This is a genomic window from Phytopseudomonas flavescens, assembly GCF_900100535.1.
GTDB lineage: Bacteria > Pseudomonadota > Gammaproteobacteria > Pseudomonadales > Pseudomonadaceae > Aquipseudomonas > Aquipseudomonas flavescens.
Genome location: NZ_FNDG01000014.1, coordinates 1 through 56955, shown reverse-complemented (window position 1 = coordinate 56955; position 56955 = coordinate 1). Strand labels below are relative to the sequence as shown.

Here is a 56955-nt window from a genome sequence, read left to right as displayed (position 1 = left end):
GTGATGTGGGAAACCGAACTGGGCGAAATGCGTGATCGTATTCGCACCATGCGCCTGGCCATGGTCGAGCAACTGGCAGACCTGAACGCCAAGCGCGACTTCGGTTTCGTTGCCGAACAGCGCGGCATGTTCTCCTATTCGGGGCTGACCACCGAGCAGGTCGAGCGCCTTAGAACCGAGTTCGGCATCTACGCCGTAGGTACCGGACGGATCTGTGTGGCTGCATTGAACACACGCAATCTACCGGTAGTCACCAAGGCCATCGCCGAAGTGCTTTGAGTGGATGCGGGGAAGTCGGTAGGTGCTTGACTTCCCCTTCGTAATCAGTAGGATACGCGTCGTCGTTCCGCGATAGCTCAGTCGGTAGAGCAAATGACTGTTAATCATTGGGTCCCTGGTTCGAGTCCAGGTCGCGGAGCCAAATTAAAGAAACCCGGTCGCTAGGCCGGGTTTTTTATTGCCTGCGGACTCTCCCAGGGACTACGTCCCAGGCTATTCGCTTCGCTCACCCCTGCGGGGCCGCGCTGAAGCGCGTTCAGCTTCGCTGTCGAGTCCAGGTCGCGGAGCCAGATTCAGGAACCCGGTCACCAGGCCGGACACGCCCGCTCAGGCGCCCAACCCGTGGCACTGCACTCGTGTTCAGCTTGCGTAGAGGTAGGCTTCGACGTCCATCCCGGCATCACGCATCTGCGCCAACTTGTAGCGCAAGGTACGCGGACTGATGCCCAGGCGCTCCGCAGCCTCCTTGCGACGACCTCGCTCGGCACGCAGGATGTCGATGATCACCTGATACTCCCTGCGCCGTAGGTCATCGCCCAGAGCCCCTTCCACCACGGCTGATTCTGCCAACACCGGTGTCGCCGGCCCCGGCACCACTGCCACTGGTGCCTGAGTGAACGGCGGCAGCGGCGCGAAACCGATCGGCGCGGTCAGGCACAGGTCGTGAGGCTCGATGACGCCATTTTGCTGAAGAATGACCGCACGCTGGATGGCGTTGTCCAGCTCACGCACATTACCCGGCCAGGCATGGCTGGTCAGGCAGGCGACCGCCTGAGCGGAGAAGCGCAGCGGCGCCAGATTCATCTTGCCGACGTACTTGGCCAGCAGTCGCTCAGCCAGGGGCAGGATATCCGCCGGCCGCTCACGCAGTGGTCGCCAGGCCAGTGGAAATACGGAGAGGCGGTAGAACAGATCCTCACGGAACCGCCCTGCCGCGACCTCAGCCGCCAAGTCACGGTTACTGGTAGCAAGCACTCGAATATCCAGGCTGATCGGCTTGCGCGCTCCGACCCGCTCAACTTCACGCTCCTGCAGGACTCGCAACAGCTTGGCCTGCAAGGCGAGCGGCATCTCGGAGATTTCATCGAGCAGGATGGTGCCCCCTTCTGCCAGCTCGAACTTGCCTGGCGCACTGGCAACGGCGCCTGTGAACGCGCCCTTTTCATGGCCGAACAGGGTGGCCTCCAGCATGTTGTCGGGAATCGCCGCACAGTTGATGGCCACGAACGGCCCAGCCGCGCGTGGCGACTGCTGATGGAGATAACGGGCCAGCACTTCCTTGCCGGTACCGGACTCCCCCGTGATCAGCACGGTGGAATCGCTGCGCGCCACCCGAGCGGCCAACTCCAGCAACTGCTGGCTGGCCGGCTCGCACGCCACCGGCCCGTCCTGCTCAAGCCCGCCGGCGCGCCCCAGCGCGTGCCGTGCGACCAGTGCCAGCAATACCTTGGGTTCGAACGGCTTGACCAGGTAGTCGGCTGCGCCACGGCGCATCGCCTCGACTGCACGCTCCACCGCGCCGAAAGCCGTCATCAACAGCACCGGCAATTGCGGCTGGCGTTCGCGGATCCTAGACAGCAGTTGATGGCCATCCATGCCCGGCATGTTCACATCACTGATCACCAACCCGAATGGCTCCTCGACGATGGCGTCCAGCGCCGCCTCGGCACAATCGACCGCCCGATAGGCATGCCCTCCCAGCTCCAGGGTATCGGCCAGGGCTTCACGCAACGCGCGGTCGTCTTCAACCAGCAGGACTTTGGCAGCCATGGGTCACTCCTGAATCGTGGAATACGCTGGATCGATCAGCGGCACAATCAATGAGGCACAGGTGCCGCGCCCTGGCCGTGAACGCAGTTGCAACTCCCCCTGGTGAGCTCGGGCAACGGCCTTGACCACTGCCAAGCCAAGCCCGGTGCCAGTGGTTCTGGTGGTGAAGAACGGTTCCCCCAGCCGCGCCAGCGTCGCGGCGTCGATGCCGGGACCGTTGTCACTGATGCATAAACGCAAAGCGTCGCCACGCACATAGGCGTGAATCTTCAGGCGCGCACCGTGGCCAGCGGCTTGAATGGCGTTCTCGACCAGGTTCAGCAGCGTACCGACCAGCGTATCGCGGTTGCACAGCAACTCGCCTCGCCAGGCGTCGCACTGCCAGCGCACCTCGACGCCTTGCACCAGCGATTCCCCGGAACGACGCAACGCCTCGAACAGCTGACTCGGGGAGAGACGATCGCAGAGAGGCAGATCACCACGGGCGAATACCAGCATGTCGCGCACCTGGTGTTCCAACTCGTGCAATCGCTCTTTGAGGCGACCGGCGAAACGCTGCTGCTGCTCCACCGGCAAGACCTGCTCGCTCAGGTGACTGGCATACAGGAGCGCGGCGGACAAGGGTGTGCGCACCTGGTGCGCCAGGGAAGCGACCATGCGCCCGAGAGCACTGAGGCGTTCATGGCGGGATAGCTGATCCTGCAGGCGTCGGGTTTCCGTGAGGTCGGTCAGCAACACAAGCTGGCCTGGCTCGCCCTGCAGTGATCGCGTGGAGATCGACAGGCGCCGGCCATCGGTCAGTGAAATCTCGTGACCATCGTCCCTGCGTGGCGAAAAACGCTGCGCAATCACTTCGCGCCACAGCCTGCCGAGCAGCGGCTCACCGAGCATGTCACGGGCCACGGGATTGGCCTCGTGCACCACGCCATGGCCATCGATCACCACTACCCCGCCGGGCAGCAAGTCCAACAGGCTTTGCAGACGATGAGCGAGACGCTCCTTTTCATTCAACTCCTGCACACGCTGCTCGCTGGCCTGGGCCAGTTGCCCAGTCAGTTCATTGACGCGGCTTTCCAGCAGGCTGTAGGAGCTGCCCAGCCGGCTCGATATCTGCTCGAACAGGGCCAGCGACTGCTCCAGATCCTCACGCTCCGTCTGTGCGGGTGCCGTGGGTTGTGTCTGGGCGTGTAGGTGCGGGCTTGGTTTCATTGCGCTCTCTCGCGTGGCGAGCCGTCATCGGACAGTCATTTGCCAAGGAGATAGCAATACTCATGCCTGAAAATAAAACTCTTTATTTTCAGAAAGATAGGTTTTATTCGAGCGGAGTGCCGTCAATCGAATGACTGGTGGGCAGTGCAACTCCACGAATCGGCATCGCTGTCACCGCCGAGCTGAAGCAGCTCGGCATGCCATCGCCTATTGGCCGACGATCTACTCGTCGCCGGCCTCATCCTCGCGCCGGCTCATGCCGTACTTGCGCATCTTCTCGACCAGGGTGGTGCGACGAATGCGCAACCGCTCGGCTGCACGTGCAACGATACCGCCCGCGTCGTCCAGGGCCTGCTGGATAAGCCCCTGCTCCAGATTGCCGAGATAATCCTTCAGATCCAGCCCCTCGGCAGGCAGCATGGCTGGCGATCCCTGGCCTGGCGAGGCGGAGGTCAATACTGCGCGCTCATCGAGCTCTTCGCGCAGGCTGGCGGCCAGTTGCTCGTCTTCGTCATCGACATGGCGAAATTTCTTCGGCAGTTCACCGACACCAATGACGCCATAGGGATGCATGATCGCCATTCGCTCGACCAGGTTGGCCAGCTCACGTACGTTGCCCGCCCAGTCATGCCGGCACAGCGACATGATCGCCGCCGAGTTGAAGCGGATGGAGCCACGCTTCTCATGCTCCATGCGCGAAATCAATTCGTTCATCAGCAGCGGAATATCTTCGATACGCTCGCGAAGAGGCGCCATTTCAATCGGGAAGACGTTGAGGCGGTAGTACAAGTCCTCGCGGAAGCTGCCGCCCTCGATCATGTTCTCGAGGTTCTTGTGGGTGGCCGCGATGATCCGTACATCGGCATTCTGGGTCTTGTTACTACCCACCCGTTCGAACGTCCGCTCCTGCAGTACACGCAACAATTTGACTTGCATCGGCAGCGGCATGTCGCCGATCTCGTCGAGAAACAGCGTGCCACCATTGGCCAGCTCGAAACGCCCTGCGCGGGTGGTGATCGCACCGGTGAAAGCGCCTTTCTCGTGGCCGAACAGTTCGCTTTCCAGCAGCTCCGCAGGAATCGCGCCGCAGTTGACCGGCACGAACGGGGCCTCGCGACGCTTGGAGTGATAATGCAGATTGCGTGCGACCACCTCCTTGCCGGTACCTGACTCACCGAGAATCAGCACGCTGGCCTCGGTGTCGGCGACCTGCTGCATCATCTGCCGCACCTGCTGGATCGCCCGGCTGGTACCGACCAGGCTGCGAAACAGGTTGGGCTCGCGCTGCCGGCCGCGCTCGCGAGCCTGGTCGTACATTTCGCGATACACCTGGGCCCGGTGCAGGGAGTCGAGCAGTTTGTTGTAGCTGGGTGGCATCTCCAGCGTCGCGAGTACCCGGCGACGGAATTCCTCTGGCCAGTCACTGGTGGCATGCTCGTCGATCATCAGCACAGGGAGGAATTCGTCCCACGCGGCAAACTCCTTGAGCAATTCCAGCGCTCCGCCCTTGAGCCGCACTTCGCCCAGCAGCACGCTGAGAATTCCCCGACTCGATTCGATACCCTCGACCGCCTCACGCCAGTTGGCACTGCCACAGGCCAGATGATCCTCGCCCAGAAAATTGAGAATCACCGACAAGTCACGGCGCCGCTCGGGGTTATCGTCAATGAGCAGAAGCTTGGTTTCACGCCACATAGTCGTAAATCTGGCCCTGGAAGAAGAACACCGCCAACACCTTGGGGCACCGGCATTTGGCCACCAGTTAAGACAATTATTGGCGGTTAGTCAATTTTATGACGTATTTTTTTGAATGCAGGCTGCAAAGCCAGGACAAGAAAGAACTCCTCAGGCGCTTTTCAACAGCAGCGCTAGAAGAAATCCATTATGCAGGGTGGGTAAGCGTCAGCCGAACAGCTGATAGAGTTTGGCGCCCTGCTGGCCTTTCTTCATCTGCAGTATCTGCGCACCGGTGTTTTCTTTCTCGACCTCGCAGGCGGAAACCAGCTCACGGTAGACACACAGCAGCGACTCCAGATCGCGCTTGAGCTCTGCTTCGCTGTCCACTGCCGCCATGGCCTCGTCGACCTCGGCCCGGCAACGCAGGTCGAGGTCACTCACCGCGACCCAGTCCTGATTGACCAACGCTTCGCGTAACGCGTCGGCAGTAACTCTCAACTTTCTGGCAGCCGATATCATGGCGCTCAACCTCTTAAATCCAGTTATCAGCTCTGCGGGGCAATGCCGTCCCAGCCTTCCTTGACCTGGCGCAACAGGCCGGATACTTCACTCAATTTATTCACGTCGTTATTGAGATTGGCCTGCATGAGCTGAGCGTTTATGTAGACATACAAGCTGTCGAGGCGCTCGGCGTACTCGCCGCCTTTTTCCTTGTCCAGCGCCTGCTGCAGGCCGGACACGATATTGATCGACTTGCCGATCAACTGAGCCTTTTCGGCTACTTGACCGCGGCGCATGGCACCTGTCGCCTGGGAGATACGATCCAGAGCACCTTCGAACAGCATTTGAATCAAGCGATGCGGGCTGGCCTCGACGAGCTGCGCCTGAACGCCAACCTGCTGGTACTTTCTCATCGCCGAATACGCATTCATGCCATTTGCTCCACATTCAGAAGAATCAACAACTACTGATTTATATATCGGAGCAACGGCTGGAATCTTTAGCGGCTCAAGCAGATTTTTCCACTAGCGTCGCACCTCAGCTGTCCTTGTTGTTCAGCGCGTCCAGCGTCTGCAGCACGCTGTCGCTGGTGGCGCTCAGCTGTGCAACCAGGGCGTCCATGGTGTTGTACTTGGAGTAGAGATTGGTCTCGAGCTTGGAAATGCGCGTATCCAATGCGGCCTGCTGCTCCTTGAGCTGCTTCTGGGTTGAGGTCAGCGCTTCGGTGCGGGTGTCTAGGATGCCGCCCGAAGAAATGTAGGTATTGTTGACCTCGGATATCCGCGCGAACAACCCATCGCTGCCGGTGAAAAAATCGTTGATCTGATCGCCATAGGTCTCGACGGCCGTCGACAGCGTGGTCTCGTCCACCGCCAGAGTGCCGTCCCTGTTGGTGGTCACCCCCATCTGCGCGAGGATGCTCAGGCTACCATCGCCGCTTGCCGGCTGGACCATTGCGCTGCGTATGGACGACATCAACGAACGCATCGACGCATCGCCCAACAGCGCGCCAGCCTCGGTGGTGGCGTTGCCATCCTCGTCGGTGGTGGTGGAAACCGAGGTCAGGGCGTTGGAAACCGTCATCAGCGTGTTATACGCCGTGACGAAGCTTTGCACGGACTCTTTGATGCCATCGGTATTGGCGGACACCGACAGGGTGCTCTTGCCAGCACCCGTCAAGGTAATGGACAGGCCGCTGAGCGCCGAGGTGGTATTGGACTTGCTGGTCATCGCCAGCCCATCCAGGGTGAACTTGGCATCCGCGGCTTGGGTGATGTAGCCCGCGGCGGTACCGCTCTGCTTGGTGAGGGACTTGGAGCCATCGGAAGCAATGTTGACGTTCAACGCCGAGAGATCGCCGCTGCCGGTCACGTAGATATCGGTATCGGCACCGGTGGTCTCGGAAGACAGCACCAGGCGCGAGCCGCTTGAGTCAGTGACGATGTTGGCACTGACCCCAGAGGTCGAGGTGAGCTGGGAGTTGATCGAGTCACGGATATCGGTGAGCGATGCGCCTGCCTTCACCGTCAGGCTGTAGGCCGTACTGCCGACCTCGATCTTCAACGTGCCGCCCGAGGCGAACTTGGTGGAGGCGCCGCCAGACAACGATTGCGTCGCGACCTTGGAGGATGTGGCGAGGCTTTCGACGTCCAGCGCATAGCTGCCGGCCACCACGCCGCTGGACGTCTTGACCGTCGCCACCGCCTCCGCGGAAGACTTGGCAGTCAGGCCCGCGAAGCTGGTGGAGTTGGATTTGAGCGCCGTCATCGACGCCTCGTAGGCTTCGAGAGCGGCCTTCAAGGTGCCGATAGCGGTCAGGCTGGTGGTCGTCTTGGAGGTTTGCCGATCAATCTGCGCCTGCTTGGGTGCCTTTTCCGCCGAGATGCTGGCCTCGACGATGCTCTTGATGTCCACACCGGAACCGAGGCCGACACTGGTGATACCTGCCATGATCGATTTCCTCCAATGACTTTATCTTGACGTTATAGCGCTCTGCGAACAGAGAGCAAAAAGCGAGCCAGTCAGGCTTTCTCCTGCAAAAGAAGGCTGCGCGCATCTTCCAGCCGAGAGGCCAGCTCCAGGACTTCCTCGGAAGGAATCTGCCGAATGACCTCACCCGAATCGCTGTTGATCACCTGGACGACCACACGGCCCGTCGAATCATCCAGCTGAAAGTCCAGATTACGCCGGACGGACTGGGCGTAGTCCTGCATCTTGGCAATGGCCTCGCCCATCCCGGTCTGCGACATCCCAACCGAACCTGCAGCATTGGATGCGCCCGCAGTATTCCCGGTTGCAACTCCCGAACTTTTCGCTCCACTTCCCTGGACGCTTCCCTGAAGCCCTGTGACCGCCGGGGCGAGGGGAGCCGATACCTGGTTTACTGTCGTGATGCTCATGGACGATCACCTCTCAAGGGCAAAAGGGGAAAGCCTCACGGCCCTCCCCCTGTTCTCCCGACGGTGCTGCAGATGATTACTGCAGCAGGCTGAGAACCGAACTCGGCAGCTGGTTGGCCTGGGCCAGGATCGCTGTCGAAGCCTGTTGCAGCGTTTGTTGCTTGGTCAGCTCGGCCGTTTCCGAAGCGAAGTCAGCATCCTGAACCCGGCTGCGCGCAGCGGTGGAGTTCTCGGAGATGCTTTGCAGGTTCGACACTGTGCTGTCGAAGCGGTTCTGCACCGCACCCAGGTCGGCACGTTGGGCATCGATGTTGGAAATCGCCTTGTCGATCACCGCGATGGCGCTCTGCGAGCCGAAAGCGGAGGTGATGTCGGTTTCCGAGATGCTGGTCAGGGTCGACTTGGTGGTGGTGGTGCCGAATACACTGGCTCCAACGCTACCGGCGGAGTCGTTCAGGCTGTAGGCCTTCGCCGAGTCGAGCTGCACGTTGCCGCGGACGGTATCGCCTTGGGCGAGCTGAGCCGAAGTCGCGAACTCGCCTTCAGTGTTCAGCGTCGCCACGGTCACGCCGGTCAGGTTGGTGCCGGCGCTGAAGCTGATGTTCTCACCGGTGCTCGAGGTGATCGACAGCTCTTCGGTTTTCTCGTTGTAATTCACCGAAATGCCCAGCGACGAGGCATTGGAACTCAGCTGGTCGGCAAGGTCCTTGGTAGAGTTGGCGCCAACGATGGTCGCGCTGGCGGTACCGACGGTGACGGTGAACGAGGCACCGCTGGTGGCCGCATCCGTGCCGGCGGTGATGCCTAGCTTGGCGCTGGTGCTGGCGGTGGCGCTGAGGCCGGTCACGGCGTTGTTCAGACCATCAGCGATATCTTTGGCCGAGGCGCCCGCGGCGATGTTGACATCTGCAGTCTTGCCGCCGCCGGTCACGGTGATGGTACCCGAGGCGGTGGTCGAACCGCTGGCGATGACCGCACCGCTGCCGGCGACCTGCTGCGAACCGATGCGGGTGGCGGAGATGTTGCCCAGGGTGACGTTGATGGTTTCGTTGGAGTTCGCACCGACCTGGAAGCTGGTGGTACCGAACGAGCCGTCCAGCAGGTTACGGCCACCGAAGGTGGTGGTGTTGGAGATACGGGTCAGTTCGGAGGTCAGCGCCGAGTACTCGGACTGCAGCGAGGCACGGTCTTCACCGCTGTTGGAACCGTTCGCCGACTGCAGGGCCAGTTCCCGCATGCGCTGCAGGATGTTGGTGGATTCCTGCATGGCGCCTTCAGCGGTCTGCGCGATGGAGATGCCATCGTTGGCGTTCTTGGTCGCGACGCTCAGGCCATTGATCTGGCTGGTCAGGCGGTTGGAGATCTGCAGGCCGGCTGCGTCGTCCTTGGCGCTGTTGATTTTCAGGCCGCTGGACAGACGCTGCATGGTAGTGGAGAGGGAGTCGGCCGCCTTGTTCAGATTTTTCTGGGTGCTGATCGACGCAATGTTGGTATTTACGGTAAGAGCCATGACGAGAACCTCGTGGTGTGGGCTTGTACGACTCCCGGCCTTGGCAACCGCGCCGGGGTTGGCCTAGAGAGCTTTCGTAGTCTTTATCGTCCTGCCCGGAAAAAGCTTTAGCGGAATTTCGGACTTTTTTTGCGCCTGCCCTTGACTTGAAGGATTACAAGGACAGGGGCAGCTCCGGGGCCATACGTGAAGCGTATCGGCATCCTGGTCTGATTCATTAGGCTCTGCTCCCATCTCTCACAGCAACGCGCTTGGCGACGAAACGGCAACGAGCCCTGGTTGTTTAGTCCCGGCGAGCACGGGCTCTCCGCCGACAGGCGTCATCAATCAGGCAGCCATGCAGCACGCCAGCCTTTCAGGTTTTCCCCGCTCAACATCCAGTCGGCCAGCACCTGGCCGCGCAACCTGTCGCCCATGGCGGCGGCGGCATCGAGGTCACCCACGTGGGCGCGGATCGCATCGACCCACTCCTTGTAGCGATTGCGCACCCGAGTCACGGCGAAACCGTCGCGATAGGGTTCGATGTCGGTACAGACCACCGGGTAGCCACAGATCCCGTACTCGAGCAGGCGCAGGTTGCTCTTGCAGCGGTTGAACAGGTTGTCCTCGAGTGGCGCAAGGGCCAGGTCGAGATCCAGGGAGGCGAGCTTGGCCGGGTACTGGTCGATGCTCACTCCGGCGTGAAATTCGTGGATGAAGGGGCGTAGCGCGTCAGGGCACATGCCGAAGAAGATCCAGTCGACCTCGCTCGCCAGATCCTTGACGACATCGACGATCAATTCGAGATCCCCCGTGTGCCCCGAGCCACCGGCCCAGCCGACCCGCGGCTTGCCTCCCTGGCGCCGCACGCTGCTCAGCGCGCCCCACCAGTCGAGGGGCAGGCGGTTCTTCACCACGCGGATATCCGCGTGCATGCCGGCCAGCGCCTCGGCCAGCGGTTCGGTGGAAACCACGAATCGATCGACCAGGCCGAGGCTCTTGCGCAGCGAGCGCAGGGTGTCCTTGGAGAACGAGCCGCGGTGTACGCTCTTGAGTGGCAGGTTGGGCAGGTAGTCGTCGAGTTCGTAGACCTTGAAGATCGAGGTCGACGCACCGATGCGTCTGATCCAGTCATGAAAGTGCTCGGAAAGCTGGCGCTGCATGACGATACTGTCGGGCGCGTAGCGGCCCATGTCGGCCAGGCCATGCATGATCGGCGAGAGCTTGCCGTCCAGCAGCGCTTCCTGCTCCATGGCCTGGAAGGGTTTGATCACCCGGTAGTGGCCACATCCGGTGTAGTCGCCCATGTGCGCCATGACTACCGGCAATGGCCGCCAGCTCAGAGGCCGCCAGTTGAGGTCACTGTCCAGTTCGAGCTGGAAACCACTGCCATTGAGCGACAGGTTGGCATTGTAGGCCGGGTCGCGCGAGATCGCTGCCAGCCAGGTGGTGAACACGGTGTCCTGCTCGCGAACGAATGCCGGATCCGCCGGCGAATAATCGGCCTCTGGGGCGTCGCTGCCACCATAAAGCAGCTCGACGTGAGGGGTCCACACCATCAGCAGGCCAGCCTGTCCGGCCCGCAGGCAGAGATCGAGCGCCCCGAAGCAGCCTGCGAACTGCTGCGCATCCATGCCCCCCAGTTCCGTATAAACGGCGCGTGAAATCATCAGGCAGGCGCCGTCTACAGCGGAGTAGTTCTGGTCGACCTGCAGGCGCTGCATGAAGCCGGAGGCATCCCGTGGCTCGTTGACGAACGGTGAGTTGACCGCGCCGCGCAGGCCGAGCAGGAGACCGGCGTTGCGGATGCGTTCGGCGGAGTCGAACTGCTTGGCACCGACCGCCGCTACCTCGGGCCTCATGGCATGGTTGAGCAGCCCGTCGAGCCAGTCGTCGTGCAACACCGCCATGCAACTGGCGAGGAAAACCAGGTATTGCCCACGGGCGGCCTCGACGGCGAGGTTGTGGAGACGAGAAAGGTTGGCATCGTAGGCCTGAGAGAGCACGCGCACCTTGTTCGTATCCAGTGAGGCGATGCCTTCCAGCCAGTTTCGGGTGTCCGCGGACTGGCTCCCGTTATCGACGATCAGCAGTTCGTAGGCCGGGTAGCGCGTGCGCTCGAGAATGCTGGTCACGCAACGCAGGGCCAGTGGAAGCTGGTCACGCATGGGGATGATGATCGACACCAGCGGCTTTTCTGCATGACCATAGTCGATGCGGTAACGACCCGGCGGAGCGGGCAGAAGGTGGGCATGAGGGTAGCCCCGTCGGCGCAGATGCGCCTCGATGGCGCGCATTTCGCCGGGATTGTCGTTCAGCGCCGGAGAAGCGAAGATCGCCAGCGGCTCGTCCAGATGGCCGATCGCCGCGATGCCTTCTGCCTCAAGCATGCGCAGGATGACGTCGAACTCGTAGGCCTCCCGCAGCGTGGCGTCGAAGCCACCCAGGCTGGCCAGGGCCTGCCGCTCGAACAACCAGTGCCGCGCCATGCAACTCGGCAGGCTGAGCAACAGGTCGAGGTTGAACCCCGGGCGGAACACGCCGCCCAGATCGGGCTCGCCAGCGTGCAGTTCATCGGTGTAGAACGCTTTGCAGCTCCCTGTGTCGCCGAGGCTCAGTTCGACCTGGACGAGACCGCTGCTGACGAATTGCGCACCGGCATCCACCAGCAGCAGCCAGTCGAATTGGCCACCCTGGATATGCCCGTTGATGGCCGCGACGAGGTCGCCAGCAACGACACCTATGCGCTCACAAGGCAGTTCGCCGAAATCGCCCTGCCCGTCGACCAGCAGCAGCGGGCGGATCCGGGCAGAACGCCCGGCGGCGTGCAGCGAATCCAGGGTGGTGCGCACCTGCTCGAGCGTTGCTCCGCGGGTGCGGACCAGTACGTGCAGCATCGCTGGCGGCTGCTCCAGCAAGCGCTGGTCGATCAGTGCGGCCTGCACCGGGGTCAGCACGCGGCGGCTCAGCCAGGACCTGACGACCCCCAGCTTACGTTCGCTGGCACGCTCCTCGGCAGCCGTCTGGGTAACCTCGATGAAACGATCCAGGGCGGGCCAGAACTCACGCTGCAGGCGCAGCCAGTTGTCACGCACCAGGTGTACGCTCTGCCGCGCACGCTGCAGCTCCGCCGCGGAAGTACCCCAGGCTGCACCGTGGCTCTGGGTCTCGGCCACGCCGATGCGCGGCGCCCCCTCTTCGACGATGACCACGCACAGGCAACCGCACAGCAAGGCCTCGGTGCCGAGGGCAGAAGAACCACCGCAATAGAAGATCTCGCACTGCTGGAACAGGTCGGCCATTTCCTCCCAGGACGCCGGCCACTGCGGGGTGATCTCCACCGCGTCCGGGGGCAGCAGCGCCGGGTCGATGCGCAACTCGCGACGTCGCCCGCGGTAATAGCAGACCTTGCCGGGTACGCGCTTGGCAGGGTCATCCGGCAGGCGGAAGACGTTGAGGTCGAACGGCGGCAGCATCATCACCCGTTCTTCGTTGATCCCAGGCATCAGCAGGTCGCGGGAGTAGGCGTAGAGGATGTCACTCTCGGCGAATTGACCGTTGCCTTCGATGAAGCCCGGGCGGTTGAGGATGTAACGCACCACCACCGCGCCATTCAGCGGGTTGCCGTCGACCACCTCGGGGTAGACCACGATGGGTTCGAGTGCCTGGGAACGGTGCGCCGCTACCACTTCCTCGGTCAGGCGTGGCGTCATGAACTCGGGGCTGAGCACACTGGCGGTGACGTAGGCTTCGTGCCCGGAACGGATCAGGGCATCGCACAGCATGTGCATCACCCGGATGCCGGAAGAGCTGCGTCGGTAGTCCGGCGCATAGATGTAATACGGTTGCGGGCGCTTGGAGAGCAATTCACGCATCGCCTCTACCTCTCGTGTCAGTAGACCCAGTCGGGGTGCCTGCCTCGCGGTCGCTCGGGCAGGCCCCAGGGAAATAGGCGCATCGGCAATGGTACGCGCCAGGGCCTCGCGCTCGGGAACAGAAATTCAATTCGCTTGCCACTGGCTGATGACGTGCGCATGTTTGTGCGGGTGCAGGAAGACGAAGTTGGTCTGCACCGTTTGCTCGGTGACCGCCGCGCAGGCCTGCAACTTCCCGGATCCGTCGCCGACGAACGCCCAGGCCTGGTAGCCATGGCCCGCCAGGTGGGTGAACACATCGTTGGGGTGATAACCGAACACCCGGGACCATTTGCGCAGCAGTTCCACGAGAATGATCGGCGTGGCCTGCAGCGTCCGTTCGCCGCCCTGCACCACCATCAGCTCGGCGCCTTCGACATCGATCTTGATCAGGCTGGGCTGCAGCGCGCGACTGGCGCAGAAGGCGTCCAGGGTGGTGGTTCGGCAGCGGACCTCACGCACAGGCGCACGCCCGCGATCCTGGCCGGCCATTTTCAGCGAGGTGGCACCGGAAACGTCCTCGGCGAAGAAGAAGCCCAGCTCGTCCTGCCGGTCGAACAGACCCATGGCGACGGGCTCGACGTTAGTCAGCCGGTTCAGCCGGATATTGCGCTCGAGCACCGCTACCGTACTGGGGATCGGCTCGAACGCGAAGATACGGCCCTGCGGGCACTGCCTGCCGAGCACCAGGGAATACCAGCCCAGGTTGGCGCCGACATCGAGGAACACCTCCCCCTCGCCAAACACCGATTTGAGGAAAGCGGTCTCGTCGTTCTCGTAGCTGCCGAAACCCAGCAGTGCGTAAGGCGTGGCATGCAGGTCGACGGCGTCGACGAACATGGAAATGCCGTGGCGAGCGGAACTGACCGTCACCCCCTCGGCGCTGATCTGGATGCCGGCCACATCGGTACCCGCGAGAAACGCCGGGTAGTCGAACAACTGGGCATGATGGCCGTTGATCGCCGCGCAGTACCCCTGCTTGTCGAGTTCGCCATCGGCAAGCTGACTGCGGGCAGCCAACAGGGGGTTTCGGGTGCTGTCATTCATCGCTGAAAGGTCCTCTTCACGATGGGCTGAAGTAGCGCAGCGTTCTCTGCAATCCCTGTTCGGGCTCGGTGGTGGGTCGCCAGCCCAGCCGGGCCATCCTGGCCAGGTCGAAATGCCCGCTGGAACGGAACTCGGCCTGCCGTTCAGCGTGCTCCGGGGGCAGCCTGACCTGCAGCCCAGGGTGTGCAGACAGCCGCGCCACCAGCCGCGCCAACTGCAGGATGGTCATTTCCCGGTCCATGCCGACGTTGTAGGCCTGGCCAGCCTCACCGCGCAACAGCAGGATCAGAAACGCGGCGGTGGCGTCGGCGATGTAGCAGAACGGCCGGCTGCTAGAGCCGTCGCTGTTGAGCACGATGTCACGTCCGGCCAGGGCGTCGGCGATGAAGTCGGCGAAGGAGCGGCCGTCGTCCAGGGCGACGCCCGGGCCATAGGTATGGGAAATGCGCGCGATCACCGCCGGCACACCGTACTGGCGCCAGTAGTCGGCGCACAGGGTTTCGGCCATGCGCTTGCTCTCGCTGTAGCAGGCGGTGCCATCCAGTGGATCCAGGACGCCGAAGTCGGTCTCGGCGATGGACGCCTTGCTGTCGCCGGTACCGTAGACGGCCCCGCTGCTCATGAACAGCAGGCGCGCGCCCGTACGCCGGGCCAGCTCCAGCAGGTTCATGGCACCCAGCACATTGCCACGGGCGGTACCCACCGGGTCGCGCAGGTAATACTTGGGACTGCCCGGGCTGGCGCCGTGGACGATGTAGTCGAGCCGCTCGATATCCACCACCGGGTCGCAGACATCCTGGATCAAGGGCCGGAACCAGGCGTGCCCCAGCAAATGGGGAAAGCGCCGCTCAAGCTTTTCCCGGCTGCGCGCCAGGGCGTGGATGACCACCGGACGCTGCGGCCACTGCTCGCTCAGCGAGGCGAAGAACTCCACCAGGTAGGCGGCCAGGGAGCCGGTCGCGCCGGCGATCAGCACCTGCGTGCCAGCGAAACGCTGCCAGTCTTCGGGGCTCTGGCGGATCGACGCCAGATCCTCGGCGATCACCGCGTGGCGAGCGGGTGTCGACTCGTTCATCGGCGCGCTCATCTCAACTCCGCCTGGCCAGTACGCCAAGGATCTGGCTGCGGGTCCAGCCCAAGTCCACTGGCAGGTGCAGGGTGTCGACCAGGCTCAGGCCGAGGCGTTCGAGCAGGCGACGCAGCGCGGTCTCGTTGTAGAAATTGACGTGCTCGTGCCAGTGCCGCTTGAGTGGCGCCAGTTCGAGACTGCCGGGATGTTCCCGGATCAACGCCTCATGGGGCACCTCGAGGTACAGCAGGGTTTGCGGCCCCATGGCCGCGAGCAACTGGCCGACGAACGCCATGGGACAGGCGACATGCTCGAGCACCTGGCTGCACACCACCAGGTCGTAACGGTGCGAATCGATGTTTTCCAGCTTCACGCGTTGCGCGCCAGCGACCAGCTCGACGCCGGAAATATCGTGGATATGCAACAGACGATTGGATTCACGGAAGGGGCTGTTGATGCCACTGTCGCCACCCCAGTCGAGGACCGCGGGTTTCCCCGGCAGGTGCGGTGCGAGCCAGGCCTCCACCTCGCTCACGTAGGGCGCGCGCTCCTCGTAGTGCTCCACCACCCTGGCGTAGCCGGGCTCGTAGCGGATCCGCTCGGCGTTGTAGGCCTCCCCCCGGTAATCGTGGTAGAGCGCGGCCATCTGCGCATCGGTGAAACGGTAGTCGAGAAACAACGCACCGCAGTCCTGGCACTGCAGAGAATTGCACAGGGTATAGGCCATGCCGTGGCGCAGGTCACGCAGCCCCCAATCGGCGGTGATTTCCACCGGCTCATGGCCGAACACACGGTGGGCGACGAATGGCATCAGCACCGCCGAGGAACGGTGCAGGCGGCTACCGGCGCAGCAGATACAGCTACCGGCGATCAGTTCGCGGTTCACCATGTACTGCGGCCTCCATCGACGACCAGGTTAGCGCCGTTCATATACGACGAGGCATCGGAGCAGAGAAACGCGATGGCGCCCCGGTACTCGTCGGCCTCGGCCATGCGGCCCAGCGGGATCAATTGGCTGAGCTTGCTGACGAACACGTCGTTCTGCCCGGCATAGACGCCACCGGGCGACAGCGCGTTGCAGCGCACGCCCTGCTCGCACCAGTAAGTGGCCAGGTACTTGGTCAGGCCGATCAGGCCGTGCTTGACCACCGAGTAGGTGACCGGCTTGACCGGCTGCTGCCCGGCCTCGCGACCGTCGATGCGGTACAGGCGCTGGTCCGGCGCGATCACCCCGAGGTCCGAAGCGATATTGACGATCACGCCGCCGCCCTGCCGGGCCATCTGGGCGCCGAATACCTTGGCGCAGTTGAAGGCGCCTCCGAGGCCCACGTTGAGGTCCAGTTGCCACTGTTCCCAGGGAAAGTGCTCGAGCCGCGAGAAATCCTTGTCGCCGGCGCTCTCCACCTTGGGATTGCGCGCCGCGTTGTTGATCAGGATATCCACTTGGCCATGGCTCGCCAGTACACGCTCGCCGGCCGCCTGCAGGGCTTCCAGGTCGGTGATGTCGGCCTCCAGGCCGAGGGCCTGGCAGCCGGCCTCGCCGGCGAGCCGGGCAAGATTGGCCGACAGACCCGCGGCATCGATGTCGACCAGTACCGGTCGGCCACCGAGATCGGCGATGGTGGCGGCATGCTGGTAACCGAGCAGGCCGCCGCCGCCGGTGATGATGGCCACCCGGCCGTCCAGGCGGAACAGGCTTTGCACGTCAGCCATCGACGTTCACCTCGCTCAGCGCCACTTCCCGGCCCTCTTTCAGCGACCGCAGCGCCGCCAGGGCCAGGCGCAGGCTCTGCACGCCATCGTGCAGACTCACGGCCGGGGTGTCGCCGCCCAGGCAGGCGAGGAAATGGCGCGCCTGGGCCAGGAACATGTCGTTACGCACGAAGCCGGGGAAGTCGTCCGACTCGCACAACGTGCCCTCGGCATCGTACACGCGCAGGCGGTTGGCCAGCAGGTCGAGCTCGGCGTAGCCGGCGTCGCCGACGATCCGCAAGCTGCGCACCGGCGGGCGCTGCAGGTAGTCCTGGTGCAGCAGGATGGGGAAGCTGCCATGCGCGCCGTCGCAGCGCATCAGCGACGAGGCGGTGTCCTCGACGTCGATCTCCAGGCCGCTGAGTTGGCCGCCATGGGTGACGATGCTGCGCGGCAGGCCGAAGAACCAGTAGATCAGGTCCATCTCGTGGATCTGCGAGAGGATCACCCCGCCGCCCTGGTCGGCCCGGGCCGCGTACATCTGCCGGTAGTCTTCGTAGCGGTGCCAGTTGGGCAGGTATTCGCCGATCTCCGCACGCACGCTGAGCAGGCGCCCGAAGGAGCCCGCCTCAAGCAAGGCCTTGAGGCGCCGCAGGCCGGGGTGGTAGCGGAAGTTGTAGCCGACCAGGAAGGGCAATTGGCGCCTCTGCACCTCGGCCAGCAAGGTGTCGATACCGGCCAGGTCGCTGGCCAGCGGCTTTTCCATGAACACCGGCACGTCGGCCTGCACGCACTGCAACGCCACCGGTACGTGCAGCGCGTTGGGGTTGCACACCAACGCCGCCGCCGGTCGCTGGGCCAGGGCCTCGGCCAGGTCATGGTGCACCGTTATCCGGTAGTCCCGCTCGATGTCGGCGCCCTCGTCGACACTGAGGTTGTCGCGCAACTTGATGCGCTGGCCGCGTACCCGGTAGGCATGCACCTCGAGGTCGTCGCCGAGCAATTGCCGCAGGTTGCGCAGGTGGCGCTGGCCGATGCCGCCCAGGCCGCAGAACAGGATCTTCACGAAGGTTTTCTCTCGTCGTTGAGGGCTCGGCCATGCAGCCAGTCGGCGGCCAGGGCGGCCATGCCGGCCAGCCAGCGCGATTCGTCGCCGGCCTCGCCACGGGCGACCTGCAGGACGAAGTCGCCCTGGTAGCCGTACTCGATCAATTGCTCGCGCAGGCTGGGGAAGTCGGTGTCGCCCTGGCCCAGCGGCACGGTTCCGGCCCCCAGGCGGCGATCCTTGATATGCACGCTGCCGACGCGCCTACCATAGGCGGCGAACTCGTCTGCGGGCCGATAGCCCAGTGAAGCGCTGTTGCCGGCATCGTAATTGACCTTGACCAGCGGGTGGTCGAGCAGGTCGAGCAATTCGCGGAAGGCCTGCGGCGCCAGGTCGGTTTCCAGGTGCAGTTCCACGCCATGGCGTTCGGCCTGCGGCAGCACCTGGCGCAGGTTGGCCACTACCTGGTCGCGCTCGGCCTGGTCGCGGATGCGCGAGGCGTCGACGAAAGGCAGCACCACGCGCCCCACGCCCAGCTCCGGGCAGATGCCCAGCAGCCAGTGCAGGCGCTCGATCAGCTCGACGTTCTCGGCCTGGCTGCAGCGCAGCAGCGGACGATCCATGAAGTAGTCGGCACAGATCGACACGACGCTGAGCCCGCGCCGTGCGAGCAGGTCACGCAGCCCTTCGCGCCCTTCTGCCGTCTCCAGCGGGTTGGCACCCTCGCCGAACAGGTCGTAGATCCACTCGATGCCGCGCAGGCCGATTTCGGCGGCGCGTTCGATCTCCAGCTGCCAGCTCTGGCGTGGGAAGGACTGGAAACGGCCGTCTTGCGGCGCGCTCAGGCGCCCCTGCATGGTGTACAGGCCCGCCTCGGCATAGCGGCTCAGGTAATCGCTCATCGTCAATCGTCCACCAGCGGAATCAGCATGTTGGCACGCAGCTCGTCGCGCTCCAGGAAGGGAAAGAGGTCTTCCAGCGGGCTGGACACCATGGCGCCATTCTCACCGATCTTCGAGGTGATACGCGGGCCGATGGCCTGGTCGGGCTCGACCATCACTTCACAGAACACCGGCCCCTCCAGGGCCAGCACCTCGTCGACGACCTGGCGCAGTTCACTGCCGCCATCGATGCGCCGCACCGGCAGGCCGAAGGCCGCCGCCAGGGCGGACAGGTTCGGCAGGCTCAGGCCGGAGTTCGGATCGCAGCCGATGATCTGCTTGAAATAACCACCCTGGGAGGCACGGATCGAGGCATAGCCATTGTTGTTCAGCACGAAGTACTTGATCGGCAGGCCCAGGCGGCGCACCACCTCCAGTTCCTGGATATTCATCACGAAGCCGCCGTCGCCGTCCACCGAGATAGTGCGTCGACCGCCGCTGCCCAGGCAGCCGCCGATGGATGCCGGCAGGCCATAGCCCATGGAGCCCAGCCCACCGGTAGCCACGGCGCGCTGGCCACGCTTGAGGCGTACCGACAGCCAGAACGTATCCAGGGCGGCGCCGGAGCTCCCAGGGATGATCTGGTCGCCCTCGGCCATAGCCTCGGACAAGGTCTCGCTGAACACGTAGGTGTTCACGTACTGGCTGGGCCGACGGTATTCGGGCAATACCACCGGGTAGGCGCTCTTCCAGTCCTGGCAGCGCTCGCGCCACGCCTGGCAATCCAGAAGCGCGCTGCCGCTGGCGGCGAGCAATTGCTCCATGAACGCCCGGGCATCGCAGACGAAACGCTGGTCGGGCATCTCGCCGAGCTTGGCGATCTCCGCCGGATCGACGTCCACGACCACGATTTCCGCCTCGCGGGCGAACTGACTGCGGTCGAAACCGGTGATCGAGAAGTCCAGCCGGCAGCCGACGGCCACGACCAGGTCGGCGTTCTGCACACTGAAGTTGGCCCCGCGCTGCGCCACGGTACCGCAGCGCCCCACGTACAGCGGATGGCTGTATTCCAGCAGGTCGGCGCCGATCCAGGTGGTCAGGGTGGGAATGCCCAGCGTTTCGATCAGCGCTCGCATGGCCGCCTCACCGCCCGCCGCGTGCACCCCGTTGCCCACCAGCAATACCGGCCTGCGCGCCTGGCGCAGGCTCAACACCAGGCGCTGCAGGTCGTCGACCAGGGGAGCGGCCGGCCAGTCTTCGCCTTCCGGCACGTAGCCTTCGAGTCGATCGGGAACGATCTCGGTGGCCTGCACGTCCAGCGGTACATCGATCCAGACCGGCCCCTTGCGGCCACCGAGCATCAGGTGATGGGCCTTCTCCAGCTCATAGCGCACACGCTGGGGGTCGAGCAGGCACACGGCATATTTGCTCAACGGCGTGACGACGCTGACGATGTCCAGCTCCTGGGTGCCCAACTGACGCAAGCCACTGTCACCCTTGAGGTCGGCGCGCTTGACCTGGCCGGAAACGAACAGCGCCGGAGTCGACTCGAACCAGGCGCCGGCCAGGCCGGTGATAGCATTGCTGGCGCCAGGGCCGGACGTCACCAGGCAGGCGCCGAACTTGCCCGAGGTGCGCGCATAGCCCTCCGCGGCTATGGCGGCGCCCTGCTCGTGGAGCATGCTCACGGCACTCAAGCGTGGCTGGCGGAACAGCGCGTTGTTCAGGTGCATGGCTCCGCCGCCAGGCAGGAAAAACACGTGCCCGACGCCCTGGTTGGCGATGAATTCGAAGATGTAATCGGCGACACGCATGGGCATTACTCGGGGCTGGACGGCTGGGGTAGACGGTCTTTGGGCACGGCGTAGAGCACCAGATCCCAGCCTTCGGCCAGATGCGGACAAAGTCGGTAGTGGTAATGCGGGTAGTACCCGTGCAGTTGCAGCAGCAGGGACCACAGGTGGTTCTGCAGGTGGTAGACGCATACCGCGATCACCGGGTGCCGCTCGGCGATCAGGCGCTGGCCACCGGCCAGGCACTGGGGCTCGAACCCTTCGATATCGATCTTGATGAAGCTTGCCGGGGCGATTCGCTCGCAGAGCGCGTCGAGGGTGGTGATGCTCACCCGCTCGCTGCCGTGGCCGACGCGACTGGCCGCGCCGCTGCTGTCCTCGATGAACACCTCGCCCGTGCTGTCACCCACTGCCAGCGGGTAGGCGAACAGCTCGCCCTCCGCGCCCTCGCGCAGCGTGGCCAGGTTGCCCTGCAAATCGGCGAAGTTGGCCGGCGACGGCTCGAACGAGTGGATCTGCCGATAACCACGGCCACTCTGCAGGTAGTCGGCCACCGAGTCGCCGTTGAAGGCACCGATATCGTAGAGCACCTCGTCGGCCTTCTCGGTGCTGAACTGCGCATCGAAGTAGATGGCCCGTGTCGATGCCGGCGGCAGCAGGTCATGGTCGAGGGTGAGGCGCCATTCGACGTGATCGACGAACAGCTGCCGCGACACCGGGTCAGTGATCAGCGCGAATGCCCGGCGGATGTCAGCGGCCTCGGCGGCCGCCCGCTCCGGCAAATCCAGCGAGTAGTGAGGCAGGAAATGCTGCGGATAGCGCCAGGCCAGGTGACCGAACAGCGCGATGCGCTCGAACCCCATTGCCCGCAAAGGCGCCAGGCGCTCGCTCATGCGGTCGCTGATGTGCCCGCTCCAGATGGTGCAGATGATCGACGGCAGCGCACCACGATACTGGTCGGCCAGCTGCGCCGGGCTCATCACCGGCACCGAGTCGATGGTGGTGCCCCAGGACGCGGGATTGTTGTCGATGAAGGCACAGGGCGAATGGCCCATGCCCTTGAGCACTGCCAGTGCCTTGCGTCCCAGGTGGCTGGCACCGAACAGCGCGAAGGGCTGTTCCAGGCCACCGATGAGCCGCTGCAGGGTCGTGCTCTGGCGCTCGCGAATGGAGGCCAGCGGCTCGCTCAGCAGAGTGTCCAGCCGTTCGCTCAGGTGCGGGTCGCTCATAGTCGGACTCCTCATAATGATTGCAGATAGGTCAGCGCGGACCAGAATCCGGCGCCATGGTCCTTGTGGCCCTGCCACACCTCGGGGATGAAGCTGACCGCGGGATGCCGCCTAACCTGCGCCCAGGTCGCCGGCCAGTCGATGTCGCCGGTGCCCATCAGCACACCCTCGCCGTTGGCACCCAGGGCATCGGCCACGTGCAGGTGCGCCGAATGCGGCAGCAGCAGCGCCAGCGCGGCCTGGAAGTCGAGGCCGAAGTGTAAGCAGGTCATCTGCAGGTGTGACAGGTCCAGGCACAGGCGCAGGCCATGTTCGCGGGCCTGGGCCACCAGCTCCTCGGGCATCATGAAGATGTTCTGGTGGCGCTGGCCGCCGAAGTGCCAGGGAAATGGCGCCATGTTCTGCGGGATCAGCTCGGTAGCGGCGAAGTCGACACGCATGCAGGCTTCGTGGAAGCGCTCGTACAACTGCGGGCGCAGGGCCAGCGGACGTGGCTGGTCGGCGGAGAAGCCGCCGATATTGGCGACGATCAGCCGGGCGTCGGCATTGGGGAAGAACTCACCGATCTGCAGGGTGGCGTCCACCACCCGCTGCAGGTTGTCGATGGAACGCTGGCGGTAGCTGGCATCGTCCGCGGCCAGGTCGAGCAACTCGCTGTTCTCGAACAGCTCCGGGGCATGCACCACCAGGCGCGAGCAGCCGACCTCGGCGAGGAACGACTGCGGGCGCAGACCCAGGTCCCGGTAGGACAGGTGAAACTCGAACAGGTCGGGCTCGATGCGCCGCCGGTAGTCGAGGAAATCGTGATAGCGCACCGGCACCCCCCAGCGGATCGGCAGGCTGAACGCCCGCTTTTCCTCGACCGCCTGCTCGTCGAGGTCGCTGTCGAAGAGGAAGTCGCCCTGGGCGATATCGCGGCTGGCCGGTTTGCCGAGCAACTCCACCAGGCGGTAGGGCGGCAGGCCCTGGCCGGGGCTGGCGACACGCAGCAGGGAGGGCGCGAAGGGGGTGCCGCGCGGAATGTCACGGGCGGCGATCACGCTCTTGCCCAAGTTTTCGCGGTTGAGCAGCTCGCCCTGGCTGGCGTGGCGCCCCGGGCCTTTCCAGGGTAGCGCCTGTTCCAGTTGGCGAATGCCCTCGACCAGTTGGCGAAACTCTTGCGGCTCCAGGCTGGCCAGGTGATCCGGCCCCTCCATGCCACGGTCCAGCGTGATGTGCCGCTCCACCAGGCTGGCCCCCAGGGCAACCGCAGCGAACGTGATGGCGATGCCCCGCTCGTGCCCGGAATAGCCGACCAGGCCATGCAGCTCCTGCAGGCGGCGCAGGTAACCGAGCTGGATATCGGCCTCCGGCGCCGGGTAGGCACTGTTGCAATGCAGCAGCGCGAAGGGCACGCCGAGGCCATTCAGCTGCTCGATGGCGCGCACGATCTCGTGCTCGAACGACATGCCGGTGGACAGAATCAGCGGTTTACCGAGACTGGCCGCCTTGGCGATCTGGTACGGGTTGCACAGGTCGGCCGAGGCGATCTTCAAAGCCGCCACGTCGAAGTCGCCCAGGGCATCGACACTGGGTTCGTCCCATGGCGTACACAGGTAGGTGATGCCCTTCTGCGCACAGTAGCTGCGCACCTCGCGGTGCTCGTCGAGGCCCAGTTCGACCTTGTCGAGAAGATCCTGGATGTACTCCACCCCCAGATCCTCCGCGCGCGAGCCATCGGCCTTGCGACGGTACAGGGCATCGCGATTGCGCAACTGAAACTTGACGCAATCGGCTCCGGCCGCAATCGCAGCGTCCACCAGCTGTTTCGCCAGCGCCAGTGAGCCATTGTGGTTGTTGCCGACTTCGGCGATCACGTAGACGCGCTCGCCGCCCAGGGCGAAGCCATCGATAGAGAATGCAGTCATTGGATTTTCGTTCGCCATGAGGTCACGCCGCTGGATTCGAAGCGGAAGTTCTGAGTCTGACAGCCCAGCGCGCGCACCGCACGCACCACGCTCTGTCGGTGCTGCGGTTGCACGTAGAACAGAAAGAAGCCACCAGCGCCTGCGCCGAGCAGCTTGCCGCCAAGCGCGCCGGCGGCGATGGCCGCCTCGTAGAGGGTGTCGAGGCGATCGTGGCTGATCGCCGAGGAGAATTGCTTCTTGAGCTGCCAGGCTTCGTCCAGGCACAGGCCGAAGTCACGCAGTTCGCCGCGAATCAGGTGACGGTGCATGCGTCGACAAAGGGCGACGCTGGCACTGAGCAGCTCAATCTGCGTCGTCTCGGCCTCCATCTCCCGGCGCTGCAGCTCGTGCAACTGACCGGAGTCATGGGAGATACCGGTGTCGCAGAGCACCAGGCACGACTCCAGTTCGCTGTGGATGGCTTCCTCCAGGCGGATCGGGTGCACCAGGTTGCGCTGGTTCTCGAACTCGATCAGGTTGAAGCCGCCGAACGCCGAGGCGTACTGGTCCTGCCAGCCGCCGGCGATACCGAAACACAGGCGCTCGGCCTGAAAGGCCAGCTCGGCGATCTCGTAGGTGCTCCAGCGATCCTGGCGCAACTCGTTGAACGCGGCGATGGTGGCGATGGCGGCCGCGGAGGAGCCACCGAGCCCGGAGCCCACCGGGAAGTCCGAACGCAGGTAGAGATCGAAACCATAGCGGGGCTTGATCACCGAGACGATGGTCGCCAGCAGGCTTTTCTCTCCAGCCGCCAACAGGCCCGACAGCGAGTCGAAGTACTCCTCGCGGCCCAGGTCCTCGGAGAAGACGCGGATGCAGCCATCGTCGCGCGGCACCAGGGTGGCATGGGCGTAGAGGCCGACGGTGCAGCTCAGCACCACCGCCGGATGATCGATGAAGAAGTAGGTCAGGTCGGCGCCACCACCGCAGAAGCTCATCCGCACCGGTGCCCGGGCCCGTGCCAGCACCGGCACTTCCGCACTGGCCGCCAGCAGCCGGGTATAGACCTCCACCAGGCGGCCGTCATCGTCCACCCCGGGGATGGCGTTGTAGCCCAGGTCGAAGATCTTCAGCAGTTCCTCGCGCGTGGCGCCGCTGCGCGCGGAACGGAAATCGCGGTTCATGCAGGCGGTAACCGGCAGGTTGGTCTGCCCGCCCTGCAGCAGATAGCGGCGCACGTCGCCGTTGGTTACCACGCCGAGCAGGCGCTGGTCGCTGTCCACCACGAAGGCGATCTGCAGGTCGCCCGCTTCGATACATTCAACCGCATCGAGGATGCTCTGGCGTTCGCCGACACTGAGTGCCTGGACAAGCAAGCTCATGGTGCAGGCTCCATCTGGTAGTCGTCGGCGTATCGACTGAGCGATTGTGGTGTGCCTATGTCGATGAACCGGCCGGTGTACTCGACGACGGTCACCACCTGACGCGCCAGCAACGCGGGCAGCAGATCCTGCTCCATGGAACAGGCGTGAACCGGAGTGGCCGCGAAGGCCTCGTGGGTGAAAGCGTAGACGCCAGCGTTGACAAGGCCCTGGCCGTCGAGCCCCTTCTCCTGCAAGGCGAGCAGATGGCCTTCGGCATTTCGCAGCAGGCTGCCATATCGGCTGCGGTCTTCCACCTGCACGGCCAGCAGCGTGTTGGCCTGGCCGAGAATGGCCAGCCGATAGCCCTGCGCATCGAGGAAGGTGTCGGCATTCAACACCAGGTAGCGCTGCCGCACGGGCTGCTCGTGCAGCGCGTTGAGCAGTGCGCCACCCGTGCCCAGCGGGGCCGACTCCACCACCAGAGTCAAGGCGATGCCTGCGTGCCGAGAGAGTGCCGCAAGCTGCTCGGCAACCTGATCCGCTCGGTAATGGGCACACAGCACTGCCTCGGTGACACCCGCGTTCGCCAGTTGGCGCAGAACGCGCGCCAGGAAAGGCTCGCCGTGCACCGTCACCAACGCCTTCTGCGAGTCCGTCACGCTGCGCAGGCGCGTGCCAAACCCGCCGCAGAGTACGTAGGCACGCATCAGCGCGGCCTCCGCAGGTACGTTTCCAGGCTGTGCGCGGCGTGCTCCAGATGATCCTCGGAAAGACCTGGCCAGAGGCCGATCCAGAAGGTATCGCGCATGATCTTGTCGGTCACGTCGAGGCGGCCGGACACCCGGTAATCGAGCCCTTGCATGTACGGCTGGCGCGTCAGGTTACCGGCGAACAGCAACCGTGTGCCGACCCGCTGTTCGTCGAGGTGGCGCAGCAGCTCGAGCCGTTCGACGCCGCAACCATCGCGCAGGGTGAGCGGAAAACCAAACCAGGAAGGATCGCTGCCCGGCGTGGCATGCGGCAGGATCAGCTGGTCGGCGCAGCCGGCCAGGCGCTCGCTGAGCCAGGCGAAGTTGCGCTTGCGTGCGCTAATGAAGCTTTCCAGCCGATCCATCTGCGCCAGGGCGCAGGCCGCCTGCATGTCGGTGATCTTCAGGTTGTAGCCCAGGTGCGAGTAAGTGTATTTGTGATCGTAGCCTTCCGGCAGGTCACCCAGCTGCCAGCAGAAGCGCTTGCTGCAGGTGTTGTCCTCGCCGGGCGCGCAGTAGCAGTCACGCCCCCAGTCACGGAAGGACTCGACGATGCGCCGGAGCAGAGGCGAATCGGTGAATACCGCTCCCCCCTCGCCCATGGTGATGTGGTGCGCCGGATAGAAGCTCAGCGTCCCGAGATCGCCGAAACTTCCCACCTGGCGGCCCTGGTAGGTGGATCCCAGGGCATCGCAGCAATCCTCGATCAGCCACAGCCCGTAGCGGTCGCAGAGTTCACGGACGACCCCGAGGTTGAACGGATTGCCCAGCGTGTGCGCGAGCATGATGGCCTTGGTTCGCGGACCGATCGCCGCTTCGATCAGCGCCGGGTCGATGTTGTAGGTGCCCAGCTCGATGTCGACGAATACTGGCACCGCACCGAACTGCAAGATCGGGTTCACGGTGGTAGGGAAGCCCGCGGCCACGCCGATCACCTCGTCACCCTTGCGGATGGCCCGATCCCCCAGGCGCGGCGAAGTCAGGGCGGAAAATGCCACCAGGTTGGCCGATGATCCCGAATTCATGGTCAACGCACCGCGGCGCCCCAGGTAGCGAGCCAGACGCCTTTCGAACGCCTGGTTGAAACGTCCGGTGGTCAGCCAGCCGTCGAGCACGGCTTCGGTCATCGATTGCAGCTCCGGCGCACCGATCACCTTACCGGACGGCGGAACTGCATCGCGGCCGGCTTCGAAGGCCGCTGGAGCCATTTGCAGGTTGGCGTAGCGCTCCACCAGCTCGACGATCTGCTGGCGTAACTCCTGCGCCGTCTGTTCACTCATGGGCATCGCCTTGATAGGCCGCGATCTGTGCGCGGCTGAATGTCTGCATGTCGTCACCCGCTTGCCAGGCGTGGTGCCATTGAAGCGTTCGTTCCAGTGCCTGTTCCAGGGTCCAGCGCGGTCGCCAGCCCAGCCCGGCACGCGCCTTGGTGGAGTCCAGCGAAAGCAAGCCGGCCTCGTGCGGCTGTGCAGCGGCGTCGATGCTCCAGTCCGCCTTGCCGGACCAGTACCGGGCGAGCCGTTCGACCAGCTCGGCGACGCTGACGAGACCGTCGACATCGGGACCGAAGTTCCAGGCCGATGCGACTGCATCGCCCTGCTCCAGCAAGGCCTGCGCCAGGCACAGATAGCCGTGCAGGGGCTCGAGCACATGTTGCCAGGGACGTACGGCCTGCGGGTAGCGCAAGATCAGCGGCTCGCCCGCCTGCCAGGCACGCAGGATATCGGGCACCAGGCGATCGGCCGACCAGTCGCCACCACCGAGCACGTTACCGGCCCTTGCGGTGGCCAGCCCGATACCGGACTGGCGCAGGAAGGACTCGCGCCACGAGGCACACAGCAACTCCACGCATGCCTTGCTGCTGCTGTAGGGATCATGCCCGCCGAGGCTGTCCTGCTCGCGGTAGGGCCAGAACCACTCGCGGTTCTCGTAGCACTTGTCGGTGGTTACCACCACGACGGCGCGCACCGAATCACAACGACGCACGGCCTCGAGCAGGTTGAGCGTGCCCATGACGTTGGTCGCGTAGGTCTCGGCCGGTGTCCGGTACGACTCGCGCACCAGCGGCTGAGCCGCCAGGTGCAATATCACTTCCGGGCGCGAGGCCGCCATGGCATCGGCCAGGCGTTGCCCGTCACGGATGTCGGCGAAGGTACCCGGGAGCATTTCCTGTAAACGGGCGAGCTGCCACAGGGAAGGCTCCGAGGCCGCGGGTAGCGCATAGCCATATACCTCGGCGCCCAGTTGCTGCAGCCAGAGTGCCAGCCAGCCGCCCTTGAAGCCGGTGTGCCCGGTCAGGAAAACCCGGCGCCCACTCCAGAAAGCCGGTTCTACGCCCATAGCCGCCACTCCGCCTGACCGCTCTTCCAGCGCTCCTCGAGCAGCACGCGGTCACGCAGGGTGTCCATTGGTTGCCAGAAGCCCCGGTGCAGGTGGCTCATGAGTTGCCCCTGCTCGGCAAGCTGGCGCATCGGCTCGTATTCCCAGGTCGTTTCGTCGCCGTCGATATGATCGAAAACCCCCGGTTCCAACACGAAGAAGCCGCCGTTTATCCAACCGCCGTCGCCTTGGGGTTTCTCCTGAAAGCCCCGCACCCGCTCACCCTGCACGTCCAGCGCGCCGTAGCGGCCCGGGGGTTGCACGGCGGTGACCGTGGCGAGCTTGCCGTGCAGGCGATGAAAGGCGATCAACTGGGCTACGTCGATGTTGGCAACGCCGTCGCCATAGGTCAGGCAGAAGGTCTGCCCGTCGATATAGTCGCGAACACGCTTGAGCCGGCCGCCGGTGGCCGTGCTCTCGCCCGTGTCGACCAACGTCACGCGCCAGGGCTCGGCATGGCGGTTGTGGATGTGCATGCGGTTTTCCGCCATGTCGAAGGTCACGTCGGACATGTGCAGGAAATAGTTGGCGAAATACTCCTTGATCACGTAGCCCTTGTAGCCCAGGCAGATCACGAAGTCGTTGATGCCAAAGTGCGAGTAGATCTTCATGATGTGCCAGATGATCGGCTTGCCGCCTATCTCGATCATCGGCTTGGGCCGCAGGTGGGACTCTTCACTGATGCGAGTACCCAACCCTCCTGCCAGGATAACCACTTTCATCGCTGTCTCGCCTTTAACGGAATCTGTAGCGCTGGAAAGTCCGTAACCCCGCGCCAGGCCGAGGATTCTGCCATTGCGACTGCAGCGACTCCAGCGATAAAACCGGCGATGCCTGTTCGTCCGGACCGGCGCCGCTCCCGCGAGCGAAGGGTACTTTCGATACCCCTCGCTACGCCGGTGGTCAAGGTCAGAGCTTATCGAACAGACTCAACTGCCCGATCCGCGCAAACGCTGCCTGGGCGGCCTCCAGCTTGGTCTGCTGGAGCATCAGGGTGGAGATGGCCGCCGACATGTCGGTATCGCGAATGCTCGACTGGGTCGAGGCATTGGCGATCGACAGGCTTTCGTTTTCGGTGCTCAGGGTGTCGATGGTGTTGAGCCGGGCGCCGACATTGGTACGCAGCGCATCGACCTGTTTCATGGCGTTGTCGATGTTGCTGATACCCGCGGCCACCGCTTCACTGAGCGCATATTGCCCGGCCACGTTGCCGTCGCTGCTCGCCTTCAGGGCCGACGACAGGGTGGAGATGGTTTCGAGCACCCCCTGGGTATTGGAAGAGCGGCCCCGGATGCTGAAGCTGTCGCCGGTGGCCGGTGTGCCGGTGACATCGAAGGACACGCCGGCATAGGTGAGCGTGCCGCTGCCGTCCAGGGCGCCGCTGGCCAGGGGCGAATCGCCGTCCTTGCGCGGCTGCGCATAGACGGAATAATTGGTGTCGTCGCTGAACTGGATGACGACGCCATTGGCCGGGAAGGTGGTCTTGTACGCCCCGGTGGCCGACAGATCGGCCACGCTGCCTCCGGAAAGCTTCGCGCTGGAACTGCTGTTGCCGGCGACCGAGAAATTGTCGGGTGCCACGTTCAATTCGAAGACGTGGCCGGTCAACTGCGTCGCCGCCGTTTCCGAACTCTCGGCATCCAGCGAGACATTGAGCTGGAAGTCCACGCCGCGGAACGACACCTTGTCGGAGCTCAACGATGAGGAATCATAAGTACCCGTGCTCAGCGCCGCCTTGGTCGCATCGCCGGCGCTGTAGATGATGTACTCGCTGTCGCTGGTGAGCTCCAGCGCGTAGGGTGCTCCCGAGACGAATTCCTTGTAGTTCTTGTCGCTGCTGACCTGCCCCTGCCCCACATAGGCCGTCTGGCCGGTGGCCGGTGAGGCGGTCAGCGTGGAAGTGGTGCGGCTGACGCTGGGAACGTTCTCGAACGAACTCCAGCCATTGTCATTGACGATCAGGTTCATGGAGCTGGAGACCTGCAGCGACAGAGCGTTCTGGTCACCCTGATAGCTGTAGGTGCCGTCGGCATTCTTGACGAACGGCTGGGTAGCGCTCTGGGCACCAGCGAACAGGTACTGTCCGTTGGCGTCCTTGCCGTTCATCATGGTCAGCAATTGCTCCTGGATCTGATCCAGTTCCTGAGCGATGGACGTACGATCCTCGTTCGACAGGCTGCCGCTGCCGGCACGCACGGACAGCTCCCGTGCCCGCTGCAAGACGTTGGTCATCGACTGCAGGGTGCTTTCCTGCTGAGACAGCGAGTTGGTCGCGCTCTTCATGTTGTCGCTGTACTGGGTGAGCTGGCCCTGCTGTTGCTCCAGCTGCAGCAGACGAGATGCGCCGACCGGATCGTCCGCCGGCGTGTTGACCCGCTTGCCGCTGGAGATCTGCTCGTAGGTCTTGGTGATGTCCGAATAGCCCTTCGAGTAACCTGAAATACTCGAAGCGTACATTTGCGATGTGGAAATACGCATGGAGGTGGCTCTCAGAAGGTATTGATCAAGGTATCGAATATTTCGGACGCAACAGAGATAACCTTAGCCGAGGCGCTGTAATACTGCTGGAACTTGACCAGATTGACAGCCTCTTCGTCGAGGTTGACGCCGGACAGGGAATCCCGGCTGGCGGTAGCACCACTGAGGATACTGCCGGTCGCCTTGGCATCCAGTTCGGCCTGGTTGGTCCTGGCCCCGACCTGTTCGATCAGGGAACCGTACGCCCCGCTGATGCTGGCCCCACCGCCGCTCTGCAGGCCAACCGTGGATTTGCTCTGCAGGCCGAGCAAAGACTTCGCGTTACGGTTATCCGAGACACCATCGCTGTTGAAGGACACCGTGAAGCTGTCTCCCGACGCGGGGCTGCCGGACACGTCCATGCTGAACGAAAACGCCTCGTTGCCCGCCGCATCGGGAATGGAAATCTCCAGGCTGTTGCTGGCACCCGGAACGATGCTGCCGGTCGCCACGGACGTGCCGCTGGAATTGTAGACCGAATAACTCTGCGAACCGTTGCTGCTGGTGCCGAAGACGACCTTGAGCGGGGTTCCATTGCGGATGGCTGCCTGGGTCGCAGCGCTGGCGGCGGTGTCGTAGATGTCCAGCTCGGTGGTGAGCGTCGGCTGGGTCAGGGTGCCCGTGCCCAGGTTGCCGGTGGTGAGGTTGGCCGCCAGGGGCGCGGCGAAAGCCAGTTTACTGGCGTCGCTCATCACCGTACCGACGGTACTCGCCGCGGTACGGGTCGGGATGACGGTGAAACGGTCACCCGATGCGACCGTGCCACTCGGCAGGGAAATCGAGAACCCGTCGAACACGGTCGGTGGATCGTCGCTCAGATTGCCGGCCCCCAGCTCGACGCCATCGGACAGCCGGCGCACGCTGTAGTCGCCATTGTCGCCCATGGTCACTTCGTAATTGCTGGTGCTCAGTTGCCCCGAGTCGGCAATCGTCACATTCAGGTTGCCCGACGCCGCCGCGTTGCCGGCGTTGGCCAGGCTGCGCTGGGCAATGGCAGTGGCACTGTTGATGTTGGTGAACAGCGACGCCCCGAACTCACCATTGAGATCCAGCCCCTGGCCAAGCTGACTGTTGACCTGATCGGCCATGACCAGTGCCACGCGGCCCAGCTCGTTGAAGGTCGGCTCGAGTATCTGGCTGCGGTAGGTGAGCAGGCCGCCGATGGAACCCGTGGAGATCACCGAGCTGATGTCCTGGTTGGAACCGCCCTGGGCCAGGTAGATGGAAAAGCGCGAAGGATCGGAAGCGCTCGCCGAGGCGGACAAGGTCGAGGCGGTGGCACCGACGACCAGCGGCTGGCCGGAACCGATGAACAGGTTGTAGTTGCCATCCTGCTCGAGCACGGTCACCCCGACCAGCTCGGAAAGCTGGCGCACGGCTTCGTCACGTCCGTCCAGCAGATCGTTCGGGCTGGCGCCACTGGCACTTGCCTGGGTAATGGCAAGGTTGTAGCTCGCCACGCTGCTGGCCAGTTTGTTGACCTGGCCAGCCATGGTCGACATCTGCTGATTGATGTAGCTGTTCTGGTCGGCGAGCTGGTTGTAGACCGAGTTGAAACGCTCGGTCAGCCCGCTGGCCTGAGTCAGCAGCAGTTGCCGTGATGCGGTGTCGGTGGGGCTGGCCGAGGCAGTCTGCATCGACGCGAAAAAACTCTGCAGCACGCTGCTGATGCCGGTGGTGCTGTCCGCCAGCAACGAGTTGGTCTGTTGAATCTGGGTATTGAACGACTGGGCCGCGCTGTCCAGCCCCGTGGAGGTGCGCACCTGGGTCGTCAGGTAGCTGCTGTAGATACGCCTGACATCCTCGATCGTCGTACCGGAGCCGATGTACACATTGCCCGACTTCTGCGCCGCCGCAGACACCTGCACCGTGGCCTGGCGGGTGTAGCCGGCAGTGTCGACGTTGGTGATGTTGTTACCCGTCACGTTCAGCGACGTCTGGCTGGCTCTGACCCCGGAAAGGCCAATCGACATCAGGTTGCTCATGGCTCAGTCCTTATATGCGTTTGCTGCCGGTATCGGCCGATGCCAGCATCTGCACCGCCTGGTAGGCACCGACCTTGCGGGCGATCTGCGATACCTTGCGGGCATACTGCGGATCGGTGGCATAGCCAGCCTTCTGGAGTTCCTTGGCGAACTGCTCGGGGTTGGCCGTGGAGCCCAGCGCCTTTTCGTAACGGCCGTTGCTCTGCAGGAAACTCACGTAATCGTCGAAGCTGTGAGCGAACGAATCGTAGGCACGGAAGGAAGCCGTCTCCTTGACCGCCCTGCCGTCCTGATATTCGGTGGTCATCACCGTGGATGATTCGCCACCCCAGGTATTGTGGGTCTTGATACCGAACAGGTTGTGGCTGCTGCTGCCGTCCTGCTGCTTGATGATCGACTTGCCCCAGCCGGTCTCCAGAGCGGCCTGGGCCACCAGGTAGCGCGCGTCCACGCCGATCTTGCTCGCGGCCTTCTCGGCCATGGGGAGCATGGTTTCCATGAACTCCTGGGCAGAGCTGAATACCGTCCTGCCGGCCGCCTGCTCGGCACTGCCATTGATGCTCAGGCTGCGCTCGGTGGGTGCAGCATAGGACTTGGCCGGTAGCCAGTCGCCCTTGGCCAGTGCTTGCCCGTTGCTGGCGGCGGCGCTCGCCTCGACGCCCGGAACGATCCCGGCCTGCACCCGGGCAGACAGCTTGCCCGGCAATGACAGGCGACGCTGGTTGAGCAACGACACATCGCTGCGCTCGCTGTCCAGCGTGGCCTGGGCCTTCTCGTCGCTGGCGATGGGCGCGCTCGCCTCAGCGCTGCGCGCCAGCGGTTTGCTCGGCGCCGCCGGAACAGGTGCATCGACCTGGGCGAAGGGGTTTGGCCGGTCGCTGACCTGTTTCATCTTCGCCATCTGCCGCGCCAGCACATCGGCCAGGCCGATGCCGTTCTTGTTGCCGGACATGGTCACGGACAACTGCTGGTCATACATGTCCTGGTAAGTCTTGGCCTCGTTGCTGTTCATGAAATTGCCTTCGCCGAACGCTTCGTTGGCCGAGCGCATGGTCTTGAGCATTTCATTGAGGAACAGCGACTCGAACTCCTTCGCGACCTTGCGAATGTTCTGCTCGTTGTCACCGCCGACCTTGAACTGGTTCAGGCGGTTGAGATCGGTGTAGGCGCCACTGTCGACGGTGCTGGTGCCGGCGGCCGAGAGTCGAGTATCCATGTCCCGTTCCTTTTAGATCACGATCAGGTCGGCCTGCAGGGCGCCGGCTTGCTTGAGCGCCTCCAGGATGGCCATCAAATCGGAAGGCGCAGCGCCCACCTGGTTCACCGCTCGTACGATCTCGTCGAGGGTGGTGCCGGGGCCGAACTTGAACATCGGTTTCTTTTCTTCGTCGGCGCCGACACGCGAGCGGGGCACCACGGCGGTCTGGCCGCCGGACAACGCACCGGGCTGGCTGACCACCGGGTCTTCGGTAATGGTCACCGTCAGGCTGCCATGGGTAACCGCGGCAGGCTGCACACGCACGTTCTGGCCGATCACGATGGTGCCGGTACGCGAATTGATGATGACCTTGGCTACCGCCTGGCCTGCGTCGACCTCGAGGTTCTCCAGCACCGACAGGTAGTCGACACGCTGGCTTGGGTCGAGTGGCGCGCTGACACGAATCGAGCCACCGTCCAGGGCCTGGGCGACGCCCGGGCCGAGCAGCTCGTTGATGTGGTCGACGATATTCTTGGCCGTGGTGAAATCCGGACGGTTGAGGTTCAGCGTCAGGGTATTGCCCTGATCGAAACCACTCGGCACCGGACGCTCGACCGTGGCGCCACCGGGAATGCGACCGGCCGACGGCACGTTGACGGTGATCCGCGAACCATCGGCGCCACTGGCATCGAAGCCGCCCACCACCAGGTTGCCCTGGGCGATGGCGTAGGTGTTTCCGTCGATGCCCTTGAGTGGCGTCATCAGCAGGCTGCCACCGCGCAGGCTCTTGGCGTTGCCGATGGAGGAAATGGTGATGTCGATGGTCTGCCCCGGCTTGGCGAATGGCGGCAGGTCGGCGTGGATCGATACCGCGGCGACGTTCTTCAACTGCACGTTGCCACCTTCCGGCACCTTGATGCCGAACTGCGCCATCATGTTGTTGAAGGTCTGCACGGTGAACGGTGTCTGGGTGGTCTGGTCACCGCTGCCACTGAGCCCCACCACCAGGCCGTAACCGATCAACTGGTTGCTGCGCACGCCCTGGATGCTGGCGATGTCCTTCAGGCGCTCGGCGTGAGCGGCAGAAGCCAGCAACAGGACAGCGACGGTGACGATCCATTTACGCATGATCATGTTCCTCAGAACGGCCACAGCGGACTGATGAAGAAGCGGTCCAGCCACCCTGGCTGGCTGGCGTCGGCAAAGGCGCCAGTGCCGGAGTAAGTGATGCGCGCATCGGCGATACGGGTCGAGGCCACACTGTTGTCGCGGGCCACGTCATCGGAACGAACCAGGCCGGCGATGCGTACCAGCTCGTCGCCGGTATTGAGGGTCATCCACTTCTCGCCACGAACCACCAGCAATCCGTTGGGCAGCACTTCGGCCACCGTCACGGTGATCGAACCGGTCAGGCTGTTGCTCTGCCCGGCCTGGCCGGAACCGTCGGTATCACGCGAACCGGTGTATTCGGCGCCAAGCGACATCGGGTTTCCGGTCAACGGATTGTTCGCCGACACGCCGCCACCGAACAGTGAAGTCAGGCCCAGGCTGGTGGTGCTGTCCTTCTTGATCTGCGAGCTGGCGTTCTTGCTCGCCTGGGTACGCTCGTTGAGCGTGATGGTGATGACATCGCCGACCCGGAACGCCTTGCGATCACCATACAGGTTGCTCTCGAACCCCGACTGGAAAATCGAGCCATTGTTCTGCGCAGCCGGCAGCGGCGTACGCGGCAACACGGGGGCGTAGTACGGATCGTTGGGCTTGGCGGCAGGCGCCACGCAGCCGCTCAGCACCAGGCTGCCGAGAATCGAGAACACACACACCAAGCGGTTCATAACCACTACCTCACAGCGTTCAGGCGTATCGAGGGACGGGCTGGTGCCCTACCCGGGTCTTAAAGGTTCTGCGTGATGAAGGACAGCATCTGGTCAGCGGTGGAAATGACCTTGGAGTTCATTTCGTAGGCGCGCTGCGTGGTGATCATGTTGACCATCTCCTCGACCACGCTGACGTTGGAGTTCTCCAGGGTGTTCTGCAAGGTGGTGCCCAAACCGTTGAGGCCGGGCGTTCCCACCTGGGGCGCACCGCTGGAAGCGGTTTCCAGGAACAGGTTGTTGCCGATGGCTTCCAGGCCCGCCGGGTTGATGAAGTCGGCGGTCTGCAGATTGCCGACGATCTGCGGCTGGGCATTCCCCGTGGTGGTGACCGAAGCGGTACCGTCCTCACCCACGGTGAACGTACGCACCTCGGCGGGCAGCACGATGGCAGGCTCGAGCGCAAAGCCCTGCGACGTTACTACCTGCCCGTCCGAGTTGAGGTGAAAGCTGCCATCCCGGGTATAGGAAACCGTGCCATCGGGCATCAGGATCTGGAAGAATCCTTGCCCGTTGATCGCCAGATCCAGGGGCTGCTCGGTGGTCTGCAGGCTGCCGGCCGTGAAAATCTTCTGGGTGCCCGTGATGCGTACCCCGGTGCCGAGTTGCAATCCGGAGGGCAACTGGCTGTCCTGGCTGGACTGACCACCGGGCTGACGACGGATCTGATAGAGCAGATCCTCGAACTCCGCGCGATCACGCTTGAAGCCCGTAGTCGAAACGTTGGCCAGGTTGTTGGAAATGGTCGTCAGGTTCATGTCCTGAGCGGACAAGCCGGTCTTGCTGACCCACAGTGCCGGAAGCATAGCGTTTCTCCTCGGGCGCCGGATTCATGGCGCCACGTGTTGGTTATCAGCTCATCTGCAAGACACGCGCCATGGCCGTGTCATTGTCTTCAGCGGTACGCATCATTTTCACCGACAGCTCGAACTGCCGGGACAGCGCCAGGATCGAGGTCATCTCCTCGACCGCATTGACGTTGCTGGCCTCGAGGAAACCGGAAGTCACCTGGACCGTGGCGTCCGCCTCGGGGGGCTGCTGCCCGGTATAACGAATCATCCCGTCCGTGCCTTTCTGCATCTGCTTGAGGTCAGGATTCACCAGTTTCAGCCGATCCACCTCGGCCAGCACATTGGGCGCCTCGCCGAGGGCACGAATGCTGATCGTGCCATCCTGGCCGATCTCGATCTTCTGCTGCGGCGGCACCGCGATCGGCCCGGCATTGCCCATCACCGGCATGCCATTGCCGGTGCGCAACATGCCCATGGCATCGACGTTGAGGCTGGCGGTGCGGACATAGGCCTCGCTACCGTCGGGCGCCTGTACCGCCAACCAGCCCTGCCCCCCGATCGCGACGTCAAGATCCCGCCCGGTCTCTTGCATAGCGCCGGGAGTGAAATCGGTACCTGGTCGCTCGCTCATGGCGAACACACGGCTAGGCTGGGTCTCGCCGAAGATCGGCATGGCGCGTGCCTGCTCGAAGTCACGCCGGAAACCGCTGGTGGAAATGTTCGCCAGATTGTTGGCGTGTGCCCGCTGGGCCAACGTATTGTTGTGGGCGCCAGTCATGGATACGTACAGCATCTTGTCCATATGCAAACCTCAAAGGTGACGGGCCTGGGTGACCCAAACATCTTTCAAGGCTGATAAAGCAAACGCTGTGCCACAACCCAAAAAAACATATAAGTGACTGAAATAAAAGAAAAAGGCCTCGAAAGAGGCCTGTAAAAAAAACCAGCAACGGCAGAAATCTGCCGCTCGCTCAGCGAAGGTTGATGATGGTCTGCGAAATGGTGCTTTCGGTCTCGATGGTCTTGGCGTTCGCCTGATAATTGCGCTGGGCGACGATCAGGTTAACCAACTCGGCCGTCAGGTCGACGTTGGAATCTTCCAGCGACCCTGAGGTGAGCGAACCCAGGGTGCCGGAACCCGGCGTGCCGATGACGGGCTCGCCCGACGCATAGGACTCGACCCAGTTTGTGTTGCCCACCGGCGTCAGGCCCTGCATGTTGGCGAACGAGGCCAGAATGACCTGGCCGATCACCTTGGACTGGCCATTGGTGTAGGTGGCGAACATGCTGCCGTCATCGCTGATCGACAAGCCCGAGAGTTGGCCGGTGGTATAGCCGTCCTGGGTGAGGCTGTTGACCGCGAAAGCGGTATTGGTCTGCGACGAACCGCGCATGTCCAACTTGACCCCCGACGTACTCGCCGCGGCACCGTTCGAGCCCCAGGTGACCGGGTTGGTGGTGCTGTTGGTAACCGCCGCCGGCACCCAGTTGTTCAGGGAGAATACCCCGCTGGTGGTGCTGGTGAGGCCCGTCGAATTCGACGTGGTGCCCACCAGGCTGCCCGAGGCGTCGAAGCTCACCGTGGCATTGTAGGGAACGGTACTGGTGGGATCGTTGGGGTTGCGCCCATCGATCGTCACGTACATGGTCCAGGTATTGCTGTCGGTACCACTCTTCACGAAGTATTGCGACATCGTGTGGGAGTTACCCTGCGAATCATAGATATCCACCGACGTCGACCAGTTGTAGCTGGTGGCGATGGATGCATCGAACGGCGATGTAGTGGGCGTCGAAACGGTCGAATTGAGAGCGACCTTCTGGGTGATCGAGGTCGTCGCATTCGGCAGCTGGTTGGCGGTATCGACCATCAGGTCGGACACCACGCCATTCACGATCGCACCATTGGCGTCGATGCCGTAGCCTTGCAACCTGCTGCCGGCGCTGTCGACGATATAGCCCTCGCGGTCGGCATTGAAGGTGCCGTTACGCGTGTAGGAACGCGCCCCGCCGTCGCTCATCACGAAGAAACCGTTGCCATTGATCGCCAGGTCGAGGCTGTTGCCGGTCGAGGAAATATTACCCTGGGTGAACTGCTGGGAAACGGCAGCCGTCAGCACACCACTGCCGGTGGTGTTTCTTCCGGAACCGAGCATTGAGGTGGCGTAAATGTCGGCGAACTCCGCCCTCGACGCCTTGAAACCCGTCGACCCCACGTTGGCGATGTTATTACCGGTCACGTTGAGGTTCTTGCTGGCGGCGTTCAAACCGCTCAGGCCGATATTGAAAGACATCTAACACTCCTTCCGGCGAGCCGGTTACTGGCCGATCATTTTGACTTTCGACAGCGCAACGCCGCCCAGTCCTGCAAGGTTGAGGGTCATCTCTTCACCGTCCTGACCAAGCGTCACACTGTTGACGACAGCCGGCAGATAGGTGGTCAGTGCGGTTTCGGTCCCATCGATGGTGGCCGTGGCCTTGAAGGTATAAGTGCCAGAGTCGAGGGTGGTGCCATCGTCGCCGGTACCGTCCCAGGAAAAGTCGACGCTGCCCGAGGCCTTTTGCCCCAGACTTATTGTCTTGACCTTCTCGCCTGACGAGTCATAGACCGCCACCGAGACGTTGGAGCTGGTGGACGGCAGATCCAGCGAACCGTACAGGCTGGTCCCCGTTTCACTGGTGTCCACCAGGGCCTGACCGGTTTCCACCAACACCGAACGACCGACCAGTGCGGATGCCTGGAGCGCGCGGGACGACTGGAACCCGCTGAGAATGGTATCCATGGACGAGTTCAGGTTCTGCAGACTTTCCACGCTGCTGAACTGTGCCAATTGCGCCACGAACTCGGTGTTGTCCTGAGGATCAAGCGGGTTCTGGTTGTTCAATTGGGTAACCAGCAGTTGCAGGAAATCGGTCTTGCCCAGCGAGCTTTCAGCGCTGCTCGTACTGCTGGAGCTGCTGGAACTGGTACTCGTTGAACCCGAGAGTCCCGACAGGATCGATTCAGAGGTGTTGATGGTGCTCATCTAGGCAACTCCCTTCACTGACCGAGCGTCAGCACGCGCTGCATCATCTGCTTGGCGGTATTCATCATTTCCACGTTGGTCTGGAACGCACGACTGGCTGAAATCATGTCCGCCATTTCCTCGACCACGTTGACATTGGGGTAATACACGTAACCCTTTTCATCGGCGGCCGGATGATTCGGCTCGTAGCGTGGCACCAGCGTGCTCTGGTCCTCGACGATGCCCAGCACCTGGACACCGGCGCCGGATTGATCCTGATCAGCGAACAGTGAGCCGTTCTCGCCACCCTGCGCCTGCTGGAACACGGTGGCGAACACTGGATGACGCGCCCGGTAGGTCTGGTCGATGCTCGAGGAGACCGATTCGGCGTTGGCGATATTGCTGGAAATGGTATTCAGCCGAGTGCTCTGGGCACTCATGCCGGTTCCGGCGATGTTGAACACGCTGGTAAGTGACATATGCGGCTCCTTTATTCACCACGCAGGGCGCTGACGAGCCCTTTGAATTTGCTGTTGAGCAGCGTGAAGCTGGTCTGGAAGGCCACCGCGTTTTCGGCGTAGTTGGCCTGCTCGACCTGAGCGTCCACGGTGTTCTGATCGATCGAAGGGGCGGTTGGCGTTCGATAGGCCAGCACCGCATCGCCCATTGGCACGCCTTCTGCTGCGATATGGCGACTGTTGGTGGTTTTCAGCCCGGAGTTGCCGCTTGCGTTGCTTTTGGCCGCCTGCTGGGCCAGAACGGAAGCGAAATCCAGATCACGGGCCTTGTAATTGGGCGTATCGGCATTCGCCATGTTGTTCGCCAGCACTTCGGCACGCTGGGCACGGTAGCTCAATGCCTTTTCGTGAATGCCAAGTGCGTTATCGAAGCTGATGCTCATCTCAGGAACCTTTGCCGTGGCGGCTAGCCTGTTTGTGTGCAAAGTTCACAGCAAAGCACATGCCAATTTATTTTTTTCTTTTTAAATCAGCCGGATAAGAAAAAAATACAGGAAAAGGCGGGCACAAGCGGCAAAGCTTTTCCGCCGATTGGCAGGTTCGAGCGGCAATTGAGCACGGGCTTGCCGCTTTTCTGACGCGGGAGCGACGGAACACTGTCAGCGCCGCGGACGCGCCAAAACGCAGAACGGGAGGCCTAGGCCTCCCGCTCTGCGTTTTGATTGGATCATTTGGCTTTGTATATGATGCCTGGGCTGCATTGCACCATCTGATAGCGCTCAGGCAGGCCGTTCAACGCTTCGGAAGCGCCGAGGAACAGATAGCCGCCCGGCTTGAGCATCGTATGGATGCGCGTGAGGATGTCCTTCTTCACATCGGCCGAGAAGTAAATCAGCACGTTGCGACAGAACACGATGTCGAATTTGCCAAGGCTGGCATAGCTGTCCAGCAGGTTGAGGGGGCGAAATTCGACGCGGCTCTTGATCGCTGGCTTGACCACCCAGCGCCCCGGCCCCTTGGGATCAAAATAGCGCTGCAGACGTTCCGCAGCGAGACCACGCCCCATGGCCAGGCTGTCATATTCGCCGGACTTGCAGTTGTTGAGCATGGTCGGCGAAAGATCGGTGGCGACGATCTGCACCCCGCCCTTCAATTGGCCCAGATTACTCCGCTCGAACTCATCGATGCTCATCGACAGCGAATACGGCTCCTGGCCCGACGAGCAAGCTGCCGACCAGATACGCAGGCGTTGCCCCGGGTAGGCCTTGATGAGCTCCGGCAGTACGCGATTCTTCAGCACCTCGAACGGATAGGCATCGCGAAACCACAGCGTTTCATTGGTGGTCATGGCATCGACCACCTGTTCACGCAGGCCGCTACGCGGCTGGGTCTGCATGCGCTGAACCAGGTCGCCCAGGGATTTGATACCGTGGCTCTCCATCAGCTTGTTCAAGCGGCTGGAAACCAGGTACTGCTTGTTGCTACCCAGTACGATGCCACAGGCCTTTTCCAGAAATATCCGGAATTGCTCGAAATCCAAATTACCTGAAGACACTCGCGGAGCCTCGCCCATCTGTAAAAATCGAATGCGGCAGGCGAGCCGAAGCGCACCTGCCGTTTTTGCCGCCACCGCCCATTGGGCAGACCCGGGCAGTTGATGCGTTATGCCGAGTGATCGCTCGACTTGATGCGTTCGACCACTCGAGAAGCCAGATCGTCCGGGCGGAATTTCGCCAGAAAATCATTGGCCCCCACTTTCTTCACCATAGCTTGGTTGAATACTCCGGACAGAGAAGTATGCAGGAGAATGTGCAGCTTCTGCATACGTGGGTCGGAACGAATCGCGGCGGTCAGGGTGTAGCCATCCATTTCAGGCATCTCGATATCGGAGATGAGCATCAGCAACTCCTGCTCGGGCGACTTGCCCTCATCGGCCATCGCCCGCAGGAAGCTCAATGCCTGGCGCCCGTCGTTCAATGCCGTGACCTCGACACCGACCGTCTGCAAGCAGCGCATCACCTGCTTACGCGCCACCGAGGAGTCGTCGACGATCAGCACATGCTGGCTGACGGCCTTGGTCTGCGTCTCGGCATCCACCACGCCGACGGAAATCACCTCGGAGGTAGGCGCCACTTCGGCGAGGATCTTCTCCACGTCGATGATTTCGACCAGCTTGTCATCCAGCCGCGTTACCGCAGTCAGGTAGTGATCGCGCCCGGTACCCTTGGGTGGCGGGTGGATCTCTTCCCAGTTCATGTTGACGATGCGCTCCACCGAACGCACCAGGAAGCCCTGCACCTTGGTGTTGTACTCGGTGATGATGACGAAACTCCCCTGCAGATCACCGAGCGGCCGCTTGCCCGTCGCCATGGACAGGTCAAGGATGGGGATGGTGCCACCGCGGATGTTCGCCACGCCGCGCACCACCGGGCTCGACTTGGGCATTATGGTGAGTTTCGGGCATTGCAACACCTCCTTCACCTTGAAGACGTTGATCCCGTACAGCTGTGGGCCGTCGAGACGAAACAGCAACAGTTCCAGGCGATTCTGCCCAACCAGCTGAGTACGCTGGTTGACCGAATCCATCACACCGGCCATGTACGGGCTCCCATGATTCCAATGACGCATCTGATGAGGTCAGCGTAGCAGGCGGCACGCGCCTTGCTTCCAACCAGACATGAATGCACAAACGACAATTATTCGACGCGCGATGGCCAAGAGCCTTCGTTGCCTGGCAGTTTTACCTGCTTTACTGGCGCTCGGCTATAGCACGCTGACGACTGCCTCCGTCACCCTGCCCGATCAGCTTATCGGCGAGACCCAGCGTTTTCTTGAGCAAGCAGTCGAGGACTATTTGCAACGCAGCAGTATCCAGGCCCGCCACGAAGTGACGGTCAACCGCCTGGATCCTCGCCTGCGGCTTCCATTGTGCGACCAGCCCTTGACAACCACCCTGGAGACGCCCGCCGAGCCAGTGGGCCGGGTAACCATGCGCGTACGCTGCGATGGGACAGCGCCCTGGACAGTGTTCGTGCCCGGCCAGGTGCGCCTGTACCGTGAGGTCGTCACACTGGTACGGCCGGTGAAGCGCGAGGCTGTTCTCAGTGAAGCCGATATGATGTTGGCGGAGCGCGATGTCGGCCTGCTCAACCAGGGCTACCTGAGCGACATGGATCAGGCGATAGGCAGAAAGGCCACGCGCGCCATGCAGCCGGATCAGGTTCTCGCGCCCGTGCATATCCGCCAGGCGGAACTGATCCGCCGCGGCGATCAGGTGGTGATAAGTGCGCGCACCGGCGGCATTAACGTACGCATGCCCGGCGAGGCACTCTCCGACGGCGCGCTGGGTAAGCAGATCAGTGTGCGTAATCTGCGCTCACAACGTGTGGTTCGCGCTCGAGTGACCGGGCCGGGCCAGGTTGAAGTGTCGATGTAGGCAGCCGCGATGATCATCAATGTCACGACTTGGAGAATCGATTGGCTGACTGGCGAAGACGACTGTTTTAGACTATGCGAGCGACGCGTTTTTTTTGCTTAAAGTTTTCTCGGGCATGGCCGACACACTAGGCAAGCGTCCAAACTACGTCAGAGGTTTTGTATCATGGTCATCGATTTCAACCGACTCAACAGCAGCACACCAGCCAGCACCACACGTGCCGGTAGCGTTCAGGGCGGCAAGAGCGAAGCCATCGAGAACAAGGCCACTGGCAGCGAAGCCACCGCACAGAAAGCAGCTGTCAGCAGCAAGAGCGGCGAATCCGTGCAATTGAGCAGCGAAGCGCAACAGTTGCAAAAGACCGTCGACAAACTGCGCGACCAACCGGTAGTGGATACTGATCGAGTAGCCAAGCTGAAGCAGGCTGTCGCCGACGGTAGCTATCAGGTCGACAGCCAGCGCGTCGCCAGCAAGCTGCTCAACTTCGAATCCCAACGCTAGTCTTCGGGCTCGCTTTGGGGTGTTGGACGCCCAGAAACCGTTTTGACTGTTGCCAGCCCGTAGGCAGGCAGAGCCCGGATAGGTTCGACCCCAGAGAGCCCGCTTATGAACGCGACCACCCTGCTTGACCTGTTCAACGAGGATATCGGCCATGCACAACGATTGCATGAGCTGATCGAGTGTGAATTCCGCGCCCTCAGCGAAAATGACCTGTCATGCCTGCAGCAGATCCTGGCAGACAAGCAGCCTCTGCTGGCCAGCCTTGATCAACATGGTAAGGCCCGCTCCCGGGTACTCCTCGACCTTAACCTCAGTGCTGACCTCGCTGGTCTGAAGGTGCTCGCTGAGCGCTCCGATCAAGGCCCTGCACTGCTCGACGCCAGCGAGCGACTGAGCGCCCTGCTCGAAACCTGTCAGAGCGCCAACCTGCGCAATGGGCGAATCATTCGATCCAGCCAGAAATCCACGGAAAACATGCTCAGCATTCTGCGCGGAAACGAGACGCCATCGCTCTATGACAGCAGCGGCAGTACCGCTAAAATCGGCGGCAAGCGCCCGCTCAGCCAGGCCTGACATAACGACAAGATGCGCAATGAGCCCAAGGTGGCACATCATTGACGCCGCAGTACCTTGCCCCGGAGATCTCTGGACCGTGTCCAACCCCTTCGTTCAGGACGGTGGCCCGCAACCCCCGAAAGTGCTCAAGGCACCCGTGGAAATCGTTGCCAACCTACGCCTTCTACAGCACCACAACGACCCTTTGATCATCATGTTCCATGAGCGCGACCAGCGTTTCCAGAGCTATGTGATAGAGATCGACCGTGACCGCAACCTGCTGATCCTCGACGAGATGATGCCCAGCGATGGCGAGCGCTACATGCAGAATGGCGAAGCGTTTCGTGTCGAGTCCTATCACGAGGGCGTACGTATAGCCTGGGATTGCCCGACGGGCATGCAGGTAAGCGAATATCAGGGCGAACGCTGCTATGTCGGCGGCATCCCCGCAGAAGTGCTCTATCACCAGCGCCGCAACGCTTTCCGGGCAGCGGTCAAGCAATCCGACCAAGTCAGGGTGGAAATCAGCGGGCCCAGGTTGGGCAAACCGCTGGAGGGCCTGATGCTCGATATCTCGGCCTCGGGCTGCAAGGTTCGCCTACCCGGAAACGCCAGCGAAAGCCTGCAGCCAGGGCAACTGTACGAAGACTTTCACGCGCTGCTGCCGGTAGGCCGCCTGGAGACCACCGTAGAGCTGCGCCACACCCGTTATGACGACAAACTCGACCTGACGTTTGCCGGCCTGCACTTCGCCAACCTCGATGGGCTGCAGCAGCGGCTGGTGGAGCGGTTCGTCTATCAGTTGCAACGTGAAGCCCGTCGTTTCGAAAGCGACACTTTTCTATAAGTATCAGGCTTGCGGCGCCGCCTCAGGCGTGTTTTCAGAGTCGTCACCCGGCACGCCAGCATCATCCAGCACAGGTTCCTGCATTTGCTCCTGAACCACCTGCTCGTCGACGCGGGGATCCAATGCCGCCACCAGTGGCGACGCCGTCATGTTGACGGGCATGGCCACGTGCTGCAACGGTGCATCATCGACCTGGTGGAGGCGGGTGACGATGTCCGAACGGACTCGCCAGACCAGAAATAACCCACATAAGCAAAAGAAGGCATACAGCATGTTGGCGCCGAAAAAGCGCATCAACACGCCAACCAGCAGCGGGCCGATACAGGCGCCAACACCGAAGGTCACCAGCAGCATCGCGGTCAGCGACACTCGGCGCTCGGCCTCGACATGGTCATTGGCGAATGCCACGGCCAGCGGATAGAGACTGAATTGCAGCATGCTGACGATGAAACCGACCGAAATCAGCAACAGCAGCGGCGCCTCTGACAGCATTGCCAACGGTGCAGCCACCACCACCATGAGGCCGGCCATGCCACGTATCAGCTTGACCCTGTCGAAGCGGTCCGACAGCCAGCCCAGGGGGGCCTGAACGATCAGGCCGGCGAGAATGCAGCACCCCATGAAGATACCCACCTGCTCCGTCGCCAGGCCCATATTGGCAGCATAGAGGGGCGCCAGGCCGTAGAAGGAGCCGATCATCAGGCCAGCCACGCCGATGGTGGTCAGCGACAGCGGGACACGCTTGAAGAAGAAGCGGATCTCCAGCGGCGCAGGATGCAGTGGCGCAGGGTGCAGGCGCCGGGTCAGTGCCACAGGCACCAGACACAGCGCGAACGCCAGAGCCACCAGCATCAGCAGTTCCAGCCCCAGCGTCGGGTGTACCACCAACACCAGTTGGCCCAGCACCAGCCCCAGGTAGGACGCCGCCATGTAGCCGGCGAATACCAGCCCGCGCTGCTTGCTCTCGGCCTGCTCGTTCAGCCAGCTCTCGATGACCATGTACTGGCACATCATGCCCAGCCCCACCAGGACGCGCAGCACCAGCCAGGCTGGCAACCAGTCGAGCAGGCCATGCCCGAGCACGGCGGCGGTGACTACCCCGGCGCAAGCCACATAAGCACGAATGTGCCCGACCCGGGCGATCAATCGGTGGCCGATCTTGCCACCGAGCACCAGCCCGAAATAGTTGGCCGCCATCAGCGCACCAGCCCACACGCCCTCCCCGGACTCGGCGAGGCGTAGCGCCAGGTAGGTACTCAGCAGACCTGAGCCCAGCAGCATCAGGACAGTGGCGATGTATAACGAACTGAAGGATTGCCAGATCAAACGCATTGGACTGCAACGACTCCTTGTAACCCGCTCCCGAAGGAGGCTCAATCTCGATCAACGACAACCGCTGGGCAGGCAGTCAGGCACGGTCGATGATCGCCGTGCCATATGGATGATGCCTGGCCCGCAACAGTTCATTATTCCTAGGCCTACTGCAACCCCGCCGCGACGATGCTCGTTCAATTGGCGGCATCGCCTTCCAGCGCGGCCAGGCGCGTCTCGAGTGCAATGATGCGGGCTTCGAGCGCTTCAAGACGATCGGCAGAGGATCCGGTTGCCGAGCGCTCTCCCTGAGCCGCACGTTGCTGCAACTGCGATTGCAGCTCAGTCGGATCACCCAGCAGGTGGATGTAGCGATCCTCGCGCTGCCCCGGCAGCCGCTCGACCAGGCTCACCAGATGTCGCCCGAGCAAACGCTCTAGGTGGTGTTGTACCTGCTCCGCATCATCGAAATCATGCAGGCGGCCGCCTCGTGCGAGCAGTTCGCTGATCGTCTGCGCCCCACGCAGGAACAGCAAGCCTAGCAGCGCGACTTGCGGCGAGACCAGCTCCAGCACCTTGTCGACGCGGTGCTCCCAGCGGTCGGCACGGCTGCCCATGACCAACTTCACCAGGCCTTGTTCTTCAAGGCGTCGCAGGGCCTGCCCGATGGCCCCCTGGGTGAGGCTCATCAACGGATCGCGACTGGTCTTCTGATTGCAGGCCAGCACCAGCGCGTTCAGCGTCAGGGGATAGGCTTCCGGGGTCGTGGCCTGTTTTTCGATCAAGCTGCCGAGAATGCGCACGTCGACCGCAGTCAACGGCTCTCTGCCGCCTACATCGTTAAGCTGATCGGACATGACGCTTACCTGGCTGTGGGGAATGCCCCTAGCGTAGCCGGTGCGCCAACAAGATGACACGCTGGACGCGTAATTTCGCGCCGCGCAAATCGCTGATTTTCCTGGGCAAACAGCAATCAGGAAAAAACAGAGAGCGAAATGAGAAGGATTTGTATTGACAAATACTCGAGAATGATTATTATCTACTTCGTCAGCTGCGAAGCTGGCTTGATAATCTGAATGCATCCAGACGGACGCTCCAGTTTATCTCCTCATCAGGCTAATCACGGTTATTGACCCGGCTTTTTGCCGGGTCTTTTTTTGGTTTTTTATCAGGCTAACGCAAACAGATTGGGCTGAACCGCGATGGGACTCGTCGCCCTCAGCGCCGGATCATGGCGTCCCCTGCTGGAATCGAACCAGCATCTAGCCCTTAGGAGGGGCTTATTCTATCCGTTGAACTAAGGAGACCCGTTCGATCCGCCGCCCATTACAGCAGCCGGCCGGCATGTTAACCATCACGACGGGATTTGTCATGCCGTTGACACGCTATCGCTCATCAGGCCGCTGGCTCGAACATCCTCACCACCGCAATCTCGCCCGCCTTCATGCGTATCTGCAACTGCCGCTCCTGCTCACGCACGCTAAGCACCGCGTTCTCCTTGACGTGGCCATAGCCGCGGATCTGCTCTGGTAGCTCGGCGATGGCCAGCGCAGTCTGGTAGTTGGCAGTGGTCAGCCCCTCCAGCAGTTTTCCAACACTGCGCTCATAATCGTCGATCAGGCGGCGCTCCAACTGGCGCTCCTCGCTGCGGGCGAAAGGATCCAGCCAGGTGCCACGCAGAAAGCGCAGTGTCGAGAGCACCTTGAATGCCTTCAGCATCCAGGGCCCGAAGCTGCGCTTGCGGGGCTCGCCGGTCACCTTGTCGGTAAGGCCGAGCCAGGACGGCGCCAGATGAAACTGCAAGCGGAAATCACCCTCGAACTGCGCCCGCAATGCCTCGCTGAAAGCGCTGTCGCTATACAGGCGTGCGACTTCGTACTCATCCTTGTAAGCGAGCAACTTGAAGTAATGACGCGCCACGGCCTGGCTAAGTCGACGCTGAGCATCGCTGTCATGCTCACGGACCCGCATGACCAATTGCCGGTAGCGCTGTGCGTAGGCCGTATTCTGATAGGCGGTCAGACGCGTGACCCGATCCTCGATGATGGCCTCCAGCGTTTCGCAACGCGGGGCCTCTGCAATCGCAGGCCGCACCAGACGCTCGACAGCTGCGGCGTCATGTGCCGCTCGCCGCCCCCAGAGAAATGCCTGCTGATTGAATGCGACCGCCACGTTGTTGAGTTCGATGGCTTTGTCGATGGCTTCCGAGCTGATTGGCACCAGGCCCTTCTGGTAGGCATAACCGAGCATGAACAGGTTGGTGGCGATGCTATCGCCTAGCAGCCGAGTCGCCAGATGAGTGGCATCGACGAACCAGGTCTTGTTCGCTCCAATGGCATCGCTCAACGCCTGGCGCATCGCCTGCCCCGGCACCTGGGCATCGGGATTACGAGTGAATTCGGCGGTAGCCGCCTCATGGCTGTTGATCACCGCATGGGAGACCTGTTCGTTGAGCTTGGCGAGAGCATCCTCGCCGGCCGCCACCACCAGGTCGCAGCCGATCAGCAGATCCGCCTCACCAGCGGCGATACGCACCGCATGGATATCATCCTGACGGGCGGCGATACGTACATGGGTGTTCACCGGGCCGAACTTCTGCGCCAGGCCCGCCTGGTCGAGCACTGTACAACCCTTGCTTTCCAGATGCGCCGCCATCCCCAGCAAGGCCCCGACCGTGGTTACCCCACTACCGCCGACACCGGGCAGCAGAATGCTCCAAGGCCGCTGCAAGGACGGCAGGCGCGGCTGCGGCAGCGCAACGAACAACGCACCCGCCCCGGCCGCCTGCGGCTTGCGCAACTGCCCACCGTGCACGGTCACGAAACTGGGGCAGAAGCCGTCCAGACAACTGAAATCCTTGTTGCAGGCGTTCTGGTCGATCTCCCGCTTGCGACCCAGTTCGGTCTCCAGCGGCAGCACCGACAGGCAGTTGGATTTTATGCTGCAGTCGCCACAACCCTCACATACCGCAGCGTTGATGAAGACCCGCCGGGCCGGGTCGACCAGCTTGCCGCGCTTGCGCCGACGGCGTTTCTCGGTCGCGCAGGTCTGATCGTAGATGATTACCGAAACCCCCTTGAATTCGCGCATTTCACGCTGCACGGCATCCAGTTCACGGCGGTGGTGAAAGGTGGTGATCGACGCGAAGCTCGAGCGACTCGGGTATTTGTCCGGCTCGTCGCTGACCACCGCGATGCGTTTCACACCTTCGGCGAATACCTGCTGGCTCAGTTGGTCGACACGCAACTCCCCATCCACGGGCTGACCACCGGTCATGGCCACCGCATCGTTGTAGAGGATCTTGTAAGTGATGTTGACGCCTGCCGCGACTGCAGCGCGCAACGCCAGATGCCCGGAGTGGAAGTAGGTGCCGTCACCGAGGTTCTGGAACACGTGCGGCGTCTCGGTGAACGGCGCCTGACCGATCCAGGTCACCCCTTCGCCGCCCATCTGGGTGAAGGTTTCGGTGCTGCGATTCATCCACTGCGTCATGTAGTGGCAGCCGATGCCGCCCATGGCTCGGCTACCTTCAGGCACCTTGGTGGAGCTGTTGTGCGGGCAACCCGAGCAGAAATGCGGGGTACGCACAGTGCTGTAGCTGCGCGCCGCCAGGGCCTTTTCCTTGGCATCGAGAAAGTCGAGGCGCGCCTCGATCACCGCGCTGGCGTAAAAAGGGGACAGCCGTCGGGCAATGACCCGAGCGATCATCGCGGGCGTCAACTCACCGAGGTTGGGCAGCAGTGACAGACCCTGCTCGTCGAACTCACCCACCACCCTGGGGCGTTTGCCGACCGGCCAGTTGTACAACTGCCCGGTCAATTGATCCTCGATGATGCTGCGCTTCTCCTCGACGACCAGAATTTCATCCAGCCCTTCGGCGAAGTCGTGTACTGAGACCGGCTCCAGGGGCCAGCTCATACCAACCTTGAGCACACGCAAGCCGATCCGTGCGCAAAGCGCTTCATCCAGGCCGAGATCCTCCAGAGCCTGGCGCACATCCAGATAGGACTTGCCGGTGGTAACGATCCCCAGGCGGGGATTGGGTGAGTCGAGCATTATCCTGTTGAGGCCATTGGCGCGGGCAAAAGCTCGCGCCGCATAGATCTTGTAGACGTTGAGGCGCTTTTCCTGGGCAAGGGGCGGATCCGGCCAGCGAATGTGTACGCCCTCCTCCGGCAACTCGAAGTCATCCGGCAGGCTGATCTCGACACGCTGCGGGTCGACATCCACCACGGCAGAAGAGTCGACGTTTTCGGCGATGGTTTTCAGCGCCACCCAGCAGCCGCTGTAGCGCGACAGCTCCCAGCCGATGATGCCGTAGTCAAGGATTTCCTGGACGTTGGCTGGGTTTAGAACCGGGATCGACGCCGCGATGAACGCATGTTCGCTCTGATGGGCGATGGTCGAAGACTTGCAGCCGTGGTCATCACCCGCCAGCAGCAATACACCACCATGGGGCGAAACGCCCGCCGAATTACCGTGCTTGAACACATCGCCACTGCGGTCGACACCAGGCCCCTTGCCATACCACAGAGCGAATACACCATCGTAGCGCGCCCCTGGAAACAGGTTGGTCTGCTGGCTGCCCCACACGGCGGTGGCACCGAGTTCTTCATTGACACCCGGCTGAAAATGGATGGCATTTTGCTGAAGAAATTCACGGGCCTCCCACAGGCTCTTGTCCAGGCCCCCGAGCGGCGATCCGCGGTAACCGGAAATGAAACAGGCCGTATTCAGGCCAGCGGCGCTATCGCGCTGTTTCTGCAGCATGGGCAGGCGGGTGAGTGCCTGGGTACCGGTCAGATACAGATGACCCGTGGCGAGACGGTACTTGTCGTCCAGGCGGATGTCGGCCAAAGACATAGGGCGGCGCTCCTGTTGTTTTTATAGCGACCTTTTCAAGCGGAAACGGTGGGTGCCGCCTGTCCACACCCACCAGGATCACTGCGTGGATGACTGCCCTAAGCATAGACCGGAGCTCTGCGATTTTTTCTTTCTCATTCTTACCGTCAGTGCCAATACTGAGCATGAACGTTGCGATGAAAACCACTAAATGGAAACGAACATGCATGAGCCATTGAGCGCCATCGACCGCCGCATCCTGCGCCTGATGCAACGCAACGCCGACCTGAGTGCCGCCGAAATCGCCCAGAAGGTGGAACTGTCCCAATCGCCCTGCTGGCGTCGCATCAATCGCTTGCAGCAAGAAGGCTTCATAGAGCGCAAGGTGGCGCTGCTCAGCCATAAACGGCTCGGCTTCAACATCACCGTTTTCGTCAATATCAAGTTGTCGGCGCACGGGCGCAGCAATCTCGATGAATTCGAACAGGCCATCACCGGCTATCCTGAGGTTCTCGAGTGCTACACCATGGCCGGTAGCTCCGACTACCTGCTCAAAGTGGTTGCACGGGATATCGCTGATTATGAGCGGTTTTTGCGCGACCAACTGTTACAACGCCCTCACGTCCAGGAAGCCCATTCAGGCATCGCGATGAGCCAGGTCAAACGCACGACCGAGCTGCCATTGGATTGACCTCACTTAGCGTTCATGCATTTTGCAATGCAGCAAAACGCGCACCTTGCAACATGCACGAAAAGAGCGTTTCCAAAATAGATTAAGATACTGATTTAAAAGGTTTTTTTATTGAAAAAAGATTGGCACGGGAACTGCTCTTTATCTCGCATAGAATCCGAATGCGAGATCCCCATCATGAACAGCCTCATCGCTCTGGCCACAGCCATCGCCCTGACCCTGCTAGCAGGCGCCGCATTCGCCAACTATCAAAATAACCAGCAACAGGCCACAGCCATGCAGCTGGTTCAGCAGATGCGCGCTATCCCCGTGCAGTTCCAACATGCAACCAAGGCCGAAGCTGGTCAGTTCGAAGCCAAGCCGCTGACCAACAGTGAGTGGCAACCCCGCCCGCAACAACGCTTCACGTTCTGAGTACCAGGCCATGTGGAGCGTATTCTTCCCAGGTTTCATATTGCTGCTGGCGACCATTGCATGCGTCGCAATCTGGCTGATTGACGGACTTTCGGATGGTGCTCCGCCACAGACTTCCAGAGATGACCAGAATGGTCCCCATGACCCGTTTTTCTAACTACCTGGCGCAGAACGCGAGGAGAGCATGATGTCGAAACCAGCCGTATTGTTTCTGCTGATGGCACTGGTGTCCGCAAGCCTGTTATGGATAGGCCCTGGCCACGCAGAGTGGCTGAGCGCAGCGGCCAAGGTGGTACTAAGCATCAGCGGCGTGTCGCTGGCTGTCGCACTGTTGATTGGCAAACGCGTCAAATTCGACCCGGTTCTCCGTTAACCGCCGCGCCACAGAAGCGTTACGGCAAGCTCATCGACCGAGCCAGCCAGCGCATCGATCAGTCGCCCCCCCCATGGACCGCACGTTTCAACGGTTCAGAATTGCCTAGACGACCACATGGCGTGCTCTCCTGGCTGCCTCCGTCACCATGAGCCCACCGGCATTGCGGCCAACCTGACCTCGAGCTCACAGGGCGTTTCACGCTTTCGCCAAGGCAGCCGTGAGCGCAACAAGACGGCGTCGACGAGACGATGAGCAGAGTGGGCAGCAGATCGGCCTACACGTCGAACCTACGGCCGGTACCCACGTGAACCGTTGATCAGCATCAGCTAGCCTGCGCCGCCAGCCAAAGCGTCGACTACACCACAAGCCATACCATTGGCCTGCCGACTCATGGCCAAGTCGGCGGATTACAGGCATTTTCCAACCGCTTAGGGAGAGACAGCGACCGTGTCCTCTACCGCGGCTTGAGCAGAGCACGGAGCCCTGGCCTTACCGCCCAGCAGCTTCGAACACGCTGCCCATGCTCACTCCCGAATGCTCCATCAGATGATCAATCTACCTGTCACCAGCCCTCGATGCGTGCCGGGACGAAGCCGTTCACCTTGAAAATCAGAGGCGACGTAATTCACAACCGGTACCGCGCGGCCAGCAGAATATAGACGCGGCGCCTCACTTTATCCCGTCCCACAGGACAGACACGCACAGCCTTGCGTAAATGCCTGCATGACCCGGTTCAGCGCTGCGCCATGGCGCCAGAAAAACCTCGGCAAATGTGACTTGCAGCGCATTCGAAAATAATTTCGATAAATGTACTGGCAAAAAGCCTTTACCCAAGCCAGAATACGACACGTAATTGGCGTCAATTATTTGCTGACAAGAAGCACGATCACCAGACAAAATGCTGGCCGCGGTTGAACGGCTGCCGCTCGAGATGGTCGAAATAACGGCACTTTCGTAGCTATATGCCATTACGGCTTCGCTTCCTTGAACTAATTGGTTGATGTATGCGCCCTATGAAACAGGCTATCTACTCCAGCCGTACGGCTGACAAGTTCGTCGTTCGGTTGCCCGACGGCATGCGCGAGCGCATCGCTGATGTCGCTCGTCAACACCACCGCAGCATGAATTCCGAGATCATTGCACGCCTGGAGCAGAGCATGCTTCAGGAAGGTGCTCTGGACGATGAAGCCGGTGTACGCCTGGACAGCCCCGAGCTTTCCCTGCACGAGCGGGAGCTGCTGCAGCGCTTCCGCCAGCTGTCGCGTCGCCAGCAGAACGCTCTGGTTGCACTGATCGCGCACGATGCAGAGATGGCCGCCGGCAACGACGACTGAAGCTGCAAAAACAAAAAACCGGCTCCTGCCGGTTTTTTTGTTGCCTGGAACAAGCGCCCCCTCCTGCTAAAGCAGGAATATCGACGCGAGTCCCAGGAAGATGAAAAACCCACCGCTGTCGGTGACGGCAGTGATCATCACACTGGCCCCCATCGCAGGGTCACGCCCCACACGCATCAGGGTCATTGGAATCAGCACGCCCATCAGCGCGGCCAGAAGTAGGTTGAGCGTCATCGCCGCGGTCATCACGACGCCTAGCGACCAGCTGTCATAAAGCCCGTACGCCACCACCCCGATCACCCCGCCCCAGACCAGGCCATTGATCAAGGCGACGCCCAGCTCCTTGCGAATCAACCGCGAAGTATTGCCATTGCCGGTACTGACCTGGTCGAGCGCCATCGCGCGAACGATCATGGTGATGGTCTGGTTACCCGAGTTCCCTCCGATACCGGCGACGATCGGCATCAAGGCCGCCAACGCCACCAGCTTTTCGATGGAGCCTTCGAACAGACCGATGACCCGTGACGCCATGAATGCAGTAACCAGGTTGATGGCCAACCACGCCCAGCGGTTGCGAAGCGATTTCCAGACCGAGGCGAAGATATCTTCCTCTTCACGTAGACCGGCCATGTTTAGGACTTCGCTTTCGCTTTCCTCACGAATCAGGTCGACCATCTCGTCAATGGTCAGACGGCCGATCAGCTTGCCGTTCTTGTCGACCACTGGCGCAGAGATGAGGTCGTAGCGCTCGAAGGCCTGAGCGGCATCGTAGGCATCTTCATCGGGATGGAAGCTGACGGGATCATTGGCCATGACCTCGGCAACCTGCTTGTCGGGGTCATTGACCAATAGACGCTTGATCGACAGCACGCCCTTGAGCACGCCGTCGTAGTCGACCACGAACAACTTGTCGGTATGCCCCGGCAGCTCCTTGAGACGACGCAGATAACGTAGCACCACTTCCAGACTGACATCCTCGCGGATGGTGACCATCTCGAAGTCCATCAGCGCGCCGACCTGCTCCTCCTCGTAGGAAAGCGCGGAACGCACCCGTTCGCGCTGCTGGGCATCGAGGGTTTCCATGAGCTCATGAACGACATCACGGGGCAGTTCGGAGGCCAGATCCGCCAGCTCGTCGGCATCCATCTCCTTGGCCGCCGCGAGGATCTCATGATCCTCCATGTCGGCGAGCAGCGTCTCACGCACCGCGTCGGACACTTCGAGAAGGATGTCACCATCGCGATCCGCCTTGACCAGCTGCCAGATGGCCAGGCGGTCCTCCAGGGGGAGCGCCTCGAGAATATAGGCGACGTCGGCGGAGTGCAGATCATCGAGCTTGCGCTGCAGCTCGGCGAGATTCTGCCGGTGCACCAGGCCTTCGACGCGATCCTGATGGTGGCCCTCCTGACGGTGGGTAAGATCTTCGACCAGCCGATGCCGCTGCAGTAGCTCGACGACCTGAGCGAGTCGATCCTGCAGACTTTCTTGCGGCTTCTTGGTTTCTACTTCGGACATGGCACACTCCGCCCCCAGCAGCGGCGCGCGCCAGCGGGGATCAATCAGTCAATACGCGATTGCACACTTGGAATTCTGGGTTACTACTGGGTAAGTCCATGGTGAGGATCCACAAGCCTCGGCGAGGCTGACCGGCGAATAATAACACGCCAATCAACCCAGCACGTGACAAAGGCATGGCAAGACAAGCGCTTGCAGCGCTTTCCTGATATCAGTCGCATGAGCTGGATAGTCCGACGCCGACAGCTCGAAAGAAGACACCTGGCGACGAAAGCAGCATCGGCTAAGCTTTCCGGTACACGTCAAGGAGGACGTCACCATGCAATGGATATACTGCGCAGCCGCCTGCGCCATCGCGCTGTACCCTGCACCACTATTCGCATCCAGCGTGTTTCGCTGCGAGGACGCCGAAGGCCACATCACCTTCACCCTTCATGGCTGCGCAGAAAGCCAGCGGCAGCACATTCAGGAAACCCACAACGCCAGACCCGGAAGTGGCGCAGCCGTTCCTCTGGCAACACCTCAACCCAGGGCCGAAAGCAAGGAAGCAACCACCACTGGCAGCTCTTTGACCGTGATCGGAGAGCGGCAGGATGGCTGCGGCAATCTCGTCACCGGCAACACCAGACGCGAAGCGGTCATCAGGAAGCAGGTACGCACGGGCATGACCCGCAGGGATGTGGAGAGCGCCCTGGGCAAACCTGAGCGCATCAGTCGACGTAACGGCCAGACAACCTATCACTATGCCCGCAAGGGCAATGACCAGCGGCGTACGGTGAGCTTCGACCAGAATGACTGCGTCACAGGAAAACGCTGAGCAAAGAAAAAGGGCCTGCATCGCTGCAGGCCCTTCTTGGTATGGCGGACTCAGGAGGATTCGAACCTCCGACCGCTCGGTTCGTAGCCGAGTACTCTATCCAGCTGAGCTATGAGTCC

General features: G+C 62.3%; 51 protein-coding genes and 3 tRNA genes (1 of these 54 only partly in view). 11 read left to right on the top strand and 43 right to left on the bottom strand.

What is annotated here, in order from left to right; all coding sequences use genetic code 11:
- Together BLR94_RS17515 and BLR94_RS17510 are read left to right on the top strand one after the other, a co-directional pair.
- A protein-coding gene (locus BLR94_RS17515; RefSeq protein ID WP_084306021.1) for an amino acid aminotransferase crosses the window boundary here: on the top strand, positions 1-279 show its final stretch. Its footprint begins 918 nt before the window's first position; 279 of the gene's 1197 nt are visible here — the last part of the coding sequence; the start codon falls outside the window, past its left edge; its stop codon occupies positions 277-279.
- Positions 280-345: 66 nt separating this feature from the next.
- Positions 346-421, top strand: a tRNA-Asn gene (locus BLR94_RS17510).
- Positions 422-639: 218 nt separating this feature from the next.
- Here BLR94_RS17510 and BLR94_RS17505 read toward each other — a convergent pair.
- From BLR94_RS17505 to BLR94_RS17330, 36 genes are all read right to left on the bottom strand, one after another.
- Positions 640-2049 (bottom strand): sigma-54-dependent transcriptional regulator, encoded by a 1410-nt coding sequence (locus BLR94_RS17505; protein WP_084306019.1) that lies wholly within the window; start codon positions 2047-2049, stop codon positions 640-642.
- 3 nt (positions 2050-2052) lie between these two features.
- Positions 2053-3258, bottom strand: coding sequence for a sensor histidine kinase (locus BLR94_RS17500; protein WP_084306017.1), 1206 nt, complete (start codon positions 3256-3258; stop codon positions 2053-2055).
- A gap of 222 nt (positions 3259-3480) precedes the next feature.
- The gene (locus tag BLR94_RS17495; protein ID WP_084306015.1) at positions 3481-4953 is read right to left on the bottom strand and encodes a sigma-54-dependent transcriptional regulator; all 1473 of its coding nucleotides are present in this window, start codon (positions 4951-4953) and stop codon (positions 3481-3483) included.
- 207 nt (positions 4954-5160) lie between these two features.
- On the bottom strand, positions 5161-5454 hold the full coding sequence (locus BLR94_RS17490; protein ID WP_139207469.1) for a flagellar protein FliT: 294 nt from the start codon (positions 5452-5454) through the stop codon (positions 5161-5163).
- Between the two features lie 26 nt (positions 5455-5480).
- Complete coding sequence (fliS, locus tag BLR94_RS17485) at positions 5481-5867, bottom strand: flagellar export chaperone FliS (RefSeq protein ID WP_084306011.1); 387 nt, start codon at positions 5865-5867, stop codon at positions 5481-5483.
- A gap of 106 nt (positions 5868-5973) precedes the next feature.
- Positions 5974-7386: a flagellar filament capping protein FliD gene (gene fliD / locus BLR94_RS17480; RefSeq protein ID WP_084306010.1), complete on the bottom strand. Its 1413-nt coding sequence runs from the start codon at positions 7384-7386 to the stop codon at positions 5974-5976.
- A 71-nt stretch (positions 7387-7457) separates the two neighbouring features.
- On the bottom strand, positions 7458-7835 hold the full coding sequence (locus BLR94_RS17475; RefSeq protein ID WP_084306008.1) for a flagellar protein FlaG: 378 nt from the start codon (positions 7833-7835) through the stop codon (positions 7458-7460).
- Between the two features lie 76 nt (positions 7836-7911).
- A complete protein-coding gene (locus BLR94_RS17470; protein ID WP_084306006.1) occupies positions 7912-9345 on the bottom strand; it encodes a flagellin N-terminal helical domain-containing protein in 1434 nt (477 codons plus the stop codon).
- A gap of 323 nt (positions 9346-9668) precedes the next feature.
- A complete protein-coding gene (locus BLR94_RS17465; RefSeq protein WP_084306004.1) occupies positions 9669-13199 on the bottom strand; it encodes a glycosyltransferase in 3531 nt (1176 codons plus the stop codon).
- 126 nt (positions 13200-13325) lie between these two features.
- Entirely contained in the window at positions 13326-14285 is a 960-nt protein-coding gene (locus BLR94_RS17460; RefSeq protein ID WP_084306002.1) for an FkbM family methyltransferase, read from the bottom strand.
- A 16-nt stretch (positions 14286-14301) separates the two neighbouring features.
- Positions 14302-15372 (bottom strand): NAD-dependent epimerase/dehydratase family protein, encoded by a 1071-nt coding sequence (locus BLR94_RS17455; RefSeq protein ID WP_090423735.1) that lies wholly within the window; start codon positions 15370-15372, stop codon positions 14302-14304.
- A 1-nt stretch (position 15373) separates the two neighbouring features.
- Positions 15374-16243, bottom strand: coding sequence for a class I SAM-dependent methyltransferase (locus BLR94_RS17450; RefSeq protein WP_084306000.1), 870 nt, complete (start codon positions 16241-16243; stop codon positions 15374-15376).
- Entirely contained in the window at positions 16237-17067 is an 831-nt protein-coding gene (locus BLR94_RS17445; RefSeq protein ID WP_084305998.1) for an SDR family oxidoreductase, read from the bottom strand. The genes BLR94_RS17450 and BLR94_RS17445 overlap by 7 nt, the downstream gene beginning before the upstream one ends.
- Entirely contained in the window at positions 17060-18112 is a 1053-nt protein-coding gene (locus tag BLR94_RS17440) for a Gfo/Idh/MocA family protein (protein WP_139207468.1), read from the bottom strand. The genes BLR94_RS17445 and BLR94_RS17440 overlap by 8 nt, the downstream gene beginning before the upstream one ends.
- Positions 18109-18993 (bottom strand): sugar phosphate isomerase/epimerase family protein, encoded by an 885-nt coding sequence (locus tag BLR94_RS17435; protein WP_084305994.1) that lies wholly within the window; start codon positions 18991-18993, stop codon positions 18109-18111. The genes BLR94_RS17440 and BLR94_RS17435 overlap by 4 nt, the downstream gene beginning before the upstream one ends.
- Positions 18994-18995: 2 nt before the next feature.
- Entirely contained in the window at positions 18996-20786 is a 1791-nt protein-coding gene (locus tag BLR94_RS17430; RefSeq protein WP_167359773.1) for a thiamine pyrophosphate-binding protein, read from the bottom strand.
- A gap of 5 nt (positions 20787-20791) precedes the next feature.
- The gene (locus BLR94_RS17425; protein ID WP_167359772.1) at positions 20792-21994 is read right to left on the bottom strand and encodes an FkbM family methyltransferase; all 1203 of its coding nucleotides are present in this window, start codon (positions 21992-21994) and stop codon (positions 20792-20794) included.
- Between the two features lie 11 nt (positions 21995-22005).
- Entirely contained in the window at positions 22006-23901 is a 1896-nt protein-coding gene (locus tag BLR94_RS17420; RefSeq protein WP_084305988.1) for an N-acetylneuraminate synthase family protein, read from the bottom strand.
- Positions 23898-25262: a GHMP family kinase ATP-binding protein gene (locus BLR94_RS17415; protein WP_084305986.1), complete on the bottom strand. Its 1365-nt coding sequence runs from the start codon at positions 25260-25262 to the stop codon at positions 23898-23900. Before BLR94_RS17415 ends, BLR94_RS17420 begins: the two co-directional genes overlap by 4 nt.
- Positions 25259-25951: a sugar phosphate nucleotidyltransferase gene (locus BLR94_RS17410; protein WP_084305984.1), complete on the bottom strand. Its 693-nt coding sequence runs from the start codon at positions 25949-25951 to the stop codon at positions 25259-25261. Before BLR94_RS17410 ends, BLR94_RS17415 begins: the two co-directional genes overlap by 4 nt.
- The gene (gene rfbH / locus BLR94_RS17405) at positions 25951-27273 is read right to left on the bottom strand and encodes a lipopolysaccharide biosynthesis protein RfbH (protein WP_084305983.1); all 1323 of its coding nucleotides are present in this window, start codon (positions 27271-27273) and stop codon (positions 25951-25953) included. Before rfbH ends, BLR94_RS17410 begins: the two co-directional genes overlap by 1 nt.
- Positions 27266-28333, bottom strand: a complete 1068-nt coding sequence (gene rfbG / locus BLR94_RS17400; protein ID WP_084305981.1) for a CDP-glucose 4,6-dehydratase — start codon at positions 28331-28333, stop codon at positions 27266-27268. The genes rfbH and rfbG overlap by 8 nt, the downstream gene beginning before the upstream one ends.
- Positions 28324-29094 carry a glucose-1-phosphate cytidylyltransferase gene (rfbF, locus tag BLR94_RS17395; protein ID WP_084305979.1) on the bottom strand — a complete coding sequence of 257 codons (771 nt, stop codon included), beginning with the start codon at positions 29092-29094 and terminating at the stop codon, positions 28324-28326. The genes rfbG and rfbF overlap by 10 nt, the downstream gene beginning before the upstream one ends.
- Before the next feature lie 187 nt (positions 29095-29281).
- Complete coding sequence (locus tag BLR94_RS17390) at positions 29282-30850, bottom strand: flagellar hook-associated protein 3 (RefSeq protein WP_084305977.1); 1569 nt, start codon at positions 30848-30850, stop codon at positions 29282-29284.
- Between the two features lie 11 nt (positions 30851-30861).
- Positions 30862-32874: a flagellar hook-associated protein FlgK gene (gene flgK / locus BLR94_RS17385; protein WP_084305975.1), complete on the bottom strand. Its 2013-nt coding sequence runs from the start codon at positions 32872-32874 to the stop codon at positions 30862-30864.
- Between the two features lie 10 nt (positions 32875-32884).
- Positions 32885-34090, bottom strand: a complete 1206-nt coding sequence (gene flgJ, locus BLR94_RS17380) for a flagellar assembly peptidoglycan hydrolase FlgJ (protein ID WP_084305973.1) — start codon at positions 34088-34090, stop codon at positions 32885-32887.
- Positions 34091-34102: 12 nt separating this feature from the next.
- Positions 34103-35200 (bottom strand): flagellar basal body P-ring protein FlgI, encoded by a 1098-nt coding sequence (locus BLR94_RS17375; protein ID WP_084306198.1) that lies wholly within the window; start codon positions 35198-35200, stop codon positions 34103-34105.
- Between the two features lie 11 nt (positions 35201-35211).
- On the bottom strand, positions 35212-35907 hold the full coding sequence (gene flgH, locus BLR94_RS17370; protein ID WP_084305971.1) for a flagellar basal body L-ring protein FlgH: 696 nt from the start codon (positions 35905-35907) through the stop codon (positions 35212-35214).
- A 59-nt stretch (positions 35908-35966) separates the two neighbouring features.
- Entirely contained in the window at positions 35967-36752 is a 786-nt protein-coding gene (gene flgG / locus BLR94_RS17365; RefSeq protein ID WP_084305969.1) for a flagellar basal-body rod protein FlgG, read from the bottom strand.
- Positions 36753-36798: 46 nt separating this feature from the next.
- Entirely contained in the window at positions 36799-37539 is a 741-nt protein-coding gene (locus BLR94_RS17360; RefSeq protein WP_084305967.1) for a flagellar basal body rod protein FlgF, read from the bottom strand.
- Between the two features lie 169 nt (positions 37540-37708).
- The gene (gene flgE, locus BLR94_RS17355) at positions 37709-39028 is read right to left on the bottom strand and encodes a flagellar hook protein FlgE (RefSeq protein WP_084305965.1); all 1320 of its coding nucleotides are present in this window, start codon (positions 39026-39028) and stop codon (positions 37709-37711) included.
- A 24-nt stretch (positions 39029-39052) separates the two neighbouring features.
- A complete protein-coding gene (locus tag BLR94_RS17350) occupies positions 39053-39760 on the bottom strand; it encodes a flagellar hook assembly protein FlgD (RefSeq protein ID WP_084305963.1) in 708 nt (235 codons plus the stop codon).
- 14 nt (positions 39761-39774) lie between these two features.
- Positions 39775-40218, bottom strand: a complete 444-nt coding sequence (gene flgC, locus BLR94_RS17345; protein ID WP_084305961.1) for a flagellar basal body rod protein FlgC — start codon at positions 40216-40218, stop codon at positions 39775-39777.
- 11 nt (positions 40219-40229) lie between these two features.
- Positions 40230-40640, bottom strand: a complete 411-nt coding sequence (gene flgB / locus BLR94_RS17340) for a flagellar basal body rod protein FlgB (RefSeq protein ID WP_084305959.1) — start codon at positions 40638-40640, stop codon at positions 40230-40232.
- 284 nt (positions 40641-40924) lie between these two features.
- The gene (gene cheR, locus BLR94_RS17335; protein WP_084306197.1) at positions 40925-41752 is read right to left on the bottom strand and encodes a protein-glutamate O-methyltransferase CheR; all 828 of its coding nucleotides are present in this window, start codon (positions 41750-41752) and stop codon (positions 40925-40927) included.
- A gap of 107 nt (positions 41753-41859) precedes the next feature.
- Entirely contained in the window at positions 41860-42795 is a 936-nt protein-coding gene (locus BLR94_RS17330; protein ID WP_084305957.1) for a chemotaxis protein CheV, read from the bottom strand.
- Positions 42796-42874: 79 nt separating this feature from the next.
- Here BLR94_RS17330 and flgA point away from each other — a divergent pair, with 79 nt between their 5' ends.
- From flgA to BLR94_RS17310, 4 genes are all read left to right on the top strand, one after another.
- Complete coding sequence (gene flgA / locus BLR94_RS17325) at positions 42875-43633, top strand: flagellar basal body P-ring formation chaperone FlgA (RefSeq protein ID WP_084305955.1); 759 nt, start codon at positions 42875-42877, stop codon at positions 43631-43633.
- Between the two features lie 165 nt (positions 43634-43798).
- Entirely contained in the window at positions 43799-44134 is a 336-nt protein-coding gene (gene flgM, locus BLR94_RS17320; protein ID WP_084305953.1) for a flagellar biosynthesis anti-sigma factor FlgM, read from the top strand.
- A gap of 105 nt (positions 44135-44239) precedes the next feature.
- Positions 44240-44707: a flagella synthesis protein FlgN gene (locus BLR94_RS17315; protein ID WP_084305951.1), complete on the top strand. Its 468-nt coding sequence runs from the start codon at positions 44240-44242 to the stop codon at positions 44705-44707.
- A gap of 19 nt (positions 44708-44726) precedes the next feature.
- Positions 44727-45536, top strand: a complete 810-nt coding sequence (locus BLR94_RS17310; protein WP_084305949.1) for a flagellar brake protein — start codon at positions 44727-44729, stop codon at positions 45534-45536.
- 3 nt (positions 45537-45539) lie between these two features.
- Here the strand turns inward: BLR94_RS17310 and BLR94_RS17305 are convergent, their stop codons facing one another.
- The 4 genes from BLR94_RS17305 to BLR94_RS17290 form a co-directional block, all read right to left on the bottom strand.
- Complete coding sequence (locus tag BLR94_RS17305; protein WP_084305947.1) at positions 45540-46868, bottom strand: MFS transporter; 1329 nt, start codon at positions 46866-46868, stop codon at positions 45540-45542.
- A gap of 176 nt (positions 46869-47044) precedes the next feature.
- Entirely contained in the window at positions 47045-47704 is a 660-nt protein-coding gene (locus tag BLR94_RS17300) for a YceH family protein (RefSeq protein ID WP_084305945.1), read from the bottom strand.
- 375 nt (positions 47705-48079) lie between these two features.
- Positions 48080-48154, bottom strand: a tRNA-Arg gene (locus tag BLR94_RS17295).
- An 88-nt stretch (positions 48155-48242) separates the two neighbouring features.
- Complete coding sequence (locus tag BLR94_RS17290) at positions 48243-51710, bottom strand: indolepyruvate ferredoxin oxidoreductase family protein (RefSeq protein ID WP_084305943.1); 3468 nt, start codon at positions 51708-51710, stop codon at positions 48243-48245.
- A 202-nt stretch (positions 51711-51912) separates the two neighbouring features.
- Here BLR94_RS17290 and BLR94_RS17285 point away from each other — a divergent pair, with 202 nt between their 5' ends.
- The 3 genes from BLR94_RS17285 (at position 51913) to BLR94_RS17275 (ending at position 53167) form a co-directional block, all read left to right on the top strand.
- Positions 51913-52380 (top strand): Lrp/AsnC family transcriptional regulator, encoded by a 468-nt coding sequence (locus BLR94_RS17285; protein ID WP_084305941.1) that lies wholly within the window; start codon positions 51913-51915, stop codon positions 52378-52380.
- 177 nt (positions 52381-52557) lie between these two features.
- A complete protein-coding gene (locus tag BLR94_RS17280; RefSeq protein WP_084305940.1) occupies positions 52558-52794 on the top strand; it encodes a hypothetical protein in 237 nt (78 codons plus the stop codon).
- Positions 52795-52981: 187 nt separating this feature from the next.
- A complete protein-coding gene (locus BLR94_RS17275; protein WP_084305938.1) occupies positions 52982-53167 on the top strand; it encodes a PA3371 family protein in 186 nt (61 codons plus the stop codon).
- 672 nt (positions 53168-53839) lie between these two features.
- On the opposite strand, the gene BLR94_RS27240 is transcribed toward BLR94_RS17275, so the two are convergent.
- Positions 53840-54139, bottom strand: coding sequence for a hypothetical protein (locus tag BLR94_RS27240; protein ID WP_139207467.1), 300 nt, complete (start codon positions 54137-54139; stop codon positions 53840-53842).
- Positions 54140-54174: 35 nt separating this feature from the next.
- Here BLR94_RS27240 and BLR94_RS17270 point away from each other — a divergent pair, with 35 nt between their 5' ends.
- Positions 54175-54504 carry an Arc family DNA-binding protein gene (locus tag BLR94_RS17270; RefSeq protein ID WP_084305936.1) on the top strand — a complete coding sequence of 110 codons (330 nt, stop codon included), beginning with the start codon at positions 54175-54177 and terminating at the stop codon, positions 54502-54504.
- A gap of 66 nt (positions 54505-54570) precedes the next feature.
- Here BLR94_RS17270 and mgtE read toward each other — a convergent pair whose 3' ends face one another.
- The gene (gene mgtE / locus BLR94_RS17265; protein WP_084305934.1) at positions 54571-56019 is read right to left on the bottom strand and encodes a magnesium transporter; all 1449 of its coding nucleotides are present in this window, start codon (positions 56017-56019) and stop codon (positions 54571-54573) included.
- 319 nt (positions 56020-56338) lie between these two features.
- On the opposite strand from mgtE, the gene bamE reads away from it, so the two are divergent.
- Complete coding sequence (bamE, locus tag BLR94_RS17260) at positions 56339-56836, top strand: outer membrane protein assembly factor BamE domain-containing protein (protein ID WP_084305932.1); 498 nt, start codon at positions 56339-56341, stop codon at positions 56834-56836.
- Between the two features lie 42 nt (positions 56837-56878).
- Here bamE and BLR94_RS17255 read toward each other — a convergent pair.
- Positions 56879-56955, bottom strand: a tRNA-Arg gene (locus tag BLR94_RS17255).

What these genes read in the sequence shown, in the direction of transcription:
- BLR94_RS17505 (WP_084306019.1), bottom strand. Translation starts at nt 2,049, where the DNA reads ATGGCTGCCAAAGTCCTGCTGGTTGAAGACGACCGCGCGTTGCGTGAA.
- BLR94_RS17500 (WP_084306017.1), bottom strand. Translation starts at nt 3,258, where the DNA reads ATGAAACCAAGCCCGCACCTACACGCCCAGACACAACCCACGGCACCC.
- BLR94_RS17495 (WP_084306015.1), bottom strand. Translation starts at nt 4,953, where the DNA reads ATGTGGCGTGAAACCAAGCTTCTGCTCATTGACGATAACCCCGAGCGG.
- BLR94_RS17490 (WP_139207469.1), bottom strand. Translation starts at nt 5,454, where the DNA reads ATGATATCGGCTGCCAGAAAGTTGAGAGTTACTGCCGACGCGTTACGC.
- fliS (WP_084306011.1), bottom strand. Translation starts at nt 5,867, where the DNA reads ATGAATGCGTATTCGGCGATGAGAAAGTACCAGCAGGTTGGCGTTCAG.
- fliD (WP_084306010.1), bottom strand. Translation starts at nt 7,386, where the DNA reads ATGGCAGGTATCACCAGTGTCGGCCTCGGTTCCGGTGTGGACATCAAG.
- BLR94_RS17475 (WP_084306008.1), bottom strand. Translation starts at nt 7,835, where the DNA reads ATGAGCATCACGACAGTAAACCAGGTATCGGCTCCCCTCGCCCCGGCG.
- BLR94_RS17470 (WP_084306006.1), bottom strand. Translation starts at nt 9,345, where the DNA reads ATGGCTCTTACCGTAAATACCAACATTGCGTCGATCAGCACCCAGAAA.
- BLR94_RS17465 (WP_084306004.1), bottom strand. Translation starts at nt 13,199, where the DNA reads ATGCGTGAATTGCTCTCCAAGCGCCCGCAACCGTATTACATCTATGCG.
- BLR94_RS17460 (WP_084306002.1), bottom strand. Translation starts at nt 14,285, where the DNA reads ATGAATGACAGCACCCGAAACCCCCTGTTGGCTGCCCGCAGTCAGCTT.
- BLR94_RS17455 (WP_090423735.1), bottom strand. Translation starts at nt 15,372, where the DNA reads ATGAGCGCGCCGATGAACGAGTCGACACCCGCTCGCCACGCGGTGATC.
- BLR94_RS17450 (WP_084306000.1), bottom strand. Translation starts at nt 16,243, where the DNA reads ATGGTGAACCGCGAACTGATCGCCGGTAGCTGTATCTGCTGCGCCGGT.
- BLR94_RS17445 (WP_084305998.1), bottom strand. Translation starts at nt 17,067, where the DNA reads ATGGCTGACGTGCAAAGCCTGTTCCGCCTGGACGGCCGGGTGGCCATC.
- BLR94_RS17435 (WP_084305994.1), bottom strand. Translation starts at nt 18,993, where the DNA reads ATGAGCGATTACCTGAGCCGCTATGCCGAGGCGGGCCTGTACACCATG.
- BLR94_RS17430 (WP_167359773.1), bottom strand. Translation starts at nt 20,786, where the DNA reads ATGCGTGTCGCCGATTACATCTTCGAATTCATCGCCAACCAGGGCGTC.
- BLR94_RS17425 (WP_167359772.1), bottom strand. Translation starts at nt 21,994, where the DNA reads ATGAGCGACCCGCACCTGAGCGAACGGCTGGACACTCTGCTGAGCGAG.
- BLR94_RS17420 (WP_084305988.1), bottom strand. Translation starts at nt 23,901, where the DNA reads ATGACTGCATTCTCTATCGATGGCTTCGCCCTGGGCGGCGAGCGCGTC.
- BLR94_RS17415 (WP_084305986.1), bottom strand. Translation starts at nt 25,262, where the DNA reads ATGAGCTTGCTTGTCCAGGCACTCAGTGTCGGCGAACGCCAGAGCATC.
- BLR94_RS17410 (WP_084305984.1), bottom strand. Translation starts at nt 25,951, where the DNA reads ATGCGTGCCTACGTACTCTGCGGCGGGTTTGGCACGCGCCTGCGCAGC.
- rfbH (WP_084305983.1), bottom strand. Translation starts at nt 27,273, where the DNA reads ATGAGTGAACAGACGGCGCAGGAGTTACGCCAGCAGATCGTCGAGCTG.
- rfbG (WP_084305981.1), bottom strand. Translation starts at nt 28,333, where the DNA reads ATGGGCGTAGAACCGGCTTTCTGGAGTGGGCGCCGGGTTTTCCTGACC.
- rfbF (WP_084305979.1), bottom strand. Translation starts at nt 29,094, where the DNA reads ATGAAAGTGGTTATCCTGGCAGGAGGGTTGGGTACTCGCATCAGTGAA.
- BLR94_RS17390 (WP_084305977.1), bottom strand. Translation starts at nt 30,850, where the DNA reads ATGCGTATTTCCACATCGCAAATGTACGCTTCGAGTATTTCAGGTTAC.
- flgK (WP_084305975.1), bottom strand. Translation starts at nt 32,874, where the DNA reads ATGAGCAACCTGATGTCGATTGGCCTTTCCGGGGTCAGAGCCAGCCAG.
- flgJ (WP_084305973.1), bottom strand. Translation starts at nt 34,090, where the DNA reads ATGGATACTCGACTCTCGGCCGCCGGCACCAGCACCGTCGACAGTGGC.
- BLR94_RS17375 (WP_084306198.1), bottom strand. Translation starts at nt 35,200, where the DNA reads ATGCGTAAATGGATCGTCACCGTCGCTGTCCTGTTGCTGGCTTCTGCC.
- flgH (WP_084305971.1), bottom strand. Translation starts at nt 35,907, where the DNA reads ATGAACCGCTTGGTGTGTGTGTTCTCGATTCTCGGCAGCCTGGTGCTG.
- flgG (WP_084305969.1), bottom strand. Translation starts at nt 36,752, where the DNA reads ATGCTTCCGGCACTGTGGGTCAGCAAGACCGGCTTGTCCGCTCAGGAC.
- BLR94_RS17360 (WP_084305967.1), bottom strand. Translation starts at nt 37,539, where the DNA reads ATGGACAAGATGCTGTACGTATCCATGACTGGCGCCCACAACAATACG.
- flgE (WP_084305965.1), bottom strand. Translation starts at nt 39,028, where the DNA reads ATGTCTTTCAATATCGGCCTGAGCGGTTTGAACGCCGCCAGCAAGAAC.
- BLR94_RS17350 (WP_084305963.1), bottom strand. Translation starts at nt 39,760, where the DNA reads ATGAGCACCATCAACACCTCTGAATCGATCCTGTCGGGACTCTCGGGT.
- flgC (WP_084305961.1), bottom strand. Translation starts at nt 40,218, where the DNA reads ATGTCACTTACCAGCGTGTTCAACATCGCCGGAACCGGCATGAGTGCC.
- flgB (WP_084305959.1), bottom strand. Translation starts at nt 40,640, where the DNA reads ATGAGCATCAGCTTCGATAACGCACTTGGCATTCACGAAAAGGCATTG.
- BLR94_RS17330 (WP_084305957.1), bottom strand. Translation starts at nt 42,795, where the DNA reads ATGGCCGGTGTGATGGATTCGGTCAACCAGCGTACTCAGCTGGTTGGG.
- flgA (WP_084305955.1), top strand. Translation starts at nt 42,875, where the DNA reads ATGAATGCACAAACGACAATTATTCGACGCGCGATGGCCAAGAGCCTT.
- flgM (WP_084305953.1), top strand. Translation starts at nt 43,799, where the DNA reads ATGGTCATCGATTTCAACCGACTCAACAGCAGCACACCAGCCAGCACC.
- BLR94_RS17315 (WP_084305951.1), top strand. Translation starts at nt 44,240, where the DNA reads ATGAACGCGACCACCCTGCTTGACCTGTTCAACGAGGATATCGGCCAT.
- BLR94_RS17310 (WP_084305949.1), top strand. Translation starts at nt 44,727, where the DNA reads ATGAGCCCAAGGTGGCACATCATTGACGCCGCAGTACCTTGCCCCGGA.
- BLR94_RS17305 (WP_084305947.1), bottom strand. Translation starts at nt 46,868, where the DNA reads ATGCGTTTGATCTGGCAATCCTTCAGTTCGTTATACATCGCCACTGTC.
- BLR94_RS17300 (WP_084305945.1), bottom strand. Translation starts at nt 47,704, where the DNA reads ATGTCCGATCAGCTTAACGATGTAGGCGGCAGAGAGCCGTTGACTGCG.
- BLR94_RS17290 (WP_084305943.1), bottom strand. Translation starts at nt 51,710, where the DNA reads ATGTCTTTGGCCGACATCCGCCTGGACGACAAGTACCGTCTCGCCACG.
- BLR94_RS17285 (WP_084305941.1), top strand. Translation starts at nt 51,913, where the DNA reads ATGCATGAGCCATTGAGCGCCATCGACCGCCGCATCCTGCGCCTGATG.
- BLR94_RS17280 (WP_084305940.1), top strand. Translation starts at nt 52,558, where the DNA reads ATGAACAGCCTCATCGCTCTGGCCACAGCCATCGCCCTGACCCTGCTA.
- BLR94_RS17275 (WP_084305938.1), top strand. Translation starts at nt 52,982, where the DNA reads ATGTCGAAACCAGCCGTATTGTTTCTGCTGATGGCACTGGTGTCCGCA.
- BLR94_RS27240 (WP_139207467.1), bottom strand. Translation starts at nt 54,139, where the DNA reads ATGGCATATAGCTACGAAAGTGCCGTTATTTCGACCATCTCGAGCGGC.
- BLR94_RS17270 (WP_084305936.1), top strand. Translation starts at nt 54,175, where the DNA reads ATGCGCCCTATGAAACAGGCTATCTACTCCAGCCGTACGGCTGACAAG.
- mgtE (WP_084305934.1), bottom strand. Translation starts at nt 56,019, where the DNA reads ATGTCCGAAGTAGAAACCAAGAAGCCGCAAGAAAGTCTGCAGGATCGA.
- bamE (WP_084305932.1), top strand. Translation starts at nt 56,339, where the DNA reads ATGCAATGGATATACTGCGCAGCCGCCTGCGCCATCGCGCTGTACCCT.